Origin of the sequence: Foetidibacter luteolus (assembly GCF_009650435.1) — a bacterium.
GTDB classification, from domain to species: Bacteria; Bacteroidota; Bacteroidia; order Chitinophagales; family Chitinophagaceae; genus Foetidibacter; species Foetidibacter luteolus.
Map to the genome: position 1 here is coordinate 1 of NZ_VVIP01000022.1, position 57,671 is coordinate 57,671.

Below are 57,671 nucleotides of genomic sequence, written 5' to 3' on the forward strand. Positions count from 1 at the left end.
GAGGAAGTAAGGCCGGCATATTTGCCTTCGATGGCATTTAATGACTTTTCTGAAACGTTTTCCTGTAAAATGTTTTGAGAAGAATCTGAAGCAGATGAACGCTGACTGTAAGTGGGTACTATCAAGACAAGCAGGGGAATGATTACCATCATTACCGCTACCAGGGCTGGGCTATAAGCAGAGTTCTTCAGTTGAATATTGATTTAGTGGTTGTTGTTTTCTAATGGTACTTATCGCTGACGAAGTAAAAATAACTTTTTCATTCCGCCAAAAAGTTATCACATTAAATTTTCATAAGCGCCAAAACATAGCCATTCCTTGCACCTACCCCTACCCCCCATACACCGCGCCATTATGCCGCTGCATAAACCGTTTCGCGGCTCCTTCATCCAGCAGTTTCCAGCCGAATTGTTCATACAGCCCATGCGCATCTTTGGTGCCGAGCATCCAGCGGCGCAGGGTTTGTAACTCGGGGTGGGCATGAATGGACTGCACCAGCCATTTGGACAATCCTTTGCCGCGGTGTGGCTCCAGTACAAACACATCGGCCAGGTAGGCAAAGGTGGCCTTATCGGTCACCAGGCGGGCAAACCCTATTTGCCCGTTATTATGATACAACCCAAAACACAAGGAGTTGGCAATGGATTTTTCAACAATGTGCAACGGTATGTTTTGCGCCCAATAAGATTCTACCGAGAGATACTGATGTATTACAGCTATATCAAGCTTTGCCGGGTTGGTACTGATGCTGTAACCGTCTTTAAATAATTCGTAATGGCCAGCCATAGATGAATTTGAAAAGGATATAAAAGAGGATGTGGATGCTTAATACCCGCTTAAATGCCGCCATGAAAAACAGAACGTACAAGTGAGTGACACAACAGGCGATGCCATGAAATACCTCCTGCCGGGCCCATAAAAAAAGTTGCCGGTTACCAGTATCCCACTCACTATTCACCACTCACTACTCACTACTCCCTACTCACCACTCACTCCTCACCATCACACTGTTTCCTGATTGGTCATTTTTTCGGCGTTCTCGGCTACCTGCAGGGCTTCAATAAACTCGTCTATTTCGCCGTTGATAACCGCGTCGAGATTGTAAGAGGTAAGGCCAATGCGGTGGTCTGTAACGCGGCCCTGGGGCCAGTTGTAAGTGCGTATTTTAGCGCTGCGGTCGCCGGTGCTTACCAGCGTTTTGCGGTGGCGGGCTATTTCTTCTTCGTGTTTGCGTACCTGCTCTTCATACAGCCTGGTACGCAGCATGGTCATGGCTTTTTCGCGGTTACCCAACTGGCTGCGCTCAGTTTGGCAAACCACCACGGTGCCTGTGGGTATATGGGTTAACATTACCTTGGTTTCTACCTTGTTTACATTTTGCCCGCCGGCGCCCCCGCTGCGTGCTGTTTCCATTTTTACATCGGCAGGGTTTAACTCAAAGTCCACTTCTTCCGCTTCGGGCATTACCGCCACTGTTGCCGCGGATGTATGCACACGGCCCTGCGTTTCTGTATCGGGCACCCGCTGTACGCGGTGTACACCGCTTTCAAACTTAAGCGTGCCATATACATCTTCGCCCTGCACTTCCACCACCACTTCTTTATAGCCGCCCACCGTGCCTTCACTTTCATCTACCACGGCTGTTTTCCATCCTTTTTTAGCGCAGTAACGCAGGTACATGCCCAGCAGATCACCGGCAAAAAGGCTGGCTTCATCGCCACCAGTACCGGCTCGTATTTCAAGTACAGCATTCTTATCGTCCTGCGGGTCTTTCGGTATCAGCAACTTGCGTAATTGCTTTTCCAGCGTATCTTTTTGCTCTTCCAATTCCGGCAGCTCCATTTTGGCCAGCTCACGCATGTCTTCATCAGTGCCATTTAAAGCTTCTTTGGCAAATTCGTAGTCAGCCATTACTTTTTTAAACTGCTCAAAAGGCTGCACAATTTTCTCTAACTGGCGGTATTCTTTGCTAAGCCTGCTGAATTCTTTGTTATTGCCTACTACCTCAGGATTGGTAAGCGCCACACCCACCTGCTCAAATCTTGCTTTTATGGCTTCCAGTTTATCTATCATTACCGGTAAATTAGTTTGTATCAAAGCGTTTGGTACGCTTCATTTATGGTTTGGCGGCAAAAATATTAACTGTACCGCTATTAGTGAAACTTATTATTAACGTGAGTTTTGGGTGTCGCACATCCAGTATTACATAAAACTTATTTACTTTTTTGTCTTGACACAAAAAAGTAACAAAAAAAGTCAAGGAAGAAACGATATACAGCACGTTTCTTCCGTTGGCCCTGATTAAGCTTTGTACCACTGTGATTTCAGCAGTAGAATTTTCTTGTGCAAGGCATATTAAACTTGATGATGCAGTTAAAATGAATGACCCGGTCTGATTTAGTGCCGCCCATAAAAAAACGTGGGCGGCTATCCCCCACGTTTATGAAAATATTACCCATCCTAATATTCGAGCTTATACTCAAACGCTTCCGGCTGTTCAAACAACTTTGACAAACTGCTGCTGAACGTAACCGTCTTTTTATCCTCCGAAGTGGTTGCATTGGCGCCGTTAAAGCTTTTTACCGGCTTATACAATACAAAAACAGTTTTGTAGTTCATGTCGCCCATCATGGGCAAGGCCTGCTTAACCATTTGCAGGGTATCGCCGGAAAACACGCTTTCCAAAGCGGCTTTGTCCACCAGCCTGTTACTGATGCTGTTCTTTTCCGCACTGAATGAGTAGGCCTGCGCTGCTGGGTTTATCATGCCGCCGGGGTTGGCATTACCACTCATGGCCTGTTTGTTGCCATCACCGCCCATGGCTTTATCGGCAGCTTTTAGCTTCCCCAGCATTTCAGGAAAATGCTGCTTTAAATATTGCAGGTGCGCTATGTTTTTAAACGGCACCAAAAAAGATAATTTCATTTCATCGTTTTCTTCATCCACACGCATGTTTAAAGAGCCATCATGCAACATTTCTTTTTCCTGTGCTGTAAGCTGAGAAACCGTATCAATAAAACTGCTGAACAGTATGGTGGTATCTTTTGCCTTCAGCATTTCCTGTATTTCCTCCTTTTGCGATGCAAAGGCTTTCATATACTGCATCATACGGCCCATATCAACATTAAGGCTGTAGGTGCCGCTGTCGTCGCTTTTTATCACTATTTTTTCTTCAGTGTCAAGACAAGAAAAAAGTGTTACCGACAACACAACCGCTGCTAACCATATTTTTACTTTCATATTTTGTATCATGTTAAGGTATCCGTTTGTTATTACCGGGTAGAATTATGGACCCGGCAGTGAATATTTCATGGCATCGTTCCTTGCGTCGCACAGCGTGTACTGTAGTTTTTCATGGCGACATTTAAGCGGGTATTAGCCCGGCCCACAAACGCCCTTGCGCTTACCAGTCTTTTTCCTGCTGCTGGGTATTACTTTTTTGTTTTTGCAATTGCTGCTGCAACAGTTTTTCTCTTTCCCGTAACTGGTTAAGCAATTGCTCGGCCTGCTTCATAGAAAGCTTTGTTTTGTTTTGCTCAGGCTTTTGTTCCTTAGGCTTTTGCTGCTGCTCCTTTTCTTTAGGCTTATCTTTCTTCTGCTGGTTTTCCTGTTGCTGCTGTTGTTGCTTTTTCTGTTCCTGCAATGCCTTTTGCAGGTTCTCCCGGGTGTCCGTATCCTCCGGGTTCATCTTAAGCGATTGCTTGAAGGCGCTAACGGCATCCTGCAACTTTTTTTGGTTTAAAGCAGCCAGGCCCTTGTTATACCAGGCTTTGGACTTTAAAGTGTTATCCGCATTGCTGTTGATGACTTTATCGTAAGCTTTCTCCGCCTCCGAACCCTGGTTTTGCTTTTGCAGTGCATTGCCAAGGTTAAAACTGGCAGCGCTGTTACTACCATCTTTCTCCAGGGCCTTACGGTAGTTTTCTTCGGCTTTTTTAAGCTCACCTTTCTTATACTCTTCGTTACCCTTTTTTACCAGCAGATTGGCTTGCTGGGCTTCCAGTGCGGCCACCGGTAAAACAAACAACAATAAAATAATAAGCTGCTTCATTTACTTAATTTTTTCACTTCCGGTATAAACACTTCACCCACCAGCAATAGCAGGGCCAAGGCGATAAACAACGGAAAAAATGAGGCGTAATGCTTTTCACTCCCCTCCCCTGTTATCAGTTTTTTATTCATCCCGTCAATCGTTCCGGCAACGTCCGCCACCACGTTAGCGGTATTATCAAGACGGTGGTAAACGCCGCCGGTTTTTTCAGCTATCAGCTTCAATTCTGCTTCATTTAATTTTGTTATAACCGTTTGCCCGTTAATATCCCTTTTGGGTTCATTGGTAACCGGGTCTATAATGGTGGAACCCTCGGTTGTACCCACGCCGATAGTGTTTACAATAACCCCATTGTCGTACAACTGTTTTATCGTTTGCTCAATACGGGCATCGTGGTCTTCGCCATCTGTTATCAGCAATATGGCTTTGTATTTCTTTTCTTTTGTATCCAGGGAATTATTGCAAACCTGCAATGCGTCACTTATCACCGTACCCTGTACGGGTATCACATCCGGCGTAGCATTGCTTATAAACAATTTAGCGGCGGCAATATCAGCCGTTAAGGGCATTTGCAGGTAAGCCTGGCCGGCAAATAATACCAGCCCTATGCGGTTATTATCCAGCTTATCCATCAGCACACTTACCAGTTGCCTGGCTTTTACCAGGCGGGAAGGTTTTACATCTTCCCCCAGCATGCTGCGGCTAACATCCAGCGCCACCATAATGTCAATACCTGCCCTTTTCTCATCATCCTGCGGAGATGGTTTACGCAGGTTAGCCCCCGCAATAACCAATAGGGCAACCGCAACCAGCAGCACCATAAATTTTATCCTGAAAAAGCGGGAAGAATAATTCTTTGTAAGGGCATCCACCAGGTTATTATCACCAATAGCTTTTTTGGTTTTCTTTTTCCAATACAGCGTATTGAGAAAAAGAAATACCAGCGGCACAATTACCAGCAACGCAATAAGGTATTCTATATTTTTAAATGACAGCATGTAAGTAATCTACCCTGCAATCTACAAGCATTACGCCAAATGCAAGTTATCCCTGGTATTTTTCGGGATTAATAATACCGATGTTATTCCAAAAAACCGCCTGCCAATTCCATAACCAGGGTAAAAACGGAAAGCTTTTCGCCGTCGCCCTTGCCGCTATGGTACCGTTTTGTAAAGGCCGCCACCAGAACTATAATCAGCAGGGCAATTAATGAAAAAATTATCCAATCAATCATTTCTTAAATCTATAGAGGAGATTGAAAAGGAAATGTGAAATCAATAACAGGTAGCTACTTCTTCCCCTCCATAAATCCATACTGCTTCAAAATATCTTTAAGTAATTTAATACGAATAGGCTGTAAGTTGGTACCGGGAGGCGCATCTACGTTGAGAGCGAAAAAGTAGGGGTGCTTGTTTTCTTCTATCCAGCCAATTATCCAACCCAGTTCATCGCCGTTTTCGGTATTGGCCCAGCCTGACTTATAGCTGAGCTTATAGTTGGCATTATCTTCCTGCAACATGATTTGCTTTACAATATCCTGCGTGGTTTTTTTGCGAAAAGGTAACTGGTCGAAGTAGAGCTTTTTAACAAGCCCTAATTGTTCGTCGGCGGTAATCTTTATGGAGTTATCCAGCCAGAAACTGTCAATTTTTCTTACAATGGCCCTGCCGTATCTGGAAGCGTAACCCAGGGTATCCAGGAAACGCTGCATGGTATCTTTTCCGATGCGCCTTGCCACTTCCTGGTAATAGGGTACGGCTGAAACTTTAAAAGCTTCCTCCATGGTCAAATCCTTGTTCCAGGCACTCGCGGTGTCTCCACCGGGAAACTTACGGGTAACGCCATCCCATTTAATTACCATGTGCTGACCGGAAATTTTACCGGTTTCCAGCCCTATTAGTGAATTAACAATCTTAAAAGTTGAAGCAGGCAAATAGGCAGAGTCTTTAAAACGGGAAAGGTTGTAGATGCTGAACTGCCCCTGCCCATTGTCAAACAAGCCGAAAGTGCCCGTTACATGGTTTTCGTCGAAATACTTTTTCAGGCTGTCGTCAACAGTAACGTTATTTGGCGAACAGGCAGCAAACATCATGACCACTAAGAAACAAACGCAGGAAATAAATAAATACCTCATACAAAATCTGGTTGTGAGCGCAAAAGTAATGGTTGTTTGTTCAACGTGTTAGCCTCATTGCCAGGCGCCGGCTACTTGTTTAAAACCATTTCCTTCCGGTTTTATTGATCGCACTCATTCTCTTTTGAGATAATTTTGAAAACAATCTTTAATTCACATCACCTATGCAATCTATCCGTTACCTTCTGATGGTGCTGCTTTTGGCAGCTTCATGTTTTTTTTCAGCCACTGCACAAGTTAGCGATAGCTTTTACCGGGCACTGCCTGACAGCTTGCGCCCTGCAAACCGCCTGGCACTATCTAGTCTCGAAAAAATAAATTTACTACGGAAGCTGAATGTAAGCTTCGCCAACCACTACCAGGCTGAACTTTCTCTTATAGTTCATGACCTGCAGCAAGCCATGCAGCAGGAACCCAGTCAAAGAAAAACGGTTCTCTATGCATTAGCCATAGCTAATTATTACGAGGTAGTTCTTGATTACCACAAAGCATTGCATTACTGTGAACAGGCGGTTCACTACGCGGCAGGTAACAGTTCTTTAAATAAGGAATCTGCAAAAGCTTATCTCAGCATGGCGACCTATTATGCAGTTTGGTTTAAAGAAGATTCAGCCCTTAACTTTCTATACAAAGGCATGTCTGTTGCCGGCGAACCGGTTGATAATGATTTAGCCCTTGTTGCTAACAATGCTTACCTGCTTATTTATACCCGGCTTTTGCTGTACAAACAGGCATTGCATTATACCAACGAATGCCTGAGGCTATTGCCTGCGACCGCCAGGTGGAATGATGATTTCACCTTTTTTATGATGGATAAAGCATACCTGTTTATGCAACTGTACAAAGAAGAAAAGTTGGCACCATACGCTGACAGCTCTTACCGGTTGCTCCACCAGGTAATTGATGCTAAAAAGCAGCAATCCAGGCTTTGGTACATGCAGTGTTTTTTTATGCTTGGCAAACTGCAATACCTGCAGGGCCGGTACGATAATGCCATTCGATATTTTGACTCTTCGTTGATGCCGGCCTACACGCATTTTGGCTTTGTACCTAACGAGGCAAAATTATACCGCGGCCTGTGCCTGTACGCATTGGGAAAACCGGAAGGCATTGTTACGTTAAAACAACTTAAACTGTATGAAAAAAGTTTTGAGCAATTGCAATTGCAAAACCAGGTGTTGTACCTGCATGCAAAATCTCACGGTTACTGGCGTGATGCCCTGCAATATTATGAAGCCTTCTCCCGATATTCAGATTCAATAGCCTTCATAACGCAACGCGGTAAAATTTTTGAAAGCGAAAAAAAATATAACGCGGTACAGAAAGAAGCGCACATAGCTATACTGCAACGGGATAATCTTAAAGCCAGGGCAGGCAGGGTGAAGATAATTGTTGCAGGCGTGCTGGTAGTGTTACTACTGGTGATTATAATATTATTGCTGTACCGGTACAACAAAAAACAGCAGATGCAAAGAAGGGCAGACGGTGAAAAACTGGCGGACGAGTTGCTGGCCATGGAGCAGCAGTTAGAAACTGAACGCCTGCAACAGCAGCAGCAACGGGAAACAGAAATGGCCCGGCAACGGGAAACCATATCCGCCAATATACATGATGAAGTAAGCAGCGGCCTGGCTGCCTTGCGGTTTCTCATCAGCGATCTTAAAAGAAATGCGCACAGCCAGGAAACCAGGGAGGTACTCCAGGATGTTGAAGATGAAACCAATAATGTATACCTGCAGTCCCGCAATTTTATACATCAACTTAGCACCCATGATACACCTGAATGTTACGATGTTACAGCACTTTTACACACCCTTTCTTTGAGGTTCGGAAAGGATAGCAGCACCAGGATTACCGTAACGATGGATGAAGCGGAAATAATGCGCCGGCTGGATATGCAGCAACATGCGGAAATATACCGCGTTTTAAAAGAAGCTGTTACTAACAGCCTGAAACACTCCGGGGCAACAGAAATACATGTGGTACTATTGGTACGCGAAAATGAAACTTATTTTGAAGTTAGGGACAACGGAAAAGGAATGAACAACAGCAAGAAGAATGGAATGGGTATCTCCACCATCTACAACCGGATTAAGACTTTAAATGGTAATGTTTTTATTGAAACCAATCAAAAGGGGCAGATGGTTTCCGGCAGTTTTCCCCTGGAAAAAAATCAAACGCAGGGACAATAGTATTTATGCTTGACGATTGTCATGTTATGCTCTGCTCTACCCGGGTCTGAAAAACCGCCCAATGAACCGAACGATGAAAGGATTGCGACGCAACGAAGATGCCACCGGTTATATTGCTGGTATCCTAATCGTAAGTCGTGAATGGTAAATCGCAAGTGGGGATAAACTTCAATTCCAAGACCTGGATAGCCTACAGAAAAATTATTTCGAGCCTGCCGTTTTCAATCCTGCCTTTTCGGCAATATCCTTCCAGCGGTACAATTGAAAAGTTTTATCGGTGCTCATGGCCACGAAGAGGCCGCCTTCAAAACCGGGCAGGCTTACCGATGTAACATCGCTGCCATCGCTTTGGTTGGTGGAAACAGGAATAGATACAAGCAGCTTATGCGAATGCGGGTTACCGGCATCGCCCTCACGGGCGTACACATTAAAGCGGTTGGCGGCCTGGTCGCTTACAAGAATATAACCGGTGTTATCGGTGAGTTTGTAAATCGAAATACCTTCATTGTCTTCTTTAAACTGCCCCTGGCCAAACATAGCCAGCTCTTCATTTCCTTTGGCAGGGTCAGCATAATATTTGCGGATGCCGGTTTGCTCATCTGAATAATATACGTAGCCCAGATCATTATCTACAGCGATGGATTCAATCTCTTTTTTACCGGAATACTTGCCAAATTTTCTCACCAATTGGGCTGTAACCTGGCCGTTACCACTATCTTTTAAAAGGTATTGCTCCAGGTAGCCTTCCGCAGGGCCTGACTTACGCCCTACAATTGCATAAATGGCGCTGTCCGCAGGCCTTGTATAAAGGGCTATACCCATCGGTAACCGCTCTGTTTCACCCTTAAATACTTCAATACCGCCACCGTCAATGGCTTGCATGGCTGGCAGGCTGAATATGCGGATGCAATTGCGGTCACGCTCTGTTGCAACTGCAATATCTGTCCGTTGGCCGCAAAGTTGCAGGCCATAGGCTATGTCCACATTATTCATGCGCTTCAGGCCGGCTACAGTCCTGGCGCTATCTATTTTTCCGTTGAGGCCAAACACGTACAGCCCGCCGTTGGCGTCATCTTTATCTGTGCCTACAATAATGCTGCTGTCTTTATTGGTTGGTGAAATCCAAATGGCGGGGTCGTCGCTGTCTGTCAATACTTTTTCTGTTACCACAGCAGGCTTAACGGCATTGCTGTCTGTAACAGCATTGCCGGGTGTGGATGAATTGCACGAGAAAAAGGCAAAAGATACAAGGCTGGCTGCTGCTATAAAAGATTTCATGTAAAAGAATGCGTAGTGAAGATACAAACAGGCAGCTTTAGAGGCCGCCTGTTTTAAGATGCTATTTGTTCAAATCGAATTTAACACCAAGGTTAAACCTTGGGCCATAAAACTCCAACTGGGCCGTTCTGTCTTTTATGCCCTGGTAATAACGCAGGGGTTGGTTGGTAAGGTTATTGGCTTCAGCAAACACCCTGAACTTGCTGGTTAACGCATAAGAGGCATTGGCATCCAGGAAAAATTGTTTGTCGTAATAACGGTCAAAGAATGCGTCTTCATTATAGCCCGCATCGTCGCCATCATCAACATAAGAAGAAGTGTAATTGGCAGACAGGCGTGCCACTATTTTCTTGTTCTCGTAAGATAATGAAGCATTGAAAATATGCGGTGCAGCACCGGGCAGTTTCACATTGCTGCGGATGAGTTTGCCATCAGAACCATAAATGCCATCAGCTTTGGAATGGGTGTAGGTGTAGTTTAAGTAAATGCCGAACCCTTTCCAAAAGCCGGGCAGAAAATCAAACTGGCGCTGTAATGCGGCTTCTACGCCATATACGGTAGCGCCATCCCCATTGCGGCGTTGAGAGAAATCCCAACGGTCACCCTCTTCGATAGGATTTTGCACAGTAGGAAAATCTGCAGCAAATTTTTCGCGGCTGTAGTTATTGTCTATGTAAGTATAAAAATAGTTGCTGAGTTTCTTATAGAACACACCGCCGGAAAGTATGCCAACGGAGCTAAAATATTTTTCGGCCATCAGGTCGAAATTAGCGGACTTAACCGGTTTCATTTTGGGGTTACCGGCGCTCATCTCCTGGTCTCCCGGCAGTATGTTAAAGTAAGGAACAAGATCGTAGTAACGCGGCCTTGCGATAGAATTTGTATAAGCAGCCTTAATAACAAAACTATTGCTAACGTCGTACTTCAGGTTTACGTTGGGAAATATGTTGGTATAACTGTTTTTAAAAGTTTCCGTACCCTTCAGGTCTTCTTCCTCTTCCACCACATTGCCGGTATAGTTTATACTTGTATGCTCAACGCGTACACCCACATTGGCGGCAAACTTTTCAGTTATGTTTTGTTTTAATGCCAGGTAGCCGCCCGTAATGGTTTCTTTAGCGGAGAAGTTGCCGGCCAGGTATTCAGATGGCTCGTCGCTTTCTTCAAAAAGGCTGGCATCTTTCAGATTAAGGCCGCCCAGGAATTGCGGGTTGATAAACTGTCCGGCCACATACTGGCTGCCGGGATAAAATCCTTTCACCGTTCTGTCCTGCAATGGCAACATGGCTATGTTGTCATACAGATCTTCATTAGCGCCAACGGGCTCATAAGAAAAGAAGTTATTGTTGCGCACTTTCTTTTTAGACCTCAACCGCCCGCCAAACAACAGCTTGCCCTTCTGGCCGCTTATGATGGATGCCGGCAGTTCAAAACCCAGTTTCGCATTCCAGTCACGTTCGTATTGGTCCTGGAACTGTTCTGTTAGTTCATCCATCCTGGTATAATCGGTAAGCGGCGTATTATCAGTCAACAATGGGCGCTCTGGATTGCTGATATCCTGACCGATTTCTATCCCTCTCCTGCCCATGGCGATATACCTTTCGTTCGGTCTTTTTTCAGAAGCTTTTGCATATTGTACACTCCAGCTTGTTTTAAGCGTACCAAAGAGATGATCGCCACGTAATGCATAAGAGCGCACCCGCTGGTCTTCCAGGCGGCGATTTTCGCTGCGGCCATTGTCAAGGCCACCTTTGGTTTGGCGAAGTACTTCGCCGTTACGGTAACCGGTAATGTTGCCGCTGTTATCGTATATCAAATCATCCGCGTAATCTTCTTCATCGCCACGGTAGCGATGCCTCAGTCGAAAACGGTTTTCTTTATCATCACGCCAGTTATAGCTGCCGTTAAAATAAATGGTGTTGTAGGGGTTGACTTTATAATCCAGCGAAAGCGCCAGGCTTCTGCGTATCCTTAGCTCATCATATACCCTAATGTCATGGTCGCCAATGAAAGTCTTTCCGTTAGCATCTTTCATCCACACAGCTTCTACGTTATCGCTGCCGTATTTGTTCCTGTTATACGAACCGCTGATAACAGCGCCCAGCTTATTGCCTAAAAACCTGTTGCCTGCAATAAAATTGGCGGTACCGATAAACCCGTCGCGAATGCTGTTGTAACCACCTGCCAGGGTACCCGAAAGGCGCAGTCCATTAGGGGCGGCACGGGTAAGCAGGTTTACTGAAGCGCCAATAGCATCGGCATCCATATCGGCGGTAAGTGTTTTGTTTACTTCTACGGTTTGTATCATGTCCGAAGGTATCAGGTCCATCTGCACACGGCGGTTATCACCTTCAGCAGATGGCACTCTCTCGCCATTGAATGTAACAGAGTTAAACTCCGGGCCCATACCGCGTACAACAATATTACGTGCTTCGCCCTGGTCGTTTTGCATGGTAATGCCCGGCACACGCTTAATGGCATCGCCTATGTTGGCATCGGGAAAACGGCCCACCTGGTCTGCACTGATGATATTGGTAATATTGTCGCTGTTCTTTTGTTGGTTTAACGCCCTGGCCTGGCCTTTCAGCCTGTCGCCCATTACAACCACTTCCTTCAAAGAAGAAGAGCCCGGCTTAAGCCGTACCACTACTTCCTGCCTGTTGTTTGCAACAGTTATCGTTTCAGTAGCGTAGCCTATATAGGTAACTGTTAACTGGTAATTGCCTTGTGTAAAACCATACAATAAAGCACTTCCGTTAGCGTCTGTTACCGCTTTGGCTTTAGAACCATTAACAGTAATATCTGCACCGGGAAGGTTCAGGTTATGTTCGTCAACTACTTTAATTTTTACTGCGCCGGTTTGTGAGAAGGCAACAAAAAATGCAAAAACGCCAATAATGGCCATGCATAGTTTTTTCATAAGCCGTATGTGTTAGTGTGTATTTATTTCAGCGGCAAAAGTAGATGTATGCCAGGCTGCAAGCGGGCCTGTGCGGTTAAGTTATAATAACCGAATTGTTACGAAATTGTAAACAGTAATTCATTAGCTTGCATGGCTATGTGTGGCAACAGGTTATATGTTACCATCTTATAGTATACGGAATGATGCTATATTTTTGGTGGCGGACGGCGGCATTTCATGGCATCGCCGGTTGCGTCGCACTACTTTTATCGTTCGGTTCTTTGGGCGGCTGTTCAGACCCGGATAGGTTGGTGCGTGAAGACACGCACCAAGGGAAGAAAATATCGAACAAGGAACAAGGAATGATGAATGACGAAGCCAACAACATTGAACTTTGAACAAAAAACATTGAACAACACGGACCTGGAGAATATCGAACAAGGAACAAGGAATGATGAACGAAAAAGCCAGCAACATTGAACTTTGAACAAAAGAACATTGAACAACAAAAACCTGTTGCACAATGCCGCGTAGCGAACAGGACGTACAAGTGAGTGACACAACAGAAGCATCATAGCAGCAATACAGCCCTGGCCCATAAAAAAAAGAAAAACACAGCATTATTCATTAGTATATGGAGACAGATTTCCTGGTTATCGGTTCGGGTATAGCGGGTTTAACTTATGCGTTAAAAACCGCCAATCACTTTAAGGATAAAAAAGTTGTACTGATTACAAAAACGCAGGCGGATGAAACCAACACCAAATACGCACAGGGCGGCATTGCAGGTGTTTGGGATGAAGAGAACGATAGTTTTGAAAAACATATTGAAGACACACTGATAGCCGGGGATGGGCTATGCAATAAAAATATTGTTGAAATTGTAGTGAAGGAAGGGCCGGAACGCATTCGGGAAATTATTGAATACGGCGCCCGTTTTGACAAAGATGCCAGTGGCGAATATTCGCTGGGCAAAGAAGGTGGCCATAGTGAAAACCGTATCCTGCATCATAAAGATGTTACGGGTAAAGAAATGGAAAGGGCCTTACTGGAAGAGTTGCAGCAGCATAAGAATATTGAACTGGTAAACCATTGCTATGTGGTTGACCTGATAACACAACACCACCTGGGTTACCTGGTTACCAAATCTACACAAGACATTACCTGCTTTGGCGTATATGTGCTTAACCTGCGCACCAATAAAATTGAAAAAATACTATCGCCGGTTACCCTGCTGGCAACAGGTGGCTGCGGCCAGGCTTACCGCACTACCACCAATCCAAGAATAGCTACAGGTGATGGCGTATCGATGGTGTACCGTGCCAAGGGAAAAATTGAAAACATGGAATTTATCCAGTTTCACCCAACGGCGTTATTTGAACCGGGTGTATCTCCTTCATTCCTGATTACAGAAGCCGTTCGCGGCGATGGCGGCATACTGCGTACCAAAGAAGGAGAAGCTTTTATGGAGCGCTACGACCCCCGTAAAGACCTTGCCCCCCGTGACATTGTAGCCCGTGCCATAGACAGCGAGATGAAAAAAGCCGGTACGGAACATGTGTATCTGGATTGCAGGCACATGGATAACGAAAAATTCATTCACCATTTTCCTAATATTTATGAGAAATGCCTGAGTATCGGTATTGACGTAATGACACAGATGATACCTGTTGCCCCGGCTGCACACTACAGTTGCGGCGGTATTAAAACAGACGAGTGGGCCCGCACATCCATACGCAACCTGTACGCTTGCGGGGAATGTGCCAGCACGGGATTACATGGCGCCAATCGCCTGGCCAGTAACAGCCTGCTGGAAGCGATGGTATTTGCCCACCGGGCTTTCCTGGACATTGTTGCCAAAGCTGAAGAAACCGCCGATCCTTTCTCACTTTCTTTTAACGGTGAAGGCCCTTTGAAGGAAAAAGTACCCGACTGGAATGCCCGTGGCACTTCTGACCCGAAAGAAATGATTTTGATTACACAAAGCCAGAAGGAGCTGCAACAGATCATGAGTGACTATGTGGGTATCGTTCGCAACGACGTGCGTTTACAAAGGGCCAGCAAGCGCCTGGACCTGTTACATGAAGAAACGGAAATGTTGTACCAGGCTACCAAAGTTTCCCCGCAACTGTGTGAGTTGCGCAACCTGATTACTGTTGGATACCTTATTGTAAAAGGGGCCCAGTTCAGGAAGGAGAGCAGGGGCCTGCACTTTAATACAGACCATCCTGAGAAGAGCGGCTTGTTGCAGAATATTATTCTATAAAGCTGTTAATCTAAACACGGTTCTGCAAATGCAAAACTTTGTTTACTTTTTTGTCTTGACACAAAAAAGTAACAAAAAAGTCAAGAAAGAAACGATATACAGCATGTTTCTTTCTTATGCCCTGATGAAGCTTTTCTACTGCTGTAACTTCAGCAAAAGAATTTCCATCAGCAAGGCCTACCCAACTTTAAGAGTAGCTAAATCAATTCACCTTCTTGCTACATCAATATCTTATTAACCGGTTGCAGCGCAGGCGGCAGGTCTGTTTCATCCAGCATTTCACGCAGGTCTATTTCTATGGTGCGGCTCATGGCGGTAATGGGCACATCGTTAGCACTGCCTTCAAATGGGTTTTCAGTGCTTTCCCCAACCTTTTCCATAGCGTTAAATACCCAGCCCACCAGGGCGCTAAAGGGTATGGTAAGCCATACAAAATGTTCGCCCAGCTTCTGAAACTCCTGCAGCAAACCGAAGGGCACCATGCACACAAACAACCGGATAAAAAACTGGTTAATGCTGGCGAATTGCCTTGGATAAGGAAAGTTTTTGATGCGTTCGCATTTGCCCTGCTGCTCGTAAAAATCACGCAGCATATTTTCCATCTCTATATGTCGCAGGGGCTCCAGCAGGCCCTGCTGCGCCAACTGCCGCAACTGCTGAGATTGAAGGCTGATAACATGCGTGGCCCTGTTCTTTTTGCCAAGTACATACCGTAATTCATCTTCAGCAAGAAACTTTTGCAGTTCGTCATCCAGTTTGGTTTCAAGCTCTGCAACGGTAAAGTTTTTCTGCCGGTATTCGCGGTTATTCTCCTGCATCATGTTTTCCCAGGCGCGGGGTTCGCGTAGTTGAAAGCGCATAGCCGTAAGCCAGGCAATATGGCGGTAAATTAACTGGCGGTGGTATTCATGCAGCTCGTTACTGTTTGTACCGGTTACAAAATCTTTCACCATAATACCCCAGGTGCGGCTGCCATTTACAATAGCTCCGTAAATCTGCCGGGCTTCCCAAAGGCGGTTGTAAGTGGCATTGTTTCTAAAGCCAACGATAAAAGCTGCAGCAGTACCAATCATGGCTATTGGCACCCAGGGTATTGCCAGCCATGTACAACCGGCCAATTGGTATAAAACGGTAGGTATGGTTGCCAAAGTAACCAGCCAGTAAATATCGCGGCGTGTCCATACAAGAAATTCGGATAAACTATATTGTCTGCCTGAATGCATGCTGATAGGTTGAGATTAAAAATTAAACGGAAAATAGGCAAAACAAGCTTTCAAAAAAAGGCGGCTTACAGCTTTATATTCCTTTTCCTGATATAAGCATGCCATAACAGGTAGGCAGCGATTGTTCTGTACGGCTTCCATTTTTCGGCTGCTTGCAGTACAGTTTCCCGGGTGGTTTCCGGTGGTAACCCTTTTACTTCTTTGGCGCTTTTAATAAGTGCAATGTCCCCCGGCGGAAAAAAATCATTCCGGTGCAGCACCATCATCAGGAATACATCCGCCGTCCAGTCGCCGATGCCTTTAATTTTTTTCAGCTCAGTTCTTACTTCATCATCTGTTTTACCGGGCAGGCTTTCAATAACAAGGCTGCCTGTAGTTACGGCAAAAGCAAGGTGCCGGGCATACTGAATTTTTTGCCGGCTAAAATAGCAGGCTTTCAGTTCCTCATCTGTAAGTAACATTATTCGCTCAGCCGTTATATGGCCAATTTTCTCCTGCAGCTTTAAAAATGCTGCTTTTGCAGAGGCAAGCGATACCTGTTGCTCAAGTATAATGTGTATAAGCGTGGCAAATGAAATTGTACGGCTCCAGAAAGGCGGATAGCCATAGGTTTGGATAATGCGTTTTAAATCCTTGTCTCTCCGGGCAAGTTTATCGCAGAGCGTTGAAAAATTGTCTTCGTTAAAACTGTTCATGCATAAAAAATGGACACAAATATATCTGTGCCCATTCTCTTTATAATAGTTTATCTGTGGCGGTTAATCAGCTTTCACTTTGCTTTTAAATTTCTGGATAAATTCCTTGGTAAAATCGCTAAGCACCAGCTTACCGCTTATAGCAGCGCGGTCATTCAGCAATTTATCCCAGTGGTCCGTATCGTGCCATAGCACTTTTTTCATTTCGGCCATTGCTTCAGGATTGTAATGCGAAAGTGCATCAGACAAACGGGCAATGGATTCCTCCATACTTTCCAACGATGGGTGCAGTTCGGCATATAAACCTTTGCGCCGTGCCCAATCGCCATTGCGCCACATGCCGGCATCAACGGCAAGCTGGCTGTAAGAGGAAAGGCCTATTTTACGTTCCACCGCGGGCCCTATAACAAAAGGGCCTATACCCACCGCCAGTTCACTCAGCTTTATGTCGGCCCCTTCCAACGCAATGGTGTAATCCGCCGCGGCAGCAATGCCTACGCCGCCGCCAACACATTTGCCGTGTACCCTGGCAATAATAAATTTGGGGCATTTGCGCATCGCATTTATTACATGCGCAAAACCGCTAAAAAACCGGATACCTTCTTTTTCGTTCTGAATAGCCATCAGTTCATCAAAGGAAGCGCCGGCGCAAAAAGCTTTGGTGCCTTCAGAGCGGATGACGATGACACGTACATCCTTATTGTTGCCGGCATAAGTAATTTCATGGGCAAGGTCTGCAAGAATTTTTCCGGGTAAAGAATTGCTTTGCGGGTGAAAAAATTCAATCGTAGCCACATGCTTGTGAATCTCGGCTTTTACATAGCCTTCCTGGAGGTCTTTTACTTCTACAACCATGGTTAAGTGATTAAAATGAAAGAAGAAATAGCTACTACTAATATAAGATTCTTTCCATTCGTTTTGATGGCTATATTTTGAGTTACCAGGCTTTATTAGTGAATTTAACTTTTACGAATAAACCAGGAAAAGAAAGCTTACTGAACTTTTTTTGATACCAGCAGCGGATTTTTCATGGCATCGCCTGTTGCGTCGCAAGCACTTCATCGTCCGGTACATTGGGCTACTTTTCAGACCCGGGTAGACTGGTACGTGGAGACACGTACCAGGGGAAATATCGAACAAGGAACAAGGAATAATGAATGACTAAGGAAAGGCAATTTGCAATTCACAATTACCCGGGAAACGGGAATGGAACCGGGAATTTTAAATGACAAAGCCAACAACATTGAACATTGAATAAAAAAACATTAAACCGGTAAAACCTGCCGCACTGTGGGGTAACTACTTCAGTTTCATTTGTGCAAAGTACGGATGGTCCGGATGAACTATTAGTTCCTGCCGCAGAGGATGAATCAGAACATCCATATCTTCCAATGGAATGGCTCCAAGTAAGGGTTCGGCGTCCCCGGGCAACACTATAGCTCGGCAGGTTGTTTCACGGTTCTTGAAACGAAGTTCCACCGGGCCAACCACATCACATTCTACAATATGCCCGTTGGCAAGCTGGGCCTTACGCTTTTCAATAACGGTAAATTGAAGTTGCTCCTGGATATTTTCATTTATTGCAAGCATAATAGAACCTGTATCAACCAGCATGTTTACCCACATGCGTTTTACTTCGTCCTTATCCATATAACCCCGGCGAACCATCTCCAGGTCTCCACCGTTAATCAACTCAATATCTGCATAAACTAAACCCATACTTACAATTGTTTTTTCGAATGTACAATTCTTACTAAAGCTAACGGATATTATTTTACAGTTTTTCTGGTGTTTTTATCCTGTAGGCTTGTATGTAGGCACGCACCACGGGAACACAAAATATCGAACGAGGGGCAAGGAATGATGAATGAAGAAGCCAACAACCTTGAACCCTGAACAAAAGAACATTAAACCGGTAAAACCTGCCGCACAATGCTGCGCAGCGAATCCAACCGTACACGAGTGCGACGCAACGATGCCTCATAGCAGTTCCTCCTGCCGGGCCCATAAAAATTACTATTTAAGCCCGCTGCTGCCGTAAATTTCTTCACAGGGCTGTAATAGTATTCAAAAAAATAATGCAGCTTTACGCCCGTTGCCAATTAACCCCATATACAAAGCCAATCTTTTACATGACACCTAAAAAATATACCCTTACCAGCCTGGTTGTCTGGGTAGCCGCACTGGGCTATTTTGTTGACATTTTTGACCTGCTGCTGTTTGGCATGATACGTACGGCCAGCCTTAAAGACATTGGTATTACCGCCAAGGAAGATATTGAACGTATCGGCCTGATGCTGGATAACTGGCAGATGATCGGCATGCTGGCAGGCGGTATTTTCTGGGGCATACTGGGCGATAAAAAAGGGAGGCTGTCTGTATTGTTTGGATCTATTCTTACTTATTCAGTAGCCAATATTGGCAATGGTTTTGTACACGATGTGCCATTGTATGCCATACTGCGTTTTGCGGCGGGTTTTGGCCTTGCGGGTGAGTTAGGCGCCGGCGTTACACTGGTAAACGAACTGCTGGATAAAGAGAAACGTGGCATAGGTACTGCACTGGTTGCCGGCACGGGTATACTGGGCGCTGTAGCTGGTGGCTTTATGGTTAAATGGATTGGCGTTAGTGAATGGCGCACCTGTTATTTTATTGGCGGCGGCATGGGGCTGGCGTTGCTGCTGATGCGTATCGGCATTATGGAGTCGGGTATGTTTGAATCCATTAAACATTCCAGCGTATCAAAGGGCAACCTGAAAGTGATATTCAGAAAAAAAGAAAAATGGGTAAAATACCTGGGTGTGATATTGGTGGCTGTTCCTTTGTGGTATGTGGTGCAATTGTATGCTAAATACTCGCCGGAACTGGCTGAAGCGATGGGGCTTAAATTTTCTGATACGGAAATAAAAACGGTACCGGTAAATACCATCATGCTCACCTATTTTGGTTTAACCCTGGGCGACTTTGCCTGCGGGCTTATATCTCAGAAGTTGAGGAGCAGAAAGAAAGCGATATGGTTGTTTATGATTGCATCCATCATCACCATTTTCCTGTTCTTTATATTCGGCCCGCAAAGCACCACTTTGTTTTACAGCGGAATTTTTGTGCTCGGGTTTATGGTAGGCTACTGGGCCGTATTTATGAGCGTGGCAGCGGAAAGTTTTGGCACCAACATACGCTCCACCGTTACCAATACGGCGCCCAACTTTGTAAGGGGCACCGTGGTGCTTATAAATCTGTTGTACGAATACTTTAAATACCAACTGCATTTTAATTCCGTTAAAGCCAATATAGCCGTTGGGGTACTGGTGTTTGCCGCGGCCATTTGGGCACTTACCCGGCTGGAAGAAACCTTTGGCAAAGACCTTGATTATATTGAAGAGTAAACTTTTTCATGAAATTTCTGATCATACGTTTTTCATCTATCGGAGATATTGTACTTACCACGCCGGTTATCCGTTGTTTAAAGCAGCAGGTAGCAGATGCCGAAGTACATTATCTTACGAAAAAGAGTTTCGGCGGCATTCTAAGCAGCAACCCTTATATTGACAAAGTGCACCTGCTGGCAGAAGACTGGAACAACATGATCGGCGAACTTACAAATGAGCAGTTTGATTACATAATTGACCTGCACCATAACCTGCGCACTTCAAGGGTTAAAAAAGCGCTGAAAGTTAAAAGCTATTCGTTCAACAAGCTCAATATGGAGAAGTGGTTGCTCACGGCTTTGAAAATAGACTTGCTGCCCCATGTACATATTGTTGACCGTTACCTTGACACCCTGAAAGACTTTGGCGTGATTAACGATGGCCGTGGCCTTGATTATTTTATTCCGCAACAGGATGTTGTTCCGCCAGACCATTTACCCACCAGCCACCAGCTTGGGTTTATCGGCATTGTTACAGGCGCTGCACTGGCTACCAAAAAATTACCGGTTGAAAAATTGAAGCAGCTCTGCACTTTAATTAAGCATCCCATTATTCTCTTAGGCGGGCCTGAAGACAGTGCCGATGCTGAACAAATAGCGGCCGTTGATAACGTTAAAATCTACAATGCCTGTGGTAAGTTTAACCTGAATGAAAGCGCCGACCTTGTGCGCAAAGCAAAGCTTATTATCACCCACGATACCGGATTAATGCATATAGCGGCCGCCTTTAAAAAGCCTGTTATTTCTATCTGGGGCAATACAATACCAGGGTTTGGCATGGATGCCTACTTTGGTACCTACGAAGTACAAAATACAAAGCACGAAGTGAAGAATCTTTATTGCAGGCCTTGTAGTAAAATAGGTTACCGGCGTTGCCCCCAGGGCCACTTTTTGTGTATGCAAAAGCAAGATATACCGGCTATAGCAGCAGAGGCTATGCAGTTATTGTCGAAAAAAAGTTAGCCGGTTAAGTTATACTTACTCTGTGGCCACTCCGTAGTATACAAATCTCAATTTTTCTGTGCCTATAGCTACAAGGTTATGCGGTTTACCGGCAGGAATGCGAAGAAAAACGCCTTCTTTTAAAGGATAGTTCACGCCGTCAATTGTGTATATACCTTCACCCGATAAAAAATAAAAGCACTCTTCCATGGTTTTGTGAATATGCTCTTCGCATTCTTCGCCGGGCATAAATTCACCTACAGCAAACTGTGTAATTTTTGTAGCAGTATCTTCATTGGCAAGGAACACGAATTTTTTACCCTGGTTATGTGCCGTAGCAACAGGTGGTATATCAGAAATGCTTTTGAAGATTTTCTCTTCCATCCTAAGATTTTTAAAAAGAAAATATTTTGGGTACCGGCAGTAGTTTTCTATGGCGGCCTGGTTGTGTCACTCACTTGTACGTCCGGTTCTTTGGGCGGCTTTTCAGCCCGGGTAGATTATTACAAAACGGGCAACAGTTGCAACTGTTGCCCGTTATTATTGTAAGCTATACAAAAGGCTTGTGCCATTTTAAACGGCTGCCACTTCTTTATTGGCTTCCACTTGTTTATTAATCCATTGAAAGGTTTTTTCCAGGCCAACTTTCAGCGGTATAGAAGGCGCCCAGCCCAGCTTTTCTTTAATAAGCGCATTGTCAGAATTCCTGCCCCTTACACCTGTGGGGCCGGGTATATTTTTGATGTTAGCTGGTTTGCCGGCAATTTCAAATACCATTTCGGCCAGTTGGTTAATCGTAACCATTTCTTCTGAGCCAATATTAACCGGCCCGATGAAATCAGAGTCCATTAACCTTCTAACAGCTTCCAGGCACTCATCCACATACAGGAAAGATCGGGTTTGCTTGCCATCTCCCCAAACTTCAATACCGCCGCCTGGCTCAATTTCAGAAATTTTCCGGCACATAGCAGCGGGAGCTTTTTCTTTTCCGCCCCTCCAGGTTCCCAAAGGCCCAAAAATGTTGTGGAAACGGGCTACCCTTACATTAAGGCCGTAGTTTCTGTGGTAAGCAAAGAATAGGCGCTCGCTAAAGAGCTTTTCCCAGCCGTATTCGCTGTCCGGTGCAGCCGGGTAAGCAGATTCTTCGGAGCATTTTGGGTTATCGGGGTCTTCCTGGTTGTAAGCCGGGTACATACAGGCTGAAGAAGAATAGAATATTTTTTTAACCCCAACCTTGGTAGCCTGGGCAGCCACATTAAGGTTGATGGTAGCGGAATTATGCATTACATTGGCATCGTTGTCGCCGGTGAAAATGTAACCTGCGCCGCCCATATCGGCAGCCAGTTGGTACACTTCGTCAAAAGGTTGGTCCAGCACGCTGGCCACCACAACAGGATCAGTTAAATCTCCCAGTATAAATTCATCGGCCGGCAAGTTGCTGTACTCGTGGCTTTTAACATCTACGCCACGAACCCAGAAGCCTTCGCCTTTTAATCTTTTAACAAGATGGCCACCGATGAATCCGCCGGCGCCACATACAAGCGCTTTTTTCATTTTTGTTGTTTTATGTTAGGTTAAATATAGAAAGATTTTAATTGGGGGCAGGTACCTATCAACTGTTGCACACACACATTTTCCCGGCCCCGGTTCTTGAAGAATTCGGAAATTGATGACATTTCAAATTTTGACGGGATGAAATCCTTCAACCTTGTTAGCATGGGTTGAAGCCGCGCTGAGTAGCATAAAATATGCGGGATAAAGTTTTAAGGTTTCAGGTTGTTTACTTTTCCGCTTTATGTACTTAACCGATCCACATCGTTTTGATATTGGATTATACGGGTAATGAAAGTTCCTTTTTACGAAGAACAGCTAAGAAAGGCTAAAAATAAGAAGTTTTTCGATACAGCCGCAATTTGAGGAAAAGGATTTTTGAGCGGGAAGATTAAATAAGGTTTAAATCAAGCGGATTTATACTTTTCGGCATCTTATATAATCGCTAATTATATTTGTTTTCTGAAAATTCAGCATATAATTTGTTCTTTTAACTGCTGATAAGCAAAGATTAATTATACATTATGAAAAAAGTATTGATAGTGGGACTGTTTGCCTCTGCATCCGCTGCCGCGGCTTATATTGGCTTGAAGAAAAACAATACCAGCCCCATACCCGAACCAATGGCCATACAAGCCTCAAACGCTGCAACTACTGCCGCCGGAACGGAAAATGACACCTTGCCACTAAATGACACCATCAGTAGCCCTAAACAAAAAACCAATGAGGATAAAGATGCCGCAACGGATAAAAAGACAATACTGGGTGCAGGCAGGAAACCGCAGGGTAATAAAACGCTCAGGGAAGCTTATAGCGATTACTTTCCCATAGGCGCCGCGGTAAATCCCGAATACGACCTTGCTAATTCAGCTTCCGCGGATTTTATAAAAACACAATTTTCAAGCCTTACAGCACGTATGGCTATGCAGCCAATGCGCATCCAGCCCAAGGAAGGTGTTTTTAACTGGAAATTGGGAGACCAGGTGGTAAACTTTGCCCAACAGAACAATATGAAAGTACGTGGGCATTGCCTGGTTTATTACCTTGATAAGCACATGCCGGCATGGTTTTATGTGGATGAAAACAAAAACCTTGTATCCCGGGATGTATTGCTGCAGAGAATGAAAACGCATATTACACAAACTATGCAGCACTTTAAAGGCAAAGTGTACTGCTGGGATGTGGTAAATGAAGCTATATCGCGTAAACCAGGTGAATTTTTCAGGCCGGAGGGCGACCTGTTTTATAAAATAATTGGCGAAGATTACGTGGAAAAGGCTTTCCAGTTTGCACATGAGGCAGACCCCACAGCCAAACTCTTCTATAACGACCAGTTTGATTCTGAAGAACACAGGGATAATGTTTTTAAATTTCTGAAAAAGCTAAAGCAAAAAGGTGTGCCTATTGATGGCATAGGCATTCAGTCTCACCTGGGTATTGACGGTGTTGAAGCAGCGGAATTGCAAAAGAACATTGACCTGTTCAGTTCAATTGGCCTGGAATTACAAATTACAGAACTGGACATGTCTATATATAAAAGGCCTTTCAGGGGCATTAAAAGCCTTACCAAAGAAGATTACACCCCGGATATTGAAAACAAACAATCCAAAAATTATAAAAGCATTTTTGATATCTGCCGCAAAAACAAGGGAAAAGTAACGGGAATAACATTCTGGGGTTACGCAGATGTTGACGGGTATGGATCCATGTCGCAAAAAATGGGGCTTAAAAATTATCCCTTCCTTTTTGATAAAGGTTTCAAACCTAAAAAGGCATTTTACGAGGTAACAAAATTCTAAGGCTATTAAGCAGAAAAATTTGGCCTGAGGGGTTGTTTCAATTTTTGTAATGGAACAACCTCTTTTTTATTCGCATTAACTGGCGCCAGTGCCGCTTTTTTTGACCAGCCGATGGCTATAAAGATCAAAGCAACATAAGCAAAACTGGAAAGGGATATTTGCTCGGTTATGCCATTGGTAAGGTAGCTTATGGTGAGGTAAAAAGCAATTTCATTCCAGGTATTGGTTTGCAAAGGGGCTGTTTTTGTAATCCTGTAGTTCCTTAAAAGGTAATAAAAAATAAACCAGTAATACACTATCGCCGCAACAATACCCACTGCCATTGCCTGTCCGAGGTATTCGTTATGCGTTGACCTGCCGATTTTTTCCAGAAGAAAATAGTGCCCATTGCCCCAAAAATTCTTAAATGTGTACATAATAGCTGTTGGCCAGTAAATTTCATACCTGGTACCAAGGCCATAATCCGAATTCTCGGCAAACAGTTCACCAAGCCGTTCTGACTGAAATTGGAAAACGTTACCCAATGAACTTACAATAATGAATATAACAGGCAAAACCAATATAGGCAGAAGAATAAGCCGCTTCAACTTTCTTTTAACCGCAACGTAATCAATCAAAATAATGAGGATGGTGCAGCCGATGGCGCTACGTGTGTTGGATAAGAAAATCATAATCCCTAACAGCACCATGCATAAAAGGTATAATTTTTTTTTGGTACGGTTATACAGGGATTGGGCGAAAACAAAAGTTGCTACCAGCCACAAAGACATAAGGGTAGGGTTCATAAAGAATATGCTGGGCCTTTCCTCTTTCATGCTTTCGTCTAATTGCCTTTGCTGCATAAAAAAGTTATTGGCTAAAGACAATGAGAAACCACCATTGGTATCCCTGAAGAAAATCAGCACGCAATAAACCAGGAAACAGGCCAGGAAAAATTTCAACACTTTTAAGTCATTCATTTTAGCACTGCCCATGCAAACCCCCGAATAAACAAGAACAGGAAAAAAAACGCTGGCTACATATTGTCGCAAATCAAGGCCCAGCGCATAGTAAAGCAATGTGGCATATAAAAAATACAGGTACAACAGTATATCTATTTTTCCAAAACGGGGTTTAACATTCAAAAGAAATGCATATAAGAAGAACATGCCCACTGCCAGCAGAACTGCAGCGATGAGATTAACAAACAAGGCCGCACACACCACTATAACCGGAAGGTATTGGAATTTACTTATCTTAATCATGTGAGGTAATTCTGTTCTTGCTAAGAAAAAGGTTACATGCTTTTAATTCCAGCCTTCTACAAATAACTTAGTCCTAAAAACCCACGCTGGGGATTAACTCATTAACGGTAGTGTTACAGGCTGGCAATGGCGAAGATATAGAATAAATAATTATGCATTATTCCTCAATGGTCTTAACTGCCGTAAAATATGAGGCTACATAACCTATCCGGTAATCAAGACAGGCAAAAAACACCCCCTAAAGTAACTGCCCGTATGATTTCCAGGTCATTATCCTAAACATCATATTATAGCAAAAAATTACTGCCAAAACAGTGTTTATACATTGTAGTGCTTACAAAAAGAGGCGTGTGCATAACCATCTGATAAAAATTTTATGATACCAGCTATATATTTTCATGGGAATCATCGTTGCGTCGCAAGCACTTTATCGTCCGGCTCTTTGGGCGGCTTTTTAGCCCGGATAGATGAAACATCCACACGCAATGCCAGCCCCATAGCAATCCCACGGTTGAATGGCTGCCGGATTGAAGCGTAAACCCCGCTGCCCCCCTGGCCCCCGAAGGGGAATGCAGCGCAGCAGGGCGGCGGAGTTGCAGCGGAAAGCCGGTACCACAGCTTCAATTATGTGTTACAGCTCACAGCCCCAAACAGGCTGTTTGCCGATTTTGCCACGCAGTGGTAAAAGGCGCTTTGGTACCCTTGTTGTACTTTGGCCGTCTATACAAAACGCCTGGCAGCAAAAAGCCGCCATGGCCATACAAAAATTTAAACCTTACACTTTGCTTACCTTGAAAATCTTACGCCGGCTTTCACTGTTTTTGTGTACATGCACCTGCATCGGCACTTTTGCTCAGGCGCCCGTTAACCTGGATTCTTTTAATAAGAAAAGTCCTGTTACCGTAACAGTAAACAACAGTTCCCTGCAGGTGGTGTGGCCTGCCGATAATGATAAAAAAGCAGGCATAACCTTAAGCCGAACTGCCGGGCAACCACTCATCAGCGCCCTGCAGTATGGGGATGCCGGTGGCTTAAAAAACATTTCACAAAACCTGCAGCCCGTATTTGTGCTTACTACCGGCAAGCGTGACCTGGTATCTCAAAACGGCTGGAATATTTTTTTTGACAAAACGGCCTACCTGCCCAGCAAGTCTTTTGAGGTAAAGACGGTAACAGAAAACATCCGCCTCATATCATCCGGCACGGCCACGAAAATTGTTATTGGCAGTGCCACTGCAGGCAATTTTAGCGGCAATTTGGAAATAACCCTTTACGAAGGCTCTCCGCTGTTAAACATAGCCGCGGTGATGAAAACAGGGGTAGACTCAACAGCCATTATTTATGATGCCGGCCTGGTTAACTCAGGCGCCGGATGGAACAAACTTTTTTATGCTGACACAGACAACTACATACAGGAAAAAGCTGTTAGCCCTGCTGATGAAGCCGCTAACCTTGCCGTTAAATACCGCACCATTGTAGCGGAATCGTCAACAGGCAGTGTAGCTGTATTTCCTGCGCCGCACCAGTTCTTTCCTCCGCTTGATAACTGCTATAACCTTGCCCATACCTGGTATGGCAATAACTATCGCAATACTATAAACGGCTATGGCATAGGCATACGGCAAGACCTGCTGGGCGACCGCCGCTGGGTGCCCTGGTTTAATGCGCCCCCCGGTACAGAGCAAAGGCTTAACTTTTTTTGCCTGCTGAGCGATACAAAAGATGGAAAAATTATGGAAGATGTAAAAGCTTTTACCCATGCGGATACTTATGCACCGCTGAAAGGCTATTATACCTTCTGCAGCCATTTTCATGTGGAGCATACGGATGATGTATTAACCCATAAGCCCCTGCCGGAAACGCCCGGTTTTGTAAAAGCCTTTAGAAACACCGGCGTTAACATAGTACACCTGGCGGAATTTCACGGCCCCGGCGACCCCCGCGGCCCGGATGTGAAAAGGCTGGAACAACTGAATACATTGTTTAAGGAATGCAGGAGATTATCAGGCGGTAACTTTTTAATGCTGCCCGGCGAAGAACCCAATAATTTTTTTGGCGGCCACTGGGTAAATATTTTTCCCAAACCGGTTTACTGGGTAATGTCTAAAAATAACACGCAACAGTATGTGTATAATGATTCCCTGTATGGAAAAGTTTACCATATTGGCAATAAAGAAGAAATGCTGCAACTGCTGAAGGATGAAAAAGGTCTTGCCTGGACGGCACATGCCCGTACCAAAGGTTCAACTGGTTTTCCTGACGCGTATAAGAATGAAGCTTTCTACCTGTCTGACAGGTTTAACGGCGCTGCCTGGAAAGCCATGCCGGCAGACTTATCTCAACCGCGGCTGGGCAAAAGAATTCTTGACCTGCAGGATGACATGAATAACTGGGGCCAACCGAAACGAATACTGGCTGAAGCCGACCTTTTTAAAATTGAGCCCAACTACGAGTTATACGCCCACCTGAATGTAAACTACCTGCAACTGGATAAAATGCCGTCGTTTGAAGAAGGCTGGCAGCCCGTAGTGGATGCCCTGGAAAAAGGAAAATTCTTTTGCTCTACCGGGGAAGTGTTGCTGCCTGTTTTTAACGTTAACGGCAAAGGCGCAGGGGATACAGCCCAGTTGCGTAAAGATGGCAAAGATGAGTTGGTGGCGGAAATAAGCTGGACGTTTCCATTGCATTTTGCGGAAATAATCAGCGGCGATGGCAAAGAAACATACAAGGAAAAAATATGGCTGAACGATACCAGGCCTTTTGGCAAAAAGCTCTTCCGCCTGCCGGTACAGTTAGCCGGCCGCAAATGGGTAAGGCTGGAGGTTTGGGATGCCGCTGTAAACGGCGCATTTACACAAACCATCTGGCTTAAATAACGTGCTGCCCTGCTCAACCGCACAATGGCTTAATACTTGTATTGGTTAGCAGGTAACGCTAACTTAATCCCCGGATAATATTAACGTTACAATTGTTTGGTTCCTTCGCAAAACCAATTGTAATGAAAGTAATCAGCACCATGTTGCTTATGGCTTGTGTATGCCTGTATGCAAATGCCCAGCAACAGAAAAAAGCACCCAACATTTTCATCATCACTACCGATGGCCTGCGCTGGCAGGAGGTTTTTGAAGGCGCCAACGCCAACCTGGTCAACAATAAAATGTATGTTGAAGATACCAGCCTGCTACAGCAATTGTACAATGATAGCTCCACCGAAAAACGAAGGGAAAAGCTGATGCCTTTTTTTTGGAATGTAATAGCCAAACAAGGCGTTTTATACGGCAACCGTCATTACAACAATAAGGTAGATGTGCGCAATATCTACAAGTTTTCTTACCCCGGGTATAATGAGATTTTTACGGGCTATGCAGACCGCAGGTTTACCCCCAACAGCCCTGTACTTAACCGTAACAGAAACGTGCTGGAACACCTTAACAGCAGCAGCGATTACAAGGGAAGCGTGGTGGCGTTCAGTTCCTGGAATATTTTTCCTTACATACTTAATGAGCCGAGAAGCAACTTTTCCGTTAACAGCGGCTACGAAATATTACCAGAAGAAGACAGCGCCAACATTACGCTTAACAACGTACAGGATTATGTAAAGCATAAAACGCATACCCGGTACGATTTGCTTACCTGCTTTGCTGCCAAAGAATATATTGCGGCCCATCACCCTAAAGTGGTGGCAATAGGCCTGGGAGAAACAGATAAGTTTGCCCATGAAGGCCGGTACGACAAGTACCTGATGCATATAAATAATGTAGATAAGATGATTGCCGAACTGTGGTATTATGTACAAACAGATCCTTTCTATAAAAACAACACCACGTTTATCATTACTACAGACCATGGCCGTGGCCGCAGGACCAACTCATGGTACAAGCACCATCTTTTTGTTAAAGGCTCCGGCGAAGTATGGATGGCCATGCTGGGGCCCGGCATAAGCCCCGCTGGCGAAATGAAGGATGATAAAAAGATATACCTTAACCAGGTAGCCGCTACAGTATCCTTTCTTACCGGACAGTCTTTTGAAAAAGAAGCAGGCCATAGCATAGGCGGAGCGTTGCCGGTGCAAGCCGCACCTGCCCTTAACCTTCCCGTAGCACAACCTGCAATTGCAGGTAAAGCCGCCCTTAAATAATAAGTTTTACAGCTACCAATAAAAAAGCAACAGGCCATACATGGCTTGTTGCTTTACCAACAAGGTTCTAACAAAACAACCGGCAGACATAGTTACAGCCTTGTTCTTAATCGTTACCCAGAAGGTGTTACTTATTGCTTTGCTTTTTTCTCTGCCGCTTTCTTAGGCGCTGCAACTTTTTTGGCTGATTTCTTGGCTGCCTTTGGCGCCTTAACCACCTTAGCGGCTTCGCCATTGGCAGAAACCGATATGGCTTCGCTTAAAATTTTGCTGGCCTTTTTAATTGACTTTTCAAATTTCTTTTCGTTGTCTTTGTTTTTATAGTCTGCAAAAGCGCTGGATAATTTTTCCGCTATTGCGGTACGGCCTTCTTTAGAATGGCTTTTGTTTTTCTTCCTGGATTGATTCTCTGGCATAGGTTCCTTGTTTTTAAAAAGATAACCTAAAGTTAATATAGCCTTAGCGCTCCGTATGTTAAGTTTTTAACTGAGCGGTATAGCAGCGCAGTCCTTAATCCCGCTCCACGGCGGGGCCTTCTTCATAAGGGTCATTTTCATGAGATGCGTCTTTGGCTTCCGGCAAAAATTCACCCAGGGCATCCTCAGAGTGCAGGTCGCCTGGCCGCCAGCTACCGCCACCCCTGCTGCCACCACCCTGTGCAAACTGCGGCTTAAAAGAAACCGCCTGCACGCCGCCGATAACTTTCTGCCAGTCAAAGCCAGGCCCTATATCCCATTTACCGTCTGTGCGATAGTTAACATGTGTTACAATGCCTTTAAATAGCAGCACATCTTCTGTGGCGGCAAAGCGTTTGGCTTCCGGCATAAACTGGCGCGGAATAGCATACTGCGCCGTTAAGTACCGCAGCAATATTATCAGCGCTTCATACTGTTGTGGTGTATAAGCGGCATAATACTTTTGCTGGCGAAAAGGCTGGTCAGTCTTAATATAAGCGTCGGTTTCCTCCACTGAGCAATACACATCTGCCGGGCCTGTTTTGCCATTGCTGTCCTTCTGGCGGGAGTAATAGGTTTCCAGGTTGCCGTCACGCTCCGTTAAAAAGCCGTAGTTAGACAGTTCAATGCCTATGCTAACCTTATCCTGCTGGTTGCCTGTACCCATGTTGCCAATACCCTTGCCTATATGCCCGCTCCAATGTTTGGAGGAGAACAACTGGTAAATGGTTCCATTACGGCCAATTACAAACGGTACAGATACATGGTAATCATTGCGGGTAAGCGCCGCCATATCAGAGCGTATGTTACCTGCGGTAAAATGCACCACAATCCTTTCTTTCGGGTGGGCAACATCATAGTAATATTTGCTGCGGTTTTTTGGAGTAGCCAACATCGCTTCCAGGGTAAGGTTTTCGCCCTTTACAGGTATCGCAATTTTTTTAAAGCTGTATTCCCCATTGTTACCGGTGTTCAGAAAACTGTCTTCTAACGAGGCAAGTGCTGAGTAGCGCATGGTGATGCTAATTTAAGGTTGAGGGTAAAATACAATAGTTTACAGCACCATCATAGCAGTTGTAAAAATTTTCAGGGCGCCTGCCGAAGGCACCGGGCTTTCCGCTATTACTCCGGCACAAAAGCCATGCTGCAGAACCCTCACCGGGGTAACCGCTTCAATCCCTGGCGCAAGGTGTAACAGGCTGCTTCTTTTGCAAACAGTTTTTTTAAAGTACGATTTACGAAGTACCTTTTTTATGTTAGATGTGGGATGTACGATGTACGATGTAAAATGACATCCCACATCGTACACCTAACATCTTACATATTTAAGCACTTCTTACTTACCTTATTACACCACCACTTCCAGCCCGTTGCGCAGGGTTGTTGCAGTTTGCTGTAACTGGTTGCTGGCCGCGGTTGAAATATGGACCCACCATTTTATATAGCGTTCCAGTTGCCGCGCAGTGGATTCCTGCGGGAACAACTGATCCTTTAGTTCATTCAACTTTGCTATGTAACTTTTTGCTTTAAGCAGTGCGGTTTCTGTGTGCTGCGACTGCTGTTCTGCGGCGTATGTAAACGGCCGTAACAAATACAGTTCGGCCAGTGTGCCATAAGCCCAGGCAAGCGTTTCATTGTTGGCAGCTTTCTTTTCATCCTGCATGGCCATAATGCGGCAAAGTGTCCACATATCCCGTTCCTCTTCTCCAGTCAGCGTGCCGGTAAGTACCAGTTGCAATGAAAGATATTGCGTACCCGTCCAATGGCTGTATAAGAACTCGTTATAGGCACGGTAGTACCAGTCTTTACCCAAAGCCAGCGCCTCCAGGGAAGCTGCGGGCACACCAGCCTCGCCAGCCAGCCCGGCCATGCGAAAAAGATGCTCTGCTTTTCTTTTATAAGCGCTGCCTATTAAACCATAATGCTCGGCAAAACGTTCCTTGCTTTTTTGTCCTTTAGCAGTTTGTACCAATGCGGTAAGATCTGCTATTGATTTTTCCATCCGCTGGCTTACTTTCTCCAGTTCCTCATCAGCATTGTCTTTAATGGCGTCCAGGTGTTTTAGCACATGATCTGTAAGGGCGTTGCTGGTTTTCATAAACTCCAGTTTAATCCTCAGCTCTACGTCTTTCATTTGTTCATCCACGTCTTCAGGAAAACGTGCATAAGCTACCAGGCTGGCCCAGTCATGCACATTGCCTGCATCCAGCTTTTCACGGGTAAAGTAAAGTGCCTTGCGTGGGTCTGACGACTCCAGCAAACAGGTGTACAAAGCTGTAACCAGGTTTACAGAACCTTGCTGTGTTAGCGGAAATTGCGATGCAAAAACGCAGGGCACCCCCACCTGGTGCAGGTGATGGGCCAGGCTACCTGCCGGGTTTACAGGACTACCCATTGCGCCACTGTCGCAGGCCACCAGCGATACAATTTGGGGGCAGTAAACACGGCCTTGTTCATCCGTTATCATCAGCGCCGCTTCCAGCTCCGGCCCGGTGGCCTTGTAAGGCACCCGTTTGCCGGCTTCGCCGCAAAGCAGCAGCAGGAATTGTTCGCCCTGCGGGTCATCATTCTTTGTGCCATGCGCCAGCAGGTGAATGTGCGTATAAGGTTTGCCTTCTTTTACGGCCTTTGTTACGGCATCTTTTATCTTATTAAGGCTGGCATCCCTTAGCTCTGTTACCAGGGCGCCCAGGTTAGGCTGCACCGGAAAGGCGGGCTCTGTTACAGGCAGGGCCCAGGGCCGCAGCACTTCAACAAAAGCGGCCAAATGTTCCTCATGCGGCACGGTGGCCCGGGGCTCGGCCCAGGCAAACAATATGCGGGGTTTTACCGGCCATTTATAATGCGCAAAAGCAATTCGCCGCACTTCGCGGGTTAGCGTGGTTTTGTATTGAGGGTTAAGAAAAAAAGGCAGCGGTTTATCCGTCTGCTGTATTTGTTGCGGCGTAAGCGCTATTTCAAAAGGTATCTGCGCCATTTCTTTTGGTGTGGTTACCAGGCGCAGGTGCAACCATTCGCCAGGCTGCGGGGCCGGCATGCCGGTGGGGTAAATTTGGTCTATTACACCATCTACCAACTGTTGAAAAAAGCTGATGCCTTCCTGCCTTTTGGCTTCGTCGTTATTGTTGTAGCGCAGCAGTGTAATCCGTTCATTAAACTCATCCTGCCGGCAGGCTATAACCAGGTCTTTGGCAGGCTGGGCGCCGCAAAGTGCGATGTAGTTGATATCCGTATCCAGCAGTTCGTTTACTGCCTGCCCGGTACGCAATATTTCAATAACGATGGTGTTCATGACTTTAGTTTTTCAAGCTTTGCTAATTCCTGTTCATTTGAGCGCTCAGTCAACCTGCAACGGCTTGTAAAAAAAGCATCGTCTGAAGCATACCTTGTTATTTGCTTAACGAGTCGTTTTCGTTTTTTTATTTCCTGGATGGAATACTGTGTCAACCGATCGCCATAAATAATGAAGTCATAAAAAATGGACGGAAATTCAGGATGATACGTGTGAAAAGGATAACCACATGCAGTGCCTTGAGTACTCGTCAAAACGTAAATTGTGTCAGGAAGATGGGTGGATGATTTGAAATTTTTTTCAACTACAACCTTAACCCTGAGCAATAACTCAAAATTTAAAGAGTATCTGCGTTTGCCATACCTGATGCCATGCCTGTCAGTGTTAAGCCCTGTCGCAAGAGTTACTGTATCAGTACCAATAATTGTCCCTCTAACAACAAGTTCACTTCTTTTATATTCTTCTTCAGTGGTATGTATAGCACATCTGCATGCAAGCACGGTACCATATGTAAATAAAGACAGTATAATTAAACAGAAAACCCTGAAGAAATATAACATTGTCATTCGCGTTTTATCAAGAATTGAATATTTCCACCGTTTACGCCGGATATGCCAAAAATAAGCTCTCATTTTTGGTTGGTGATAGATCCCTATACAGCAAGAATATCCGGAATGAGTGATATGAACCGGAAGCATAGAAATTGTATTTACCTAAAAAACTCCGATTGTTGGAATAAAGCACAAAGCGTTCCTCCGGAACGCGAAACAACACTCTAATACCTTCTACCCACAAAATGTTCCTCCGGAATATGAATTTATAATGCGTGGCCCTATTTAATACCAACGTATTGCTAACAATGTTGATGCTGCCCTTGTGCCGGCAAAAAACGCTCACCTACCCTGGGGGAAAAGCTGCATAGCGAATCCAACAGTACAAGAGTGCGACGCAAGTAAAGCCTCATCCTTGTTCCTCCTGCCGGGCCCATAAAAATTGTACCAGGCCCTGCGGGGGGCCTGGTACTTACTATGATATTGTTTTACAGGTCGTCTTCTACCTCGCCGGAAAGCATTTCTATGGCGCCTTCGGCTTCTTCATCGGAGAGTACTACGGGTTTCTCTTTGCCCAGCCCGAGAAAGCCACGTTTAATTTGGAAAAGCCCCAGCCCGATAACACCTTCCTTGCCCTGAACGCTAAGGCCCAACTCTTTTTTAGAATTAAACTCCACAGAAGTGCTGCCCACATTCAGTTGCTGCAGGGCGGTAACATCGCCACTGAAATTAATTTCTGTGTCTTTCGTAACGGTGGAAATAACCACCGCGTCTTTGGCAAAATAGGTTTGATACACAACTTTAAACCGGTTTTCCCAATCCGGCAGTTCTATCAATTTTTTGCCCACTTCGTTCACATTTTCCATGGTATCTACACTTATTACCGGCGATTTAACCAAAAATGATTTTTCCCTTTCAAATTTAAAGGTCACTTTGGCATCAACGGCGCCGGAAGGTATTACATCCACCTGGGCGCCAGCGGCAAAACGGAACACTGATGTGCCCTCGGAAGAAAAATCAATCTTGGAATCGGGGCCTTTCCCTTCTTTGATATCTATACCAAATTCATCTTTTATATTGCCCATTTTGGTAAAAACACCATCTGAGAAAATGCCATAATCACCAATTTTAAACGTATTGGTAACCGGCAGCCATGCGGCAAATACGTTTATCTGGCTTTCTATTACATTGTTGAAATCTTTGGCGATACCCATAGTTGTGTATATTTTATTGATTTGGAAAATACTTCTTTTAACAGGGGATTGATTTACCGGCAACAGCAAGCACAATTTCTTACGGTATACAGCATTACAATGTATAAAAGAGATTTGAGATTTGCAATTATGCCGTCATCCCGATAATTAACAACCGGCCTTCTCAACAAAGCATAATCGGTCTTTTAAACAAAGCCGCCGGTTTTGATGCTTTCTATTTTTGCCCTGTTAAAAAACAAACAATGGAACAAAATAACTACCAGGGAAAATTACAGCAACCGGCCGGCTCCGGGTTTAACGCAACATCTACCACAAGCGATGTAATAAAGGGCATTAACCTTTTGGGAAAGATTGCCATAGTAACAGGCGGGTACGCCGGCATTGGACTTGAAACCACCAGGATACTGGCCGCGGCAGGCGCTACCGTAATTATACCGGCCAGGGATACTGCAAAAGCTAAAAAGAACCTGCAAGGTATTGCCAACACGGAACTGCTAAGTATGGATTTGATGAACCCCACATCTATTGACCTGTTTGCTGAAAACTTTTTAGCCACAGGCAGGCCGCTTGATTTACTTATAAATAATGCCGGCATTATGTGGGTACCGCTGCGCAGGGATAACCGCGGCTACGAATCGCAGCTTGCTACCAATCACCTGGGGCATTTTCAGTTAACGGCGCGGCTTTGGCCCGCTTTAAAAAAGGCAAATGGCGCAAGGGTGATTAACGTTTCTTCTTTTGGCCACCAGATGGCGCCTTTTAATTTTGAAGACCCCAATTTTATACACAGGCAATATGAAACCCTGCTTGGCTATGGACAATCCAAAACGGCCAACAATTTGTTCTCCGTTGAACTGGATAACCGCGGCAAGGCCTTTAACGTAAGGGCTTATTCACTACACCCGGGCGCTGTTAACGATACCGACCTGGGGCGTGAAGCACCTATGGAATTATTCCAACAAATGGGAACGCATGATGCCGATGGCAAAATTTTTCCTGAAGTGGCGAAAAAACTTAAAACCATTCCGCAAGGTGCGGCTACTACCGTTTGGTGTGCTACCAGCCCGTTACTTGATAACATCGGGGGCGTATATTGCGAGAATTGCGACATTGCGGAGCCTGACCTGGATAATATTGACCACCAGTATGGCGACCCATCTACCCTACGCGGCGTAAGGCCTTATTCGCTGGATGAAACAAGCGCTAAAAGATTGTGGAAGCTGAGTGAGGAAATGACAGGAATTTCTTTTGAAGTTGATTGATATTTGTACCAGGTTAAGGAAAATGAAAAGATGCTTTGTAAACCACGGTAAAATGCGTCGCTTACTATGGAGTTCCAGACAAAATACATAACACCGGATATTAAACTTTCCTGCTACGAAGACAAGCTGTTTAAAACAGAAGTAGTGTTTGAGCACCATGTGCTGGTATGGTTTATTTCCGGGGAAACAAAGATCATCCAGGCGGAAAACGCTTACACATTTGGCGCCGGCAACATTTTCCTTATACCCAGGAACCAACTGTCAACCGTTATCAACTATCCAAAAGATGGGTTACCACATAAAACGGTGGCCATGCACCTTACCGCGGAACGCCTGAGAGAATTTTATGCCAACCTGGATGTTGAACCGAATACTGCAACGCCAGCCAAAATTAGATGCTTTAACCAGCACCCCCTGCTTACAAGCTGCCTTGCTTCGCTTATACCCTACTTTGACCTGAAGGATAAAATACCTGGAAACATAGCTTCCTTAAAAATAACAGAGGCCATCAGCATACTGCGTGCTATTGACAAAAGTATTGACGGGCTGTTAGCGAACTTTGAAGAGCCCGGCAAAATTGAGCTGGCTGGTTTTATGGAACGGAACTTTATGTTCAATATGCCGTTAAAAAAGTTCGGTTACCTTACCGGCCGCAGCCTTACCACTTTTAAAAGAGATTTCAGAAAAGCATTTGATACCACTCCGCAAAAATGGCTTACACAAAAGCGGCTGGAACTGGCGCATTACCAGATAGCCGAAAAGAAATTGAGGCCTGTTGATGTGTACCTGGAATCTGGCTTTGAAGACCTTTCTCATTTCTCCTATGCTTTTAAAAAGCATTTTGGATATACCCCTACAGATGTGCCCCGGCGGATGCGCTATCAACAATTTTAGGTCTGAGTGAATAATGCCCCTGGCTTGCTTATAAGCCCAGCACCTCTTTCATGCTGAAAATACCCCGTTTGCCAACAATGTATTCTGCCGCGAGTACGGCGCCGCCGGCAAAGCCCTTGCGGTTGTGGGCGGTATGGATTATTTCAATGTCGTCTATGGAAGAATGGTATTTTATTTTATGTGTGCCGGGCGCCGGGTCAATCCTTTCACTGATGATTTCAAGGTCGTCTTCATTATCGCTGATGTGGTTTACCCACTGTTTTTTTGCTTTTACAAATTCCATCACCCCTTCCGCAAGGGTTATGGCCGTACCACTGGGTGCATCTTTCTTTTCTGTATGATGAATTTCTTCCAGCGCCACATTATAACCGGTGTGGGCGCTCATCATTTTGGCCAGCAGCCGGTTTAGTTCAAAGAAGATATTTACGCCAATGCTGTAATTGCTGGCATACAGCAAAGCGCCGTTATGTTCTTCCACAAAGCCTTTTACTTCATCCCATTGCTTCAGCCAGCCGGTGGAGCCTGATACCACGGGCACGCCAAACGAGATACATTTTTTAATATTCTCGACAGCACTGTGTGGGCTGGTAAATTCAATAGCCACGTCAGCCTTTGCCAGGTTTTCGGCAGTAAATTCATCAAGGTTGTAAGCATCTATCTTCAATACTATTTCGTGGCCTTTGGCAACCGCTATTTCTTCTATCGCTTTGCCCATTTTTCCGTACCCAATTAACGCTATTTTCATTAGTGCTGCTGTTTGTTGTAATAAAAAGCAGCGCTAAGTTAAACCCTGCCCTGCTAAAGGGGGAATTTTAAACTGATAATTTTGAGAAATACCAGGCAACCGGGTTGCGGCCTAAGTACAACAATTGCGGGCAGTTGGAAGAAAAGTAATGCCGTGTAACTAAAACATTCATAAAGCTGTGCTTAACTATAATCAGGACAAGCCGAACAGAAATTCAATGCAATTGGTAAGGGAACAACAATGTAACTCCAATGTATGTTTGCTCGCCGATTAATTAATTTGCCATGATTTATATTAGATTATATTTGGCTTATCCACTTTTACTATTATAAATGCATCCCTGGTACACTTTAAAAAATCTGTATGAGAAACATCTTTTTTGTATTGCTGACCTTTTCATTCATCCTCTCCTTTACAGCTAGAGCCTCTATAACCATACAAGTAAAAAATCCAACTGCAAACCAAAAGGTATCCGGCAACCTGGATATTTCGGTTGCTGTTATTTCCACGTACGACTTGCAGTTTGTAAAGGCCAGGATATTGGCTACCGGCATTAACCTATCCTTACATGGGGAAGACTATACCGGAATTCTGCCTCTTACTGACCTACCTTACGATACCCTTACATTGGTAGTAACCGTAAAGGATATCGTGCAAAATACTGACAGCGCAACAGTAAAAATTATTAACCAGCCGTTTGATTCTGAACCATCTTTTACCCTTGTTAATTACCCCTCTTTTGTAAGAAGTATATACATGCCCATACACATCAAGGCACAAGATGCAGATGGCGGTGTTCACCTCAATGTAATAGGTCCGGCCCCTGATTTTCTGCCACTCGCCGAAGGTGATAATGAAATTGATACCGTAATAGATATTTCACAGGTTGCCAAATTTGGCATCTATGCCAACCAGATAAGGGTATTGGGTACAGATACCGCTGAACATGTAATATCAAAATACCTCACCTATACCTTTGAACCAAGCCCTTACCTCGAAGACTTTCTTCCTTATGGAGTGATAGATTTTCAATACAACAAAATTCTGAAGATCGTTGGTGACAACTACGTATATGTTGATCTTTCCAAAAACGATTCCGTTATATTGCCCAGAGCAGTCGGAAAAGTGCAGTTAACCTCGTTTGGATATGTCCAGTCTCAGCTAAACAGGATAGCGGTGTACTCGAATGATTCCCTTTATTACATAGATGCAGTTCAGCCAACCACCTTTGTGGCCAATGGGATTCACCTGTTATGGCGTGGCGGGATAACCTTTCAGCAAGAAAGTTATCTCACACATTTTAATCTGGCAACACACCAGACAGACTCTGTATCTCGCATGAGTTACCAGGTTCCCAACCGGCCGGAAGGAAATGTACATGCAATAAGGGAGTATGCTATTGACAGTTTGGGTAATATTGCTTTGCCGATTGGCGTTAGAGATAATTACGGTGAAGTTTATTTTGGCACCAGACTGGAATTATTCCTTAACGGTGTAAAATACGGCACCGGCTATGTTGGCGCTATTGGCCCCCTTATTAATAGCAAAAAAAGCATCTTCCGGAAAGGCACCCCCGAAGATCTGAATATTCCCGGAAGAGATGATTTTCCTCCCTATTACCTTTACCAGTCTTCCCTTGAAAACAACACGCTCAACACTACTCTTATTGATACTATGGGCGACAGGCCTGTTTACCTGTTAGCCGGAGATTACATAGCCTATGAAAAATCTGCTACAGGAAGTACATGGCGCATTGACCCGGCCGGCAATAAACAGAACATTGGCCCGGGTTTTTTGAATGGCCTGAATGCAAAGGGTGAAATTTTATATGACTTTTCCAGGTTTTTTGCCCGGCCAGACGGAAAAACAATGCCAATTAACAATACGCCGGGCAGCGCATTTTATTACAACAATAGCTGGTACATTAATAACATTGTTTTATCTAAGGTTAACCTTAATGCTGACACATCATTGTTAAACATCAGCAGGGATATACTCAAAGATTCTTCTTACAGTTTTACAAAAACTGATTTTGATAATGCCGCCAGTATTCCCTACGAGATAAAAATAACAGCCTTACCTAAATATGGTATGCTGTATTTTAACGGTATGCCATTGCCAAAAGATACTGTAATAAGGCATGCCTGGTTAAGCCAAATAGTGTATGTTCCGGATTCTTCGTTTGAAGGAACAGATACTGCTTACTGGAATGCCAACAACACCCTTGGGTTTGCTGCTGACGATGCGCTGATGCTGTTTAATGTACTTAGGGTACTGCCGGTAAAACTTACCACATTCACTGGTTATACAAAGGGATTAGCCAACCTGCTGAACTGGCAAACTGCAGAAGAGAAAAATATGGCATATTTTGAACTGCAACGCAGCAATGGGGATAGCCCTGCATTTAAAACACTGGGCAAGGTAACCACTGCCGGAAACAGCAGTATGATAAGGCAATATACTTACACCGATGCCAGGCCTGCTGCGGGGATAAATTCTTATCGCCTGAAAATAGTTGACAAAGATGGCCGGTTCAGTTTAAGCCAGGTTGTACGGCTTGACAATGGTTATAAATTTGCTTCCTTGCTGTATCCCAACCCCGCCCATAACAAATTATTTATCCGGTTTAACATGGCGGTTGCCGGGCAGGTTTCACTAAATATAACTTCATTAAAAGGCGGTAATGTTACATCAGGCAGCCTGCTAATTCCTGCCGGCACTTCGGATAAAGCTATAGACATCAGCACCCTTTCACCAGGTATCTATTTTATAACAATTCTCGGCGATAATAACAAAACGCCCCTTACTTTGAAATTTTTAAAACAATAACCAACCATCTACCCGGGCTTAAAAGCCGCTCAGGGAAAAGCCTTACAGGTGTTCCAATTTGCTGCTTCGCCACGCAAATTGCTCAACGCAAGCCTCATAGCAGCACAGTTGCCGGTAACATAAATTTTCTCTGTTACTTTTAGCGGCTATCGCTTATACCTCACCTATCACCCTACCAGTTGGCAACTTTTTTGGGCGCTGGTTTTTTGAAATTGAATGCAACAGAAAGAGAAGGCGTTCTTGTATCCGTATTATAGGTAGGTTGGATGTTCATACTGATGTCTTCGCTTACATCAAAATTTTTCAGGTGGCCCGATACAGTGGCATCCACCACCTGCACGCCCCAGGCCAGCAGAAAATAGAGGATACTGTAATCCCTGTCACGCCGGTATGCGTTGCGGTAAAACTGGAGGGATTCTGCGTCCAATGGCTGCCCGGTTGATTTTATAATCAATGCAGGGTCTATTTCGCCGTAACGTTCTGTTTGGCCGTTAACAACAATATCGTAGGCGGTTCTTGTTTTTTTGTACCAGGTATTGTTGTAAAAAAAGAAACCGGCGGGAATACCCACTGCCGCATATACCAACGGCAGCTTCCAGTACTGGCGGTTGTATATCTGGCCCAGCCCGGGAAATATAGCGGAGCGGATAGTGGCTTTGGAAGGTATGTGCTGCCTTTTGGTAACAGAATCTTTTTTTACCACCAGCGGCTTAACCGTATCCGGCAAAACTACGGGCCTGGCAGTATCAAGCGCCGATGAATTGATAAGCTGCTGCTTACTGTCCTGCGCATACAACCGCGTTAAACACATAACCACTGCAAGGCAAATAAGAAGGCTTGTTTTTTTCATGAAAGCGCTGCTTGTTAACCGGCCTGTACATTCATTACATCCAGCAACTTATTCAGCTCTTCCAGCGAATAATATTCCAGGGTAATGCTGCCATAACCTTTTTTGTTATGCACCAGTTTTACTTTAGTAGAAAAATGAGAGGCTAAATTATCTTCAATTCGTTTGTATGCGGGTGGCAGCTCAGATTTTGAAGCAACTTTAACATCGGCTGTTTCTGTTTTGTACAGGTTGCGCACCAGTTCTTCTGTTTGCCTCACGTTAAGGCCTTTGTTCTTTATTTCGTTAAAAACATACAACTGCTTGTCAACGGTGTCAATATTAATCAACGCCCTTGCATGCCCCATGGTTACGTTGCCATTGCGCACTGCCAGTTGTATATCCGGCGGTAATTTAAGCAGGCGTATGTAATTGGTTACCGTACTGCGCTCTTTTCCCATACGCTCCGCCACCTGCTCCTGCGTATAGCTAAGCTCGTCCATCATGCGTTTGTAGCTAAGGCCAATTTCAATAGCATTCAGGTCCTCACGCTGCAGGTTTTCCAGCAGGGCCAGTTCCAGCAGCTCCGCATCGTTGGCCTGGCGTATATAAGCCGGCACATCTTTAAGGCCGGCCATTTTAGCTGCCCGGTAGCGGCGTTCGCCTGCAATTAACTGGTATTTGCCATTGGCCAGGCGGGATATGGTAAGGGGCTGTATAATGTCGTGTATTTTAATGGAATCAGCCAGTTCCTTTAACGACTGCTCATCAAAATCACGCCTTGGGTTTTTAGGGTTAACCTGTATATCGTCCAGCGCTATACGGGTAATGCCGGTAGCTTTTTCCACCACGGTATTTTTAAGGTTACCGGTAGTGGTTTTTAAATCGGCATCAATATTCTGTAAAAGGGAACGTATTCCTTTTCCTAATAACTCTTTATTTTGTTTGGGCGTTGTCATGTTTTGTCGCAATATTCAAAAACAATGTAAAATGCAAGCTGGTTGGGCAACTACTCCAGTATGCGTTGCTCGTTGGTCATTTTCGTCATGTTATTCTTCTGCAGAATCTCTTTGGCCAGGTTAAGGTAGTTAATAGAGCCTTTGCTTTCAGAGTCGTACAGAATTACAGGCTTGCCCACGCTGGGCGCCTCGCTAAGCCGGGTATTGCGGTGTATGATGGTGGTAAATACCAGTTCGTCAAAATGCCTCCTTACCTCGCTCACTACCTGGTTACACAGGCGCAGGCGGCCATCGTACATGGTCATTAAAATACCTTCAATCTGCAGGGCCGGGTTAAGGCGGCTTTGTACAATTTTAATGGTGTTCAGCAGCTTACCCAAACCTTCCAGGGCAAAAAATTCGCACTGCACCGGCACAATTACACTATCCGCGGCAACCAGGGCATTTACAGTTATCAAACCCAGCGATGGCGAGCAGTCAATCACAATAAAGTCGTATTGGTCTTTTACCGGCTCCATAATGCCCTTCATCACCATTTCCCTGTTGGGGTAGTTAATCATCTCAATTTCGGCGCCTACCAGGTCAATATGAGAAGGTATCAGGTCAAGGTTAGGTATATCGCTTTTCAGTATCACTTCCTGGGCAGACGCGTTGTTAACCATGCAATCGTACAGGCTGGTGGTAATGTTATGAAGGTCAAAACCAACACCGGTGGTGCTGTTGGCCTGCGGGTCGGCATCTACCAGCAAAGTTTTGTATTCCAGCACGGCCAAACTGGCGGCCACATTAATAGCCGTGGTAGTTTTGCCCACTCCCCCTTTTTGATTGGTAACGCCAATAATTCTTGCCATAATGCCTTTTTCCGCCGTAACGGACGATTTAAAATTCTAAAACTGTGAAAGGTTGCAAATGTAAAATATTATGTTTCTAAAAAAAGAGAAGATTTGGCTTTGGGATTTTATTAATGAGTTATCCCCATGAAAAAGTTATCCACCAGCTTCGCCCGGTTTAAAAGGGTTGTTTTTTGGTGGCAGGGGTCCGGTTCCTTGTGGGAGGCATCGTTGCGTCGCACTACGTTCATCGTCCAGTTCTTTGAGCGGCTTTTCAGACCCGGATAAGGCTGGTGCGTGAAGACACGCACCAGTGAGGGCGGGAAATATCGAACAAGGAACAAGGAATGATGAATGAAGCACCGGAATACAGTCCATCCGCTACTCCCCCACTTGCGACTCACGATTCACCACTTGCGAATGAAATATCGAACAAGGAAAAAGGAAGGATGAATGAAGAACCGGAATAACCCCCATCCGCTACTCCCCCACTTGCGACTCACGATTCACCACTTGCGAATGTAATAACGGACAAGGAACAAGGAATTTTGAACGAAGAACCGGAATATCCCCCATCCGCTACGACCCACTTGCGATTCACGATTCACCACTTGCGAATGTAATATCGAACAAGGAACAAGGAATTTTGAACGAAGAACCGGAATACAACCCATACGCTACGACCCACTTGCGAATGAAATAACGGACAAAGAACAAGGAATCCTCCGGAAACATTAGAATAAAATTTTGTCACCAGCTTATCAGCTTAATAATTTTACGCTACAAAAGGTAGTCAATGTCCGTTAAAACAATCCTGGTTGCAGATGATAACGAGGCCAATGCAGAGGTTATACGCCTGATTCTTGAGGGCGAAGGATACCATGTAATTACCAGCCCCGACGCGGTTGAACTGGAAAATACGGCTTCAACCGTGCCCGACCTGGTATTATTGGATATTAAACTGCCCGGCCGCGACGGCAAGGAGATTTGCCGCCAGCTAAAACAGAATGCCCATACCCAGCATTTACCGGTAATATTAATGACCGCCACCAACGAACACAGGGAACCGGCTATAGCGGCCGGCGCTGTTGATTTTATTTTAAAACCTTTTGAGCTGCAGGAACTGGTAGAAAAAGTAAATAAAGTACTGATGCCGGGGTACATACCCGGCGGCGAGGGTTAGCTAGATACGCACGGCACATTCCCTTGCTATTTCAAGTTCTTCATTGGTGGGCACCACCATTACTTTTACTGGCGAACCGGCGGGGCTGATTTCTCTTGGCCCGGCAACCCGCTGGTTATTGGCGGCATCGTTAATGCTAACGCCCAGCCAGTCCATATCCCTGCAAACACGGGCCCTGGTATCGCTGTCGTTTTCACCCACACCAGCGGTAAAGATGATGGTATCTACACCATTGAGTACAGCGGCATAAGCGCCAATGTACTTTTTAATACGGTATGCATAGGCTTCCAGGGCAAAAAGGGCGCTGGCATCGCCGGATGCGGCAGCCTTATTTACGTCCCGCATATCGCTGTAACCGCAAAGCCCCAGCATGCCGGATTGCCGGTTGAGCAGGTTGTCCACTTCATCTGTGGTCATCTTCAGCACTTTACGCAGGTGAAAGATAACGGAGGGGTCAATATCGCCGCTGCGGGTACCCATAACAAGGCCGCTCAACGGACCAAAACCCATGCTGGTATCCAGCGGCTTATCGCCTTTTACTGCAGCCATACTACAGCCATTACCCAGGTGTATGCTTATCATTTTGGCATCGGGGTTACCCAACATATCCCTTGCTATACCGGTTACGTATTTGTGGCTGGTGCCATGAAAGCCATAAACCCTAATGCGATGCTCTGTATAGTACGATGAAGGCAGGGCATAGCGAAAGGCCCGTGGCGGCATGGCCTGGTGAAAAGCAGTATCAAAAACAGCTACCTGTTTTGCAGCCGGAAAATGTTCTTCAGCAACTTCTATACAAGCATAGTTGGCCGGGTTGTGCAGCGGCGCCAACGGAAAAAGATGCTTTATCTTTTCTTTTACCTGCGGGGTTATTATGGTGGCCGTAGTAAAATCTTCTCCGCCATGTACCACCCGGTGGCCAACAACCGTTATCTCTTCTTTGTTTTTCAGCAGTTGGTTTTCCGCATCCGTCAGTATTTCAATAATTAAGCCCAGGGCATCTCCATGATTGGCCAGCCCTTGCTGCTTTTCAACTGTTTTTTCGTTGTTACCGCTATATATTTTGCAACGCAACAGGGCATCATTGTTTCCAATGCGCTCTGCCAGGCCGGTACACAAAGGTTTTTCCGGTGGCGTATTGAACAACTGGAACTTTAATGAACTGCTGCCTGCGTTAATGACTAATATCTTCATGACCGTCTATACTATTTTACTTTAAACGCAATAGAATCTTGTATGGCATTGGCCAACCCCTTCAAGGTTGTATTGCAATCCAAATACCAACCCCGGATCGCATCCGCGGCTATTAACATTTTAGCTCTGGGTTATTGCACAATTTTATGCAGCCCGGTATAACAGTGCTAAATTACCAGCCTCGCCTCTTACCAGGTAAAGATCAAATCCTTTCGTTTTACCCAGGGCAGATTACTTCGGCAATTGGTGAATAGAATTGTTACAGTACAAGTGAGTGACACAAGGGACGCCTCATAGCAGCAATGCAGCTAAGTACCTAACCTTTAGCCATCTATTATGCGAAGCATAATAAAACATTCCACCTTTTTGTTCCTGTTTAATTATCCTGGCACTGTATGGCGGTTATAACAACAGTATTAAAAATATCATCTACCGTACAGCCACGGCTAAGGTCGTTCACAGGTTTGTTAAGCCCCTGCAGCATAGGGCCGATGGCCAGGGCGCCCGTTTCCCGCTGCACGGCCTTATATGTGTTGTTGCCGGTATTAAGGTCTGGAAAAATCAACACACTTGCCCTGCCGGCTACGGGTGAACCTGGCAGTTTCTGGTTACCCACCAGTGGGTCAACAGCGGCGTCGTATTGTATAGGGCCTTCCACTTTCAGCTCCGGCCTTTTTTCTTTTACCAGCAAGGTGGCTTTACGCACTTTTTCTACATCAGCACCCTCGCCTGATGAGCCGGAAGAATACGACAGCATGGCCACCCGCGGCTCAATGCCAAACCGGGCACTGGTTTCCGCAGATGAAATAGCTATTTCCGCAAGCTGTTCTGCGGTGGGGTCTGGGTTTACGGCGCAATCGCCAAACACGGCCACACGCTCCGGGAGGCACATAAAAAACACCGACGACACCAGCGATACGCCGGGCTTTGTTTTAATAAACTGCAAGGCCGGCCTGATGGTATGCTGCGTGGTATGCACAGCGCCCGATACCATGCCATCTGCATCGCCCTTGTACACCATCATGGTGCCAAAGTAAGAAACGTCGGTCATAAGGTCTCGGGCCATTTCAAGGTTTACATTCTTGTTTTTTCTAAGTTCATACAAGGTTTGTACATAAGGTTCGTAATAAGCTGACGCCACCGGGTTAATGATGTTTACAGACGCGGCATCCAGGTTAATACCCAGCCTTCTTGCCGAAGCATTTATTTCAGCAGGGTCTCCCAGTATGGTAAGCTGCACCACCTGCTGCGCGGTAAGCCTTGCTGCCGCTTTCAGTATGCGGTCGTCGTTGCCCTCGGGCAATACAATATGTTTTTTGGCAGACTTTGCCTGCTTTACCAACTGGTATTGAAACATGTGTGGCGTTATGCCCTCTGCCCTGAATGTTATAATGCGTTCATCCAGCGTATTGATATCTACATGCTTATCAAACAATTCTATAGCCTGCTCTATTTTTTGGGTGTTGCCCGCGGTAATACGGGAATGAATGGCCCCTACCCTTGTTGTGGTTTCAAAAGTGCCATACTCAACAGCAATAACAGGTATAACTGTTTGCAGGCCTTCAATCAGTTTTATCAGCGGGTCTTCCGGTTTGGTACCGGCTGTAAGAATTATACCGGCTACTTTGGGATAGTTGGCCGAAAGATTGGCCAGCAGTGCACCGATGAGGATGTCGCCACGGTCGCCGGGTGTAACAATAAGGCAGTTCTCTTTTATATAAGGCAAAAAGTTGGGCAGCATCATGGCGCCTGTTACAAAATTGTTTACCTGGTTGCCCAGCAACTGTTCCCCAAGGATAACCTTAGCGTTAAGGTTATCAGCAATTTCTTTCATGGTTGGGCTTTGCAGGTTTTTATCCCATGGAATAACAGATACGATGATGCCGCTGGTTATCTGCACGGCCAGCAATTCTTTTACATCATTTATCTGCTCCTGCTGAACGCGGTTTACCACAATGCCCAGCACCTGCACTTCCTTTGCTTCAAAATTGTGCAGTATACTTGTTACGGAGCTAATGATTTGTGCAGTGGATTTACCTTCGCCGGTTACCACTATAAGCACAGGCGCCCCGAGGTTCTTTGCTATCTCTGTATTGGTATCAAATTCAAACGCTATGCCTTCGCCCAGGTAGTCGCTTCCCTCTATAACGGTAAAATCGTAATTCTCTTCCAGCTTTTTGTATTTGCTGATGATGGCGTTAATCATTTCAGCGGTACTCTCGGGGTCGTTTCGGTGCAGCACTTCCTGCCTGCTGAATGCGAATGCATCCGCATATTCTATAGGCAGTGAAAAATGGTTAAGTATGGTTTCTATATGTATTTCTTTTTTCCCCTCGGGTTGCAAGGCTATTACGGGTTTAAAAAAACCAACCTTTTGGGTTTTGCGCAACAGCATGTTAACAAGGCCAAGCGCCACTATGGATTTACCCGTCCAGGGCTCGGCTGAAGCTATAAAGATTGCTTTATTCATAAAGGTGTTTATTGAGTAGTCAGCATCTGCCCGTGAAAGATAAAAGGAATTGCTGTAACGGCGTGGCGGGAAGAGAAAAACTACCGCGATTTTAGGCTGGTTTAACCGATGTGCAGGATTGGCAGCTTTTAAACCGCCTTATATGCTGCATCAGCAGGGTAACCTGTATTGTGGCTATGAGCCCCTGTCTTCAAACTTCAGTTCAAACTCGGTACCTTCTCCCAACTGCGAATGCACTATTATAACCCCATCCAGTTTTTCAGTAAACTCTTTGGCAAGCCGCAGGCCCAGCCCTGAAGTATCACTGCGTATGCTGTTCCATTCAAAAATAGTTGCCAGGTGTTTTTCGTCAATACCGGGGCCATTGTCTTTTACATAAACATGCACAGTGTTATTTTGTTTTAATGCCGATAGCTGTATTGTACCGTTTTGAGGTGTAAACTTTACGGCATTACTGACCAGGTTACGAAGAATAATTTTTAAAAAATTAGGGTCGGTTGTAAGTGACAGGTCGCCAGGACAATTGTTTAACAAACTGATGTTTTTTGCAGCGGCGGCAGTACTGTGGATATGAATAACAGAATCAAAAAAATCATACAGGTAAATTGTTTCGTTAAAAGGCACAAAACTCTCCATCTGGCTTTTTGACCAAATGAGTATATCCTCCATGGCTTCCAGGGTATTATTGGCTGATTCAGCAATCTGGTTGTCGTATTTTTCCTTTTCTTCTTTGGTAAAACGTTGCGGGTTACTGCGTTGCAGGTTTAACAAAGTTACCAGGCTGCTTACGGGTGTACGTAAATCGTGGCTGATGATGCCGAGCAGTTTTGTTTTAGACTGGTTGGCCTTATCAAGCTGGTTATTAAGTTCGTTAAGTTCTTTGTTGGCCCGCTGTTTAAACCGGTAGCCGCGGTAAAGAGAGGCGGCAATAATAACAATCAGCAACAGGCCCAGCAGCAAAAAATTACGGGTAAGCTTTTGGTTGGTAAGCTGGCTGTTTTTAATGATGTTTTCTTTTTGTAAAAGGGATATTTCTTTCTGCTTTTTTTCGTTTTGGTACTTGCTTTCCATTTCGGCATACTTCCTGGCGCTTTCTTCTTTAAACAGCGTGTCTTTAAGGTTGGCGTGCAATTGCAGGTATTGGTTGGCTTTTTCATAATCCGCCATTGAACCGTAAGCATCGGCCAGGCTTTTATAAGCCATAGACTGCAGCTCTTTGGATTTTATCTGCTCCGCTATGGCCAGGCTGCGGTTAGCATTATCAACAGCCTGGGCATGCATACGCTGCAACACGTACATATCCGCAATGCCACCATACACCAGGCCCACGCCATACTGGTCATTTCTTTGCCGGAACAATTTCATCGCATCCCTGTAACTTATGGCAGCGCCTTCATAATCCCCCACTTTTACCTGCGTGTAACCCAGGTTGTTTAATACAAAGGGCCTTACTTCATCTTTTACATACTTGCCATACTGCTGAAGAATTACTTTAAAGTTTGCGATTGCTTTGTGATTGCTGCCGGTGGCCATATTAAGAAGGCCCATATCATTCAGCACGTTGGATGCGCCGGTGGAATCCTTGATGGAGTTAAACAGGCTGAGCGCCTGTTGTAAAAAACTTTGAGATTTATCGTATGTTCTTAATACGCGGTATATGTTGCCGATGTTTTTAAGGGTACCGGCCATTTTATTCTTGTTATTAATGCTCTCGTACCATTTTAAAGCGGTAAAATAATTTTGCAAGGCTACTTCATAATTACCGCTCCTGTCGTTAGCTATGCCTATGCCTATAAAAGAGTTACCCGTATTTAATGCATTATGCTCTTTTTGCGCCGCAACGCCAGACCTCGCAAATAATACAATTGCTGAATCATACGCACTGGAAGCCAATAACTGTTTTGCAGAATCATATATATAATCAGATAACTTTTTCTGCGGCAATGCATTCCCCGCCATGCAACAAAACATGGCCAATAATACACCTACCCTGCAAAAAGCTTTGAGGAACATGCTGACAGTATTAACTGCTTACAAATTATGCATACAGCTTTGTTCCGCAAAAAAGAATACGGCTACTCATCCTTCTTCTTTGGGTCTTTTGGCTTTTCTTTTGTTTGGTAGATAACAACACGCTCATTTGCTTTTACAGAAATGGTATCGGGAGATGATCCGGGACCACCGATTTTTTTAATAACAATATACCGTGCACTGCCTGTTGCCGGTACACTGATGGTATCAGGCGATGAGCCCGGGCCAAAGGCCGTAACTGTTCTGCCGGAACTTTTACTGCTGCCTGCGCAGGAATAGAGAACCACAAACAAAAGTGCCACTGCAATACTGGTTATGAATGGTTTCATGATGATGATTTTCATTTAAAAAGTGTGGGTTAAATATTCAATTAAACTGCAACGGTTTCCTTATCATAAAACTGCTTATACTGCTACGGTAGGTTTTGCCAATAGGCAATGCCACCAAGCCGGCAAACAGTTCTTTATTTTCAATACGTTCAATTTTGTCAACCGCCACAGCATAGCTTCTGTGGATGCGGATGAACTTTTTATCCGGCAACTGATCCATCAGGTTTTTAAGGTTGGAAAGGGTTATATGCTTTTTTGAAGGGGTAACAATCCTGGTATAGTTGGTAATGGCTTCCAGGTAAATTATGTCCTGCATGTTAATGCGGGTAATTGCGGTACCTTCTTTTATGGTAAGCGTATCCCTTTCAAACTGCAAATCGTAATGCAGCGCTTTCGCTTTTATCTGCAGTAATTCTTTCAGCCTGTTAACAGACCGGTCAAAGCGTTGCTTATCTAAAGGCTTCACCAGGTAATCAAGCGCATGTACCTCAAAAGCGTCTGTAGCGTAATCCGGGTGGCTGGTAATAAAAATGCAGAGAGGCGGGTTGTTAACGGTTTTAAAAAAGTCTATGCCGTTCATTACCGGCATATCAATATCCATAAATACAACGGCTATGTTTTGCTGTTGCATGGCGGCCACACTTTCCAGCGGGTTGCAAAAACTGCCGGTCAGTTTAAATTCCGGGTAGTCTTGCAGGTATTCCTCAACAATCAACCTGTCAATCTCATTGTCATCTACAATAATACAGTTTATCGGCGCCATGATAAGCCCTCTTTAAGTGGCATCGGCCTGCAAGCTTGCATAGCTTATACAAATAACCCATGCTTAAACCGGCCGATTGCAGTGTACGAAAATTATAATGCCATAAGATAAAAATTAAAACCGGAACTTTTTAAACTTATTTGGCAAAGGCACTTACTGTTTATTCAACTGCATGCAGTTCTCTCCTGCACCCCGCTTACCATGCTCCCTTTTTCGTTCGTGTATTATTTTGCTCCCTTCGTGTACTGCTTTTCTAAACGGGCATGCGCACATAGTAGATTCGTATTGTTAATTCCACAACAGCATAAAGGCTTTCTAACAAGGAGTTTTGGTTCAGCAATATACAAGGCAACCTTATGAACACCCTAAACCGGAATGGTACCAGCCGGCGCCGGGTCTTAATGCCATGGCTGCTTCTTTCAGTATCGCTTTACTACTGTTTTAACCCAAAGACTGCCTATGCTTATTTATCAATCATTCCTTCAAAAACATTTGTATGAAAAGGACATTTTTTTCCATGCTAACCGCTTCAGGCATTTTTATGCTTTGCTTTGCCAGTTGCAAAAAAGAACAGGATTTTACTTATTACAGCGAATCTGCCGCTATCAGAACACCAGAAGCTAACGGCGTTACCGCGGCCGCCACTTTAGACCGTATTGATGAAATTGTAAAAGACCTTGCCACAAGCAATTACTCACTCAGTTTTTCCAAAACCTACTCTTCTTATGGCATTACACGCACCGCCTATGGCAGCGCCAGCTACCTGGCTTTCGTTAGCCCCGATGCGGTAAAACTTCCTTCGGAATTAAGGAACATACAGAAATATGTACCCATCTGGAAAAGGCCCAACTTTATACTGCCCACTTGCCCGGACATGATCTTTGACCCGCTAAGGCTTCAAAAAGTCAGGGAACTGCTGGCAAAGGCAGACCCCGCCCAGTTCTCCGGCCTGCGTGAAGTGGCTTTTGTGAACGGTGGTGGTTTCCTGGCAACAGATAAAGTGCTTGGCCAGTATGCCAACCTTAAAACAGATGTAATGGATGGTTTACTTAAAGATTTGGGCGGCGCTAAATTTCTTATCCTTAACGAACCAGGCACCTTAAACAGGGAATTCGGCAGAAGCTTTTATGGCTATGCCAACATTAACGACATAGTGTTTAAACCCTACCGTAAAAACTGGAAAGACATTTTTAAACCTACTCTTAAAGGTTGTTATGATCCGATCATCTTGTCCGTAATTAAGGAAAGGCTGGCCAAAATAAATCCCGCGGCTTATGGTGGCCTTAATGTAACGACATTAGCCGAAAACAAGAACATAGCCATAATGTACTGATAAGAAATTTCGGGGGTGCCCCCAAGCTATCGCAAGGGGTCGGGCTTTCCGCTCATACTCCGGCACAAAGCCCAGGCACAAGGCCTCACCGGGGTATCCGCTTCAATCCCTCACCCAAAGTGCAGCCTCTTGCTGCTTCTGCCGGCGCCATGTTTCTTTAGTCCGTACCCAACTGCTGCAACCGTTCTTAAGCAATACAAACCAACAGAGGTGTCCGCGCCGTACCGCGGATGCCTCTTTTAAAACAAAAAGTCATGCCGTTAAAACACAAAATATACTATGCACTGGCCGCGCTGCACCTGGTAATGGTGATGCTTTTTGCCGGGCATTTTGCAGAGTGGAACAAGATGAATACAAAGGTTTTCAGCGCCATCAGCAATGTTGGAAAATACACCGGCAGCAATAATATCTTCAGCTTTTTTGCACCGGGCGTTTACGACCAGCCTTATGTGGTGTACACCGTAAAAGATACCCTTGGCACAGAAAAAATTATTGACATTACAGGCAGGTGTGCAGACTTTACCAACCGCCTCAACAACATCTACGGTTACCTAACCTTACCGGAAGCCCGTTCTGTTTTATCCGCCAGCCTGGCCCAAACTGTATTAAACATTCAGCCCTCCGCCAGCCAGATAAGAGTGGCGATGGTGGTGCAAAAAATTCCTTCCATACAAGACTATAACAACGGCAAACGTGTACAGTGGCAATACTGGTTTCATAACGATTTTCAAAAGGGAAACCATTAAAAACCCACTTATAAAATAATGTGATATGAAAAACATCATCAGCAATATCAACAGCTATTTTTTTCAGCCCGTGCCAAAGCAAACGCTGGGTATATTCAGAATACTGGTTAGCAGCTTTGCCATTGTACAGCTTGTGGTTTTACTGCCAGACTGGATGTGGCTCTATGGCCCCAAAGGCCTTGTACCCTGGAATATCAGTGATATGCTTTCTACCAATGCAGCCCCATCCATTGCCAATATTGCCACCGCACTTACCATTGATGATATTACAGCAGTTTATGTGGTTACGATAGCTTATGCCATATCGCTGGCCAGCCTTTTACTCGGGTACAAAACAAGGCCTATGGCCATAGTTGCCTGGCTTATGCACATGGTAATTAATACCACCGGCAACCTTACCGCTTATGGCGTGGAAACATTCGCACACATTTCCCTGTTTTACTGTGTGGTGCTGCCCGTAGGTTCATCACTTTCGCTGGACAGCCGCAAAAAATCGCCCCGCATCCCGGCCTATCTTATAACACTAAGCGTTAGGGTTATACAACTGCACCTTTGCATCATGTACCTGGCATGCGGCATAGAAAAAGCCATGGGAGCGCAGTGGTGGAGCGGTGAAGCCATCTGGATGGCCATGCAGCAGGACCAGTTTCATAACATTAACATAGACTGGATGGCCAGGTACCCTTTTGTTCCGAAAATTTTGTGCTGGGGCACCCTGCTGCTGGAAACTTTTTACCCCATTGGCATCTACCATGCCAAAACAAAAAAGTTCTGGCTGGCGGGCATTGTTTCCATGCACCTGGGCATAGCCTTGTTCCTCGGCCTTCACCTTTTTGGTACGCTGATGGCACTCATCAACATAAGCGCTTTTAGCCTGCATTGCTTTCCTGCCCTTTTAAAAGCCGGGCGGCAAAACACCCCGGCATCTCGTGCCCCCCGAAGAACTGTGCTCTCCAAATTATTGAGCGGCCTGGCTTACCAGCGTGCTTAAAAAAGGTCACTCCCTTGCGGCATTTGGTACATTTAAAGAAAGCGTTTCAGGATTCTCTTTTTTTGAAATAAGGGATATTTTAATTACCTTAATTGAAACGCCGATATTTTGTACCGGGCCAACTGCCCTGCAATTGCTGATCTATGACCAATTCCGCTGAAATAAACCCTTCTGTTAGTGGCTTTACTTCCACACAGCTCGAAACCCTTCTTGCATCCATGCACGATTTGGTTTTTGTATTAGATAACAGGAAGATTTTTATACATTGCTTCCAGTCCCAATCATCAGACTTACTCTTACCCCCGGAATTATTCATCGGCAAGGGCTTTAATGAAATACCTTTCCCACCGGCTACATTATCTGCATTGGATAATGCCTTTAACATGGTTAACGCCACAGGTAAAACCCAATCTCTTGATTACAGTTTGCCTTTTGAAGGTGGTACTAAATGGTTTAACTGCAACATATCATCTGTTCCGCCCTCACACAACGATCCCGGCGGATTTATCATCATAGCCCGCGACATTACTGATAAAATGCATACGCTACTGTCGCTGCAGGCACATGAAAAGCGCCTCTCCCTGCTTACCAACAACATCAACGACCTGGTAACGCTGTATTACCCCGATGGAAGGCTTGAATATATTTCCCCATCAGTAAAATCTTTGCTGGGTTATGATCCCGAAAGCCTTATCGGGCTGGATCCCTCCGCACTGATACACCCGGATGATGATGCGGCAATAAGGCAGCATTTTGTTCCTGAGTTATTTCCCTGCGGTAAATCTTTTACGGCTGAATACCGCATCTGGCACAAAAACGGCTACTGGGCTTACTTTGAAACCAACAGGAAGGTGATACGGGACGACAGCGGGCGGGTAATAAATGTTGTGGCTACCTGCAGGGATATAAGCGCTAAGAAAAATGTAGAGATTGCCCTGCGGGAAAGTGAAGAACGTTACAGGAGCCTGGCGGAAAGCTCCGCCTCCATCATTACACTTGCAGACAGGGATGGCAACTTTTTATACCGTAATAAAATAGCCCTGGAGTTTGAGGACTGGCATGCAAAACAACATCCTGCAACAAAAGAGCAAACCAATACTTTTTTGACAACCACTATACGGCAGGTTATTGACAGCAATAAAGGTGTTGAGGAGGAAAGGGCCATAATGAGGAATGGAAAAAGGCTATGGTTTAGGATAAGTGTACAGCCCGTTATTAATTCTGCCGGAGTACCATACGCGGCCTTGGTTAACGCTATTGACATTACAGAAAACAAACAGCACAGGGAGCTTCTTGAACAACAGAATACAGAACTGAAAGAAATAGCCTTTTTGCAATCGCATATCATCAGGTCTCCGCTTACCAATATACAATCGCTGTTAAGCCTGATAGATGAGGGCGACTTGAGTGAAGACAACAAGGTGTATTTTGCTTTGCTGAAAGAAGCCTCGCAACACCTGGATGATACCGTCAGAGAGATTGTAATGAAGGCATCGCAAAACCGTGCGGGCCGTTAGTTTGAATACAGTACCAGGCAAAATCACTTCATCAACTCTTTTCACCAGTAACCTGTAACCGGCAACATTTCAACGTTCATTTGTCTAAAGTTTAATGTCAGCAGCGGGTAGGTGCTTCTGCGATTCCGCAGCTCACAAATTATCAGCTTTTTACACTTCAACAGACCGGTAACCTGTCACTTGTAATCGGCAACATTCCAACGTTCTTTTGTTTAAAGTTTAATGTCAGCGGCGGGTAGGTGCTTCTGCACTTCCGCAGCTAACAAATTATCAGCTTTTTACACCTCATCAGACCGGTAACCGGCAACTTGTAACCGGTAACTGTCTCCCGGGTGAGGGATTGAAGCGGTTACCCCGGTGAGGCCATCGCAGCCGGGGAGTTGTGCCGGAGTAATAGCGGAAAGCCCGACCCCTTGCGTAGCTTGGGGGCACCCCCTGAAAAAATTATCTCAAAGCATAACAATGCCTGGGTTTTATAACAGGCTATGCAGGTTAACTTTCGTCCATTTCTATTAACAGGTTGGCAATTAAAGCCGTCCACCCCGTTTGATGGGAAGCACCCAGGCCCTGGCCGTTATCGCCGTGAAAGAACTCGTAAAACAAGTGATGTTCTTTAAAGTGATCTTCCGTCCACTGGGTGTGGTGGCTGGCATGGTACTGGTATTGGCCATTGCTGTTACGCTCAAAAATTTTCAGTATTCTTTTGGTGAGCTGGTTGGCAATTTGTTTTAAAGTAAGCTTGTTGCCGGAGCCCGCAGGAAACTCGAATGTGTAAGCATCTCCATAATACACATAATATTTACGCAAGGCATTAATGATAAGATAATTCAGCGGCAGCCAAATGGGGCCGCGCCAGTTAGAATTACCGCCGAACATGGAGCTGGAACTATCGCCGGGCTCGTATTTTATCACGTACTCATGCCCCTGGTAGCCAAACACGTAAGGGCTATCCTTATAACACCTGGAGAGAGAACGTATGCCGTAGTCTGATAAAAACTCCGCCTCATCCAGCAGCCTTTTCAACAGGTGCTCCAGCCTGTCGCCCACCATAATGGCAAACAGGTAGTTACCGTCTTTGTTCTTCTTGTCAATATCCGAAATAATGCGGGTTAAATCCGGCCGTGTAAGCCTTATCACTTCCAGCCTGGTGTTAAACTCCCGCAGGTTCGCAAACACATTGCTATGCATAATTTCCACCGCCAGCAACGGAATAATACCTACCAGGGAACGTATGCGTAACCGCTGGCTGGCGCCGTTTTCAAACTGAATAGCATCGTAGTAAAAAGCATCCTGGTCGTCCCACAGGGAGATATCTTTTTTACCTATGTGGTGCATGGCCCAGCCTATGTTTAAAAAGTGCCGGAAAAATTTGGCGGCCGATTCCTCATAAGCCTGGTTATGTTGTGCCAGCTCCA

46 protein-coding genes (1 of these 46 running past the window's edge) are annotated in these 57,671 nt (G+C 45.1%); 15 read left to right on the top strand and 31 right to left on the bottom strand.

All coding sequences use genetic code 11. The annotated features are described in order from the left end of the window. Window positions 1–330: 330 nt before the first annotated feature. The 7 genes from F0364_RS06240 to F0364_RS06270 all read right to left on the bottom strand — a co-directional run bounded on the left by F0364_RS06240 (window position 331) and on the right by F0364_RS06270 (window position 6,185). Window positions 331–786 carry a GNAT family N-acetyltransferase gene (locus F0364_RS06240; protein WP_153796909.1) on the bottom strand — a complete coding sequence of 152 codons (456 nt, stop codon included), beginning with the start codon at window positions 784–786 and terminating at the stop codon, window positions 331–333. Window positions 787–1,002: 216 nt separating this feature from the next. Beyond that, window positions 1,003–2,073, bottom strand: coding sequence for a peptide chain release factor 1 (gene prfA, locus F0364_RS06245; protein WP_153796910.1), 1,071 nt, complete (start codon window positions 2,071–2,073; stop codon window positions 1,003–1,005). A 387-nt stretch (window positions 2,074–2,460) separates the two neighbouring features. After that, window positions 2,461–3,240, bottom strand: a complete 780-nt coding sequence (locus F0364_RS06250; RefSeq protein WP_153796911.1) for a hypothetical protein — start codon at window positions 3,238–3,240, stop codon at window positions 2,461–2,463. A 163-nt stretch (window positions 3,241–3,403) separates the two neighbouring features. Beyond that, the gene (locus tag F0364_RS06255; protein ID WP_153796912.1) at window positions 3,404–4,051 is read right to left on the bottom strand and encodes a tetratricopeptide repeat protein; all 648 of its coding nucleotides are present in this window, start codon (window positions 4,049–4,051) and stop codon (window positions 3,404–3,406) included. Continuing rightward, on the bottom strand, window positions 4,048–5,049 hold the full coding sequence (locus tag F0364_RS06260; protein WP_153796913.1) for a VWA domain-containing protein: 1,002 nt from the start codon (window positions 5,047–5,049) through the stop codon (window positions 4,048–4,050). The genes F0364_RS06255 and F0364_RS06260 overlap by 4 nt, the downstream gene beginning before the upstream one ends. A gap of 83 nt (window positions 5,050–5,132) precedes the next feature. Beyond that, entirely contained in the window at window positions 5,133–5,285 is a 153-nt protein-coding gene (locus F0364_RS06265) for a hypothetical protein (protein WP_153796914.1), read from the bottom strand. A gap of 54 nt (window positions 5,286–5,339) precedes the next feature. Beyond that, window positions 5,340–6,185: a penicillin-binding transpeptidase domain-containing protein gene (locus tag F0364_RS06270; protein WP_153796915.1), complete on the bottom strand. Its 846-nt coding sequence runs from the start codon at window positions 6,183–6,185 to the stop codon at window positions 5,340–5,342. A gap of 164 nt (window positions 6,186–6,349) precedes the next feature. Here F0364_RS06270 and F0364_RS06275 point away from each other — a divergent pair, with 164 nt between their 5' ends. After that, the gene (locus tag F0364_RS06275) at window positions 6,350–8,377 is read left to right on the top strand and encodes a sensor histidine kinase (protein WP_153796916.1); all 2,028 of its coding nucleotides are present in this window, start codon (window positions 6,350–6,352) and stop codon (window positions 8,375–8,377) included. 201 nt (window positions 8,378–8,578) lie between these two features. Here F0364_RS06275 and F0364_RS06280 read toward each other — a convergent pair whose 3' ends face one another. Both F0364_RS06280 and F0364_RS06285 read right to left on the bottom strand, forming a co-directional pair. Beyond that, complete coding sequence (locus F0364_RS06280; protein WP_153796917.1) at window positions 8,579–9,655, bottom strand: phytase; 1,077 nt, start codon at window positions 9,653–9,655, stop codon at window positions 8,579–8,581. A gap of 61 nt (window positions 9,656–9,716) precedes the next feature. Further along, a complete protein-coding gene (locus F0364_RS06285; RefSeq protein WP_153796918.1) occupies window positions 9,717–12,575 on the bottom strand; it encodes a TonB-dependent receptor in 2,859 nt (952 codons plus the stop codon). Window positions 12,576–13,191: 616 nt separating this feature from the next. Here F0364_RS06285 and nadB point away from each other — a divergent pair. Next, window positions 13,192–14,823: an L-aspartate oxidase gene (nadB, locus tag F0364_RS06290; RefSeq protein ID WP_153796919.1), complete on the top strand. Its 1,632-nt coding sequence runs from the start codon at window positions 13,192–13,194 to the stop codon at window positions 14,821–14,823. A 218-nt stretch (window positions 14,824–15,041) separates the two neighbouring features. On the opposite strand, the gene F0364_RS06295 is transcribed toward nadB, so the two are convergent. The 4 genes from F0364_RS06295 to F0364_RS06310 all read right to left on the bottom strand — a co-directional run bounded on the left by F0364_RS06295 (window position 15,042) and on the right by F0364_RS06310 (window position 18,460). Next, window positions 15,042–16,046, bottom strand: coding sequence for a bestrophin family protein (locus F0364_RS06295; protein WP_153796920.1), 1,005 nt, complete (start codon window positions 16,044–16,046; stop codon window positions 15,042–15,044). 65 nt (window positions 16,047–16,111) lie between these two features. Further along, window positions 16,112–16,741: a DNA-3-methyladenine glycosylase family protein gene (locus tag F0364_RS06300; protein ID WP_153796921.1), complete on the bottom strand. Its 630-nt coding sequence runs from the start codon at window positions 16,739–16,741 to the stop codon at window positions 16,112–16,114. A gap of 63 nt (window positions 16,742–16,804) precedes the next feature. Further along, complete coding sequence (locus tag F0364_RS06305) at window positions 16,805–17,596, bottom strand: enoyl-CoA hydratase/isomerase family protein (protein WP_153796922.1); 792 nt, start codon at window positions 17,594–17,596, stop codon at window positions 16,805–16,807. A gap of 444 nt (window positions 17,597–18,040) precedes the next feature. Next, window positions 18,041–18,460, bottom strand: coding sequence for an aspartyl protease family protein (locus tag F0364_RS06310; protein WP_153796923.1), 420 nt, complete (start codon window positions 18,458–18,460; stop codon window positions 18,041–18,043). 413 nt (window positions 18,461–18,873) lie between these two features. On the opposite strand from F0364_RS06310, the gene F0364_RS06315 reads away from it, so the two are divergent. Continuing rightward, window positions 18,874–20,127 (top strand): MFS transporter, encoded by a 1,254-nt coding sequence (locus F0364_RS06315; protein ID WP_153796924.1) that lies wholly within the window; start codon window positions 18,874–18,876, stop codon window positions 20,125–20,127. An 8-nt stretch (window positions 20,128–20,135) separates the two neighbouring features. Beyond that, complete coding sequence (locus F0364_RS06320) at window positions 20,136–21,131, top strand: glycosyltransferase family 9 protein (protein WP_153796925.1); 996 nt, start codon at window positions 20,136–20,138, stop codon at window positions 21,129–21,131. A gap of 15 nt (window positions 21,132–21,146) precedes the next feature. Here F0364_RS06320 and F0364_RS06325 read toward each other — a convergent pair whose 3' ends face one another. Together F0364_RS06325 and F0364_RS06330 are read right to left on the bottom strand one after the other, a co-directional pair. Then, window positions 21,147–21,494 carry a cupin domain-containing protein gene (locus tag F0364_RS06325; RefSeq protein WP_153796926.1) on the bottom strand — a complete coding sequence of 116 codons (348 nt, stop codon included), beginning with the start codon at window positions 21,492–21,494 and terminating at the stop codon, window positions 21,147–21,149. A 189-nt stretch (window positions 21,495–21,683) separates the two neighbouring features. Next, window positions 21,684–22,664: an NAD-dependent epimerase/dehydratase family protein gene (locus tag F0364_RS06330; RefSeq protein ID WP_153796927.1), complete on the bottom strand. Its 981-nt coding sequence runs from the start codon at window positions 22,662–22,664 to the stop codon at window positions 21,684–21,686. A 521-nt stretch (window positions 22,665–23,185) separates the two neighbouring features. On the opposite strand from F0364_RS06330, the gene F0364_RS06335 reads away from it, so the two are divergent. Next, the gene (locus F0364_RS06335) at window positions 23,186–24,460 is read left to right on the top strand and encodes an endo-1,4-beta-xylanase (protein ID WP_153796928.1); all 1,275 of its coding nucleotides are present in this window, start codon (window positions 23,186–23,188) and stop codon (window positions 24,458–24,460) included. A gap of 5 nt (window positions 24,461–24,465) precedes the next feature. On the opposite strand, the gene F0364_RS06340 is transcribed toward F0364_RS06335, so the two are convergent. Beyond that, complete coding sequence (locus F0364_RS06340) at window positions 24,466–25,704, bottom strand: O-antigen ligase family protein (protein ID WP_153796929.1); 1,239 nt, start codon at window positions 25,702–25,704, stop codon at window positions 24,466–24,468. 752 nt (window positions 25,705–26,456) lie between these two features. Here F0364_RS06340 and F0364_RS06345 point away from each other — a divergent pair. Together F0364_RS06345 and F0364_RS06350 are read left to right on the top strand one after the other, a co-directional pair. Beyond that, a complete protein-coding gene (locus F0364_RS06345; protein ID WP_235921019.1) occupies window positions 26,457–28,580 on the top strand; it encodes a CehA/McbA family metallohydrolase domain-containing protein in 2,124 nt (707 codons plus the stop codon). A gap of 122 nt (window positions 28,581–28,702) precedes the next feature. After that, a complete protein-coding gene (locus tag F0364_RS06350) occupies window positions 28,703–29,842 on the top strand; it encodes an alkaline phosphatase family protein (protein WP_153796930.1) in 1,140 nt (379 codons plus the stop codon). Between the two features lie 131 nt (window positions 29,843–29,973). Here the strand turns inward: F0364_RS06350 and F0364_RS06355 are convergent, their stop codons facing one another. From F0364_RS06355 to F0364_RS06375, 5 genes are all read right to left on the bottom strand, one after another. Further along, complete coding sequence (locus tag F0364_RS06355) at window positions 29,974–30,258, bottom strand: hypothetical protein (RefSeq protein ID WP_153796931.1); 285 nt, start codon at window positions 30,256–30,258, stop codon at window positions 29,974–29,976. Between the two features lie 94 nt (window positions 30,259–30,352). Then, window positions 30,353–31,312 carry an N-acetylmuramoyl-L-alanine amidase gene (locus F0364_RS06360; protein ID WP_153796932.1) on the bottom strand — a complete coding sequence of 320 codons (960 nt, stop codon included), beginning with the start codon at window positions 31,310–31,312 and terminating at the stop codon, window positions 30,353–30,355. Between the two features lie 333 nt (window positions 31,313–31,645). Next, on the bottom strand, window positions 31,646–33,589 hold the full coding sequence (locus F0364_RS06365; protein ID WP_153796933.1) for a CHAT domain-containing protein: 1,944 nt from the start codon (window positions 33,587–33,589) through the stop codon (window positions 31,646–31,648). Then, the gene (locus tag F0364_RS06370; protein WP_153796934.1) at window positions 33,586–34,149 is read right to left on the bottom strand and encodes a hypothetical protein; all 564 of its coding nucleotides are present in this window, start codon (window positions 34,147–34,149) and stop codon (window positions 33,586–33,588) included. Before F0364_RS06370 ends, F0364_RS06365 begins: the two co-directional genes overlap by 4 nt. A gap of 479 nt (window positions 34,150–34,628) precedes the next feature. Continuing rightward, window positions 34,629–35,354, bottom strand: a complete 726-nt coding sequence (locus tag F0364_RS06375) for a hypothetical protein (protein ID WP_153796935.1) — start codon at window positions 35,352–35,354, stop codon at window positions 34,629–34,631. A 242-nt stretch (window positions 35,355–35,596) separates the two neighbouring features. Between F0364_RS06375 and F0364_RS06380 the strand changes: the two genes are divergently transcribed. After that, window positions 35,597–36,616: an SDR family NAD(P)-dependent oxidoreductase gene (locus F0364_RS06380; protein WP_153796936.1), complete on the top strand. Its 1,020-nt coding sequence runs from the start codon at window positions 35,597–35,599 to the stop codon at window positions 36,614–36,616. Between the two features lie 66 nt (window positions 36,617–36,682). Continuing rightward, on the top strand, window positions 36,683–37,510 hold the full coding sequence (locus F0364_RS06385; RefSeq protein WP_153796937.1) for a helix-turn-helix domain-containing protein: 828 nt from the start codon (window positions 36,683–36,685) through the stop codon (window positions 37,508–37,510). A gap of 28 nt (window positions 37,511–37,538) precedes the next feature. Here F0364_RS06385 and dapB read toward each other — a convergent pair whose 3' ends face one another. Next, a complete protein-coding gene (gene dapB, locus F0364_RS06390) occupies window positions 37,539–38,255 on the bottom strand; it encodes a 4-hydroxy-tetrahydrodipicolinate reductase (protein ID WP_153796938.1) in 717 nt (238 codons plus the stop codon). A 363-nt stretch (window positions 38,256–38,618) separates the two neighbouring features. On the opposite strand from dapB, the gene F0364_RS06395 reads away from it, so the two are divergent. Then, on the top strand, window positions 38,619–41,084 hold the full coding sequence (locus F0364_RS06395) for a T9SS type A sorting domain-containing protein (RefSeq protein WP_153796939.1): 2,466 nt from the start codon (window positions 38,619–38,621) through the stop codon (window positions 41,082–41,084). Between the two features lie 172 nt (window positions 41,085–41,256). On the opposite strand, the gene F0364_RS06400 is transcribed toward F0364_RS06395, so the two are convergent. The 3 genes from F0364_RS06400 to F0364_RS06410 are packed head-to-tail and all read right to left on the bottom strand — an operon-like array spanning window position 41,257 to window position 43,720. Continuing rightward, window positions 41,257–41,934 carry a DUF5683 domain-containing protein gene (locus F0364_RS06400; protein WP_153796940.1) on the bottom strand — a complete coding sequence of 226 codons (678 nt, stop codon included), beginning with the start codon at window positions 41,932–41,934 and terminating at the stop codon, window positions 41,257–41,259. 14 nt (window positions 41,935–41,948) lie between these two features. Then, complete coding sequence (locus F0364_RS06405; protein ID WP_153796941.1) at window positions 41,949–42,869, bottom strand: ParB/RepB/Spo0J family partition protein; 921 nt, start codon at window positions 42,867–42,869, stop codon at window positions 41,949–41,951. A 50-nt stretch (window positions 42,870–42,919) separates the two neighbouring features. Next, entirely contained in the window at window positions 42,920–43,720 is an 801-nt protein-coding gene (locus F0364_RS06410) for a ParA family protein (RefSeq protein ID WP_153796942.1), read from the bottom strand. 775 nt (window positions 43,721–44,495) lie between these two features. Between F0364_RS06410 and F0364_RS06415 the strand changes: the two genes are divergently transcribed. Then, a complete protein-coding gene (locus tag F0364_RS06415) occupies window positions 44,496–44,882 on the top strand; it encodes a response regulator (protein WP_153796943.1) in 387 nt (128 codons plus the stop codon). Here F0364_RS06415 and F0364_RS06420 read toward each other — a convergent pair whose 3' ends face one another. From F0364_RS06420 to F0364_RS06440, 5 genes are all read right to left on the bottom strand, one after another. Continuing rightward, complete coding sequence (locus F0364_RS06420) at window positions 44,883–46,076, bottom strand: acetate/propionate family kinase (protein WP_153796944.1); 1,194 nt, start codon at window positions 46,074–46,076, stop codon at window positions 44,883–44,885. 376 nt (window positions 46,077–46,452) lie between these two features. Next, window positions 46,453–48,546 (bottom strand): phosphate acetyltransferase, encoded by a 2,094-nt coding sequence (pta, locus tag F0364_RS06425; protein WP_153796945.1) that lies wholly within the window; start codon window positions 48,544–48,546, stop codon window positions 46,453–46,455. A 174-nt stretch (window positions 48,547–48,720) separates the two neighbouring features. Then, complete coding sequence (locus F0364_RS06430) at window positions 48,721–50,559, bottom strand: ATP-binding protein (protein ID WP_153796946.1); 1,839 nt, start codon at window positions 50,557–50,559, stop codon at window positions 48,721–48,723. 62 nt (window positions 50,560–50,621) lie between these two features. Further along, a complete protein-coding gene (locus tag F0364_RS06435; RefSeq protein WP_153796947.1) occupies window positions 50,622–50,906 on the bottom strand; it encodes a hypothetical protein in 285 nt (94 codons plus the stop codon). Window positions 50,907–50,943: 37 nt separating this feature from the next. Beyond that, window positions 50,944–51,669, bottom strand: coding sequence for a LytR/AlgR family response regulator transcription factor (locus tag F0364_RS06440; RefSeq protein ID WP_153796948.1), 726 nt, complete (start codon window positions 51,667–51,669; stop codon window positions 50,944–50,946). 496 nt (window positions 51,670–52,165) lie between these two features. Here F0364_RS06440 and F0364_RS06445 point away from each other — a divergent pair, with 496 nt between their 5' ends. The 4 genes from F0364_RS06445 (at window position 52,166) to F0364_RS06460 (ending at window position 56,256) form a co-directional block, all read left to right on the top strand. Beyond that, window positions 52,166–53,002, top strand: a complete 837-nt coding sequence (locus F0364_RS06445) for a hypothetical protein (protein WP_153796949.1) — start codon at window positions 52,166–52,168, stop codon at window positions 53,000–53,002. A 254-nt stretch (window positions 53,003–53,256) separates the two neighbouring features. After that, window positions 53,257–53,748 carry a hypothetical protein gene (locus F0364_RS06450; protein WP_153796950.1) on the top strand — a complete coding sequence of 164 codons (492 nt, stop codon included), beginning with the start codon at window positions 53,257–53,259 and terminating at the stop codon, window positions 53,746–53,748. A gap of 25 nt (window positions 53,749–53,773) precedes the next feature. After that, a complete protein-coding gene (locus tag F0364_RS06455) occupies window positions 53,774–54,739 on the top strand; it encodes an HTTM domain-containing protein (RefSeq protein WP_153796951.1) in 966 nt (321 codons plus the stop codon). A gap of 143 nt (window positions 54,740–54,882) precedes the next feature. Beyond that, window positions 54,883–56,256: a PAS domain S-box protein gene (locus tag F0364_RS06460; protein WP_153796952.1), complete on the top strand. Its 1,374-nt coding sequence runs from the start codon at window positions 54,883–54,885 to the stop codon at window positions 56,254–56,256. 492 nt (window positions 56,257–56,748) lie between these two features. On the opposite strand, the gene F0364_RS06465 is transcribed toward F0364_RS06460, so the two are convergent. Continuing rightward, window positions 56,749–57,671, bottom strand: the 3' portion of a protein-coding gene (locus F0364_RS06465; RefSeq protein ID WP_153796953.1) for an MGH1-like glycoside hydrolase domain-containing protein. It continues 1,684 nt past the right edge of the window; the window shows 923 of its 2,607 coding nt (coding positions 1,685–2,607); its start codon lies beyond the right edge, outside the window; it ends in the stop codon at window positions 56,749–56,751.

What these genes read in the sequence shown, in the direction of transcription:
- F0364_RS06240 (WP_153796909.1), bottom strand. Translation starts at nt 786, where the DNA reads ATGGCTGGCCATTACGAATTATTTAAAGACGGTTACAGCATCAGTACC.
- prfA (WP_153796910.1), bottom strand. Translation starts at nt 2,073, where the DNA reads ATGATAGATAAACTGGAAGCCATAAAAGCAAGATTTGAGCAGGTGGGT.
- F0364_RS06250 (WP_153796911.1), bottom strand. Translation starts at nt 3,240, where the DNA reads ATGAAAGTAAAAATATGGTTAGCAGCGGTTGTGTTGTCGGTAACACTT.
- F0364_RS06255 (WP_153796912.1), bottom strand. Translation starts at nt 4,051, where the DNA reads ATGAAGCAGCTTATTATTTTATTGTTGTTTGTTTTACCGGTGGCCGCA.
- F0364_RS06260 (WP_153796913.1), bottom strand. Translation starts at nt 5,049, where the DNA reads ATGCTGTCATTTAAAAATATAGAATACCTTATTGCGTTGCTGGTAATT.
- F0364_RS06265 (WP_153796914.1), bottom strand. Translation starts at nt 5,285, where the DNA reads ATGATTGATTGGATAATTTTTTCATTAATTGCCCTGCTGATTATAGTT.
- F0364_RS06270 (WP_153796915.1), bottom strand. Translation starts at nt 6,185, where the DNA reads ATGAGGTATTTATTTATTTCCTGCGTTTGTTTCTTAGTGGTCATGATG.
- F0364_RS06275 (WP_153796916.1), top strand. Translation starts at nt 6,350, where the DNA reads ATGCAATCTATCCGTTACCTTCTGATGGTGCTGCTTTTGGCAGCTTCA.
- F0364_RS06280 (WP_153796917.1), bottom strand. Translation starts at nt 9,655, where the DNA reads ATGAAATCTTTTATAGCAGCAGCCAGCCTTGTATCTTTTGCCTTTTTC.
- F0364_RS06285 (WP_153796918.1), bottom strand. Translation starts at nt 12,575, where the DNA reads ATGAAAAAACTATGCATGGCCATTATTGGCGTTTTTGCATTTTTTGTT.
- nadB (WP_153796919.1), top strand. Translation starts at nt 13,192, where the DNA reads ATGGAGACAGATTTCCTGGTTATCGGTTCGGGTATAGCGGGTTTAACT.
- F0364_RS06295 (WP_153796920.1), bottom strand. Translation starts at nt 16,046, where the DNA reads ATGCATTCAGGCAGACAATATAGTTTATCCGAATTTCTTGTATGGACA.
- F0364_RS06300 (WP_153796921.1), bottom strand. Translation starts at nt 16,741, where the DNA reads ATGAACAGTTTTAACGAAGACAATTTTTCAACGCTCTGCGATAAACTT.
- F0364_RS06305 (WP_153796922.1), bottom strand. Translation starts at nt 17,596, where the DNA reads ATGGTTGTAGAAGTAAAAGACCTCCAGGAAGGCTATGTAAAAGCCGAG.
- F0364_RS06310 (WP_153796923.1), bottom strand. Translation starts at nt 18,460, where the DNA reads ATGGGTTTAGTTTATGCAGATATTGAGTTGATTAACGGTGGAGACCTG.
- F0364_RS06315 (WP_153796924.1), top strand. Translation starts at nt 18,874, where the DNA reads ATGACACCTAAAAAATATACCCTTACCAGCCTGGTTGTCTGGGTAGCC.
- F0364_RS06320 (WP_153796925.1), top strand. Translation starts at nt 20,136, where the DNA reads ATGAAATTTCTGATCATACGTTTTTCATCTATCGGAGATATTGTACTT.
- F0364_RS06325 (WP_153796926.1), bottom strand. Translation starts at nt 21,494, where the DNA reads ATGGAAGAGAAAATCTTCAAAAGCATTTCTGATATACCACCTGTTGCT.
- F0364_RS06330 (WP_153796927.1), bottom strand. Translation starts at nt 22,664, where the DNA reads ATGAAAAAAGCGCTTGTATGTGGCGCCGGCGGATTCATCGGTGGCCAT.
- F0364_RS06335 (WP_153796928.1), top strand. Translation starts at nt 23,186, where the DNA reads ATGAAAAAAGTATTGATAGTGGGACTGTTTGCCTCTGCATCCGCTGCC.
- F0364_RS06340 (WP_153796929.1), bottom strand. Translation starts at nt 25,704, where the DNA reads ATGATTAAGATAAGTAAATTCCAATACCTTCCGGTTATAGTGGTGTGT.
- F0364_RS06345 (WP_235921019.1), top strand. Translation starts at nt 26,457, where the DNA reads ATGGCCATACAAAAATTTAAACCTTACACTTTGCTTACCTTGAAAATC.
- F0364_RS06350 (WP_153796930.1), top strand. Translation starts at nt 28,703, where the DNA reads ATGAAAGTAATCAGCACCATGTTGCTTATGGCTTGTGTATGCCTGTAT.
- F0364_RS06355 (WP_153796931.1), bottom strand. Translation starts at nt 30,258, where the DNA reads ATGCCAGAGAATCAATCCAGGAAGAAAAACAAAAGCCATTCTAAAGAA.
- F0364_RS06360 (WP_153796932.1), bottom strand. Translation starts at nt 31,312, where the DNA reads ATGCGCTACTCAGCACTTGCCTCGTTAGAAGACAGTTTTCTGAACACC.
- F0364_RS06365 (WP_153796933.1), bottom strand. Translation starts at nt 33,589, where the DNA reads ATGAACACCATCGTTATTGAAATATTGCGTACCGGGCAGGCAGTAAAC.
- F0364_RS06370 (WP_153796934.1), bottom strand. Translation starts at nt 34,149, where the DNA reads ATGTTATATTTCTTCAGGGTTTTCTGTTTAATTATACTGTCTTTATTT.
- F0364_RS06375 (WP_153796935.1), bottom strand. Translation starts at nt 35,354, where the DNA reads ATGGGTATCGCCAAAGATTTCAACAATGTAATAGAAAGCCAGATAAAC.
- F0364_RS06380 (WP_153796936.1), top strand. Translation starts at nt 35,597, where the DNA reads ATGGAACAAAATAACTACCAGGGAAAATTACAGCAACCGGCCGGCTCC.
- F0364_RS06385 (WP_153796937.1), top strand. Translation starts at nt 36,683, where the DNA reads ATGGAGTTCCAGACAAAATACATAACACCGGATATTAAACTTTCCTGC.
- dapB (WP_153796938.1), bottom strand. Translation starts at nt 38,255, where the DNA reads ATGAAAATAGCGTTAATTGGGTACGGAAAAATGGGCAAAGCGATAGAA.
- F0364_RS06395 (WP_153796939.1), top strand. Translation starts at nt 38,619, where the DNA reads ATGAGAAACATCTTTTTTGTATTGCTGACCTTTTCATTCATCCTCTCC.
- F0364_RS06400 (WP_153796940.1), bottom strand. Translation starts at nt 41,934, where the DNA reads ATGAAAAAAACAAGCCTTCTTATTTGCCTTGCAGTGGTTATGTGTTTA.
- F0364_RS06405 (WP_153796941.1), bottom strand. Translation starts at nt 42,869, where the DNA reads ATGACAACGCCCAAACAAAATAAAGAGTTATTAGGAAAAGGAATACGT.
- F0364_RS06410 (WP_153796942.1), bottom strand. Translation starts at nt 43,720, where the DNA reads ATGGCAAGAATTATTGGCGTTACCAATCAAAAAGGGGGAGTGGGCAAA.
- F0364_RS06415 (WP_153796943.1), top strand. Translation starts at nt 44,496, where the DNA reads ATGTCCGTTAAAACAATCCTGGTTGCAGATGATAACGAGGCCAATGCA.
- F0364_RS06420 (WP_153796944.1), bottom strand. Translation starts at nt 46,076, where the DNA reads ATGAAGATATTAGTCATTAACGCAGGCAGCAGTTCATTAAAGTTCCAG.
- pta (WP_153796945.1), bottom strand. Translation starts at nt 48,546, where the DNA reads ATGAATAAAGCAATCTTTATAGCTTCAGCCGAGCCCTGGACGGGTAAA.
- F0364_RS06430 (WP_153796946.1), bottom strand. Translation starts at nt 50,559, where the DNA reads ATGTTCCTCAAAGCTTTTTGCAGGGTAGGTGTATTATTGGCCATGTTT.
- F0364_RS06435 (WP_153796947.1), bottom strand. Translation starts at nt 50,906, where the DNA reads ATGAAACCATTCATAACCAGTATTGCAGTGGCACTTTTGTTTGTGGTT.
- F0364_RS06440 (WP_153796948.1), bottom strand. Translation starts at nt 51,669, where the DNA reads ATGGCGCCGATAAACTGTATTATTGTAGATGACAATGAGATTGACAGG.
- F0364_RS06445 (WP_153796949.1), top strand. Translation starts at nt 52,166, where the DNA reads ATGAAAAGGACATTTTTTTCCATGCTAACCGCTTCAGGCATTTTTATG.
- F0364_RS06450 (WP_153796950.1), top strand. Translation starts at nt 53,257, where the DNA reads ATGCCGTTAAAACACAAAATATACTATGCACTGGCCGCGCTGCACCTG.
- F0364_RS06455 (WP_153796951.1), top strand. Translation starts at nt 53,774, where the DNA reads ATGAAAAACATCATCAGCAATATCAACAGCTATTTTTTTCAGCCCGTG.
- F0364_RS06460 (WP_153796952.1), top strand. Translation starts at nt 54,883, where the DNA reads ATGACCAATTCCGCTGAAATAAACCCTTCTGTTAGTGGCTTTACTTCC.